34 protein-coding genes and 2 pseudogenes (1 of these 36 running past the window's edge) are annotated in these 57,671 nt (G+C 39.1%); 21 read left to right on the forward strand and 15 right to left on the reverse strand.

What is annotated here, in order from left to right:
• Positions 1 to 344, reverse strand: a pseudogene (locus tag RMO03_RS00490) (glycine dehydrogenase (aminomethyl-transferring)); the annotation flags it as partial.
• 143 nt (positions 345 to 487) lie between these two features.
• On the opposite strand from RMO03_RS00490, the gene RMO03_RS00495 reads away from it, so the two are divergent.
• The 9 genes from RMO03_RS00495 to RMO03_RS00535 all read left to right on the forward strand — a co-directional run bounded on the left by RMO03_RS00495 (position 488) and on the right by RMO03_RS00535 (position 7,050).
• The gene (locus RMO03_RS00495) at positions 488 to 1,309 is read left to right on the forward strand and encodes a hypothetical protein (protein ID WP_309640115.1); all 822 of its coding nucleotides are present in this window, start codon (positions 488 to 490) and stop codon (positions 1,307 to 1,309) included.
• 187 nt (positions 1,310 to 1,496) lie between these two features.
• Complete coding sequence (locus RMO03_RS00500; protein WP_309640116.1) at positions 1,497 to 1,907, forward strand: hypothetical protein; 411 nt, start codon at positions 1,497 to 1,499, stop codon at positions 1,905 to 1,907.
• Between the two features lie 138 nt (positions 1,908 to 2,045).
• A complete protein-coding gene (locus RMO03_RS00505) occupies positions 2,046 to 2,453 on the forward strand; it encodes a hypothetical protein (RefSeq protein ID WP_309640117.1) in 408 nt (135 codons plus the stop codon).
• A gap of 26 nt (positions 2,454 to 2,479) precedes the next feature.
• The gene (locus RMO03_RS00510; RefSeq protein WP_309640118.1) at positions 2,480 to 4,201 is read left to right on the forward strand and encodes a tetratricopeptide repeat-containing sensor histidine kinase; all 1,722 of its coding nucleotides are present in this window, start codon (positions 2,480 to 2,482) and stop codon (positions 4,199 to 4,201) included.
• Positions 4,202 to 4,203: 2 nt separating this feature from the next.
• A complete protein-coding gene (locus RMO03_RS00515) occupies positions 4,204 to 4,950 on the forward strand; it encodes a response regulator transcription factor (protein WP_309640119.1) in 747 nt (248 codons plus the stop codon).
• Between the two features lie 357 nt (positions 4,951 to 5,307).
• Positions 5,308 to 5,643, forward strand: a complete 336-nt coding sequence (locus RMO03_RS00520; protein WP_309640120.1) for a hypothetical protein — start codon at positions 5,308 to 5,310, stop codon at positions 5,641 to 5,643.
• Between the two features lie 98 nt (positions 5,644 to 5,741).
• Positions 5,742 to 6,029 carry a hypothetical protein gene (locus RMO03_RS00525; protein WP_309640121.1) on the forward strand — a complete coding sequence of 96 codons (288 nt, stop codon included), beginning with the start codon at positions 5,742 to 5,744 and terminating at the stop codon, positions 6,027 to 6,029.
• Positions 6,030 to 6,120: 91 nt separating this feature from the next.
• Positions 6,121 to 6,549 (forward strand): hypothetical protein, encoded by a 429-nt coding sequence (locus tag RMO03_RS00530; protein WP_309640122.1) that lies wholly within the window; start codon positions 6,121 to 6,123, stop codon positions 6,547 to 6,549.
• A 27-nt stretch (positions 6,550 to 6,576) separates the two neighbouring features.
• Complete coding sequence (locus tag RMO03_RS00535; protein ID WP_309640123.1) at positions 6,577 to 7,050, forward strand: hypothetical protein; 474 nt, start codon at positions 6,577 to 6,579, stop codon at positions 7,048 to 7,050.
• A 215-nt stretch (positions 7,051 to 7,265) separates the two neighbouring features.
• Here RMO03_RS00535 and RMO03_RS00540 read toward each other — a convergent pair whose 3' ends face one another.
• The 4 genes from RMO03_RS00540 to RMO03_RS00555 all read right to left on the reverse strand — a co-directional run bounded on the left by RMO03_RS00540 (position 7,266) and on the right by RMO03_RS00555 (position 11,668).
• The gene (locus RMO03_RS00540; RefSeq protein WP_309640124.1) at positions 7,266 to 9,293 is read right to left on the reverse strand and encodes a M3 family metallopeptidase; all 2,028 of its coding nucleotides are present in this window, start codon (positions 9,291 to 9,293) and stop codon (positions 7,266 to 7,268) included.
• Between the two features lie 77 nt (positions 9,294 to 9,370).
• Entirely contained in the window at positions 9,371 to 9,853 is a 483-nt protein-coding gene (gene purE / locus RMO03_RS00545) for a 5-(carboxyamino)imidazole ribonucleotide mutase (RefSeq protein WP_309640125.1), read from the reverse strand.
• A gap of 26 nt (positions 9,854 to 9,879) precedes the next feature.
• Positions 9,880 to 11,070 (reverse strand): 5-(carboxyamino)imidazole ribonucleotide synthase, encoded by a 1,191-nt coding sequence (locus RMO03_RS00550; RefSeq protein ID WP_309640126.1) that lies wholly within the window; start codon positions 11,068 to 11,070, stop codon positions 9,880 to 9,882.
• A gap of 64 nt (positions 11,071 to 11,134) precedes the next feature.
• The gene (locus RMO03_RS00555) at positions 11,135 to 11,668 is read right to left on the reverse strand and encodes a hypothetical protein (protein ID WP_309640127.1); all 534 of its coding nucleotides are present in this window, start codon (positions 11,666 to 11,668) and stop codon (positions 11,135 to 11,137) included.
• A gap of 100 nt (positions 11,669 to 11,768) precedes the next feature.
• Between RMO03_RS00555 and hpt the strand changes: the two genes are divergently transcribed.
• The 4 genes and pseudogenes from hpt (at position 11,769) to obgE (ending at position 15,453) form a co-directional block, all read left to right on the forward strand.
• Positions 11,769 to 12,299: a hypoxanthine phosphoribosyltransferase gene (gene hpt / locus RMO03_RS00560; RefSeq protein ID WP_309640128.1), complete on the forward strand. Its 531-nt coding sequence runs from the start codon at positions 11,769 to 11,771 to the stop codon at positions 12,297 to 12,299.
• Positions 12,300 to 12,343: 44 nt separating this feature from the next.
• Complete coding sequence (locus RMO03_RS00565) at positions 12,344 to 12,916, forward strand: adenylate kinase (RefSeq protein WP_309640129.1); 573 nt, start codon at positions 12,344 to 12,346, stop codon at positions 12,914 to 12,916.
• 182 nt (positions 12,917 to 13,098) lie between these two features.
• Positions 13,099 to 14,373 (forward strand): annotated as a pseudogene (locus tag RMO03_RS00570) (hemolysin family protein).
• A gap of 78 nt (positions 14,374 to 14,451) precedes the next feature.
• Positions 14,452 to 15,453, forward strand: coding sequence for a GTPase ObgE (gene obgE / locus RMO03_RS00575; protein WP_309640130.1), 1,002 nt, complete (start codon positions 14,452 to 14,454; stop codon positions 15,451 to 15,453).
• Between the two features lie 53 nt (positions 15,454 to 15,506).
• Here the strand turns inward: obgE and RMO03_RS00580 are convergent, their stop codons facing one another.
• Positions 15,507 to 18,011, reverse strand: coding sequence for a T9SS type A sorting domain-containing protein (locus tag RMO03_RS00580; RefSeq protein ID WP_309640131.1), 2,505 nt, complete (start codon positions 18,009 to 18,011; stop codon positions 15,507 to 15,509).
• Positions 18,012 to 18,440: 429 nt separating this feature from the next.
• Here RMO03_RS00580 and RMO03_RS00585 point away from each other — a divergent pair, with 429 nt between their 5' ends.
• Entirely contained in the window at positions 18,441 to 20,591 is a 2,151-nt protein-coding gene (locus RMO03_RS00585) for a S46 family peptidase (protein WP_309640132.1), read from the forward strand.
• A 153-nt stretch (positions 20,592 to 20,744) separates the two neighbouring features.
• On the opposite strand, the gene RMO03_RS00590 is transcribed toward RMO03_RS00585, so the two are convergent.
• From RMO03_RS00590 to RMO03_RS00600, 3 genes are all read right to left on the reverse strand, one after another.
• A complete protein-coding gene (locus tag RMO03_RS00590; protein ID WP_309640133.1) occupies positions 20,745 to 28,559 on the reverse strand; it encodes a hypothetical protein in 7,815 nt (2,604 codons plus the stop codon).
• 241 nt (positions 28,560 to 28,800) lie between these two features.
• The gene (locus RMO03_RS00595; RefSeq protein ID WP_309640134.1) at positions 28,801 to 36,360 is read right to left on the reverse strand and encodes a fibronectin type III domain-containing protein; all 7,560 of its coding nucleotides are present in this window, start codon (positions 36,358 to 36,360) and stop codon (positions 28,801 to 28,803) included.
• Between the two features lie 273 nt (positions 36,361 to 36,633).
• The gene (locus tag RMO03_RS00600; protein WP_309640135.1) at positions 36,634 to 43,428 is read right to left on the reverse strand and encodes a fibronectin type III domain-containing protein; all 6,795 of its coding nucleotides are present in this window, start codon (positions 43,426 to 43,428) and stop codon (positions 36,634 to 36,636) included.
• A 282-nt stretch (positions 43,429 to 43,710) separates the two neighbouring features.
• Between RMO03_RS00600 and RMO03_RS00605 the strand changes: the two genes are divergently transcribed.
• Together RMO03_RS00605 and murC are read left to right on the forward strand one after the other, a co-directional pair.
• On the forward strand, positions 43,711 to 44,409 hold the full coding sequence (locus RMO03_RS00605) for a hypothetical protein (RefSeq protein ID WP_309640136.1): 699 nt from the start codon (positions 43,711 to 43,713) through the stop codon (positions 44,407 to 44,409).
• Positions 44,410 to 45,765 carry a Mur ligase family protein gene (gene murC / locus RMO03_RS00610; protein WP_309640137.1) on the forward strand — a complete coding sequence of 452 codons (1,356 nt, stop codon included), beginning with the start codon at positions 44,410 to 44,412 and terminating at the stop codon, positions 45,763 to 45,765.
• Between the two features lie 10 nt (positions 45,766 to 45,775).
• On the opposite strand, the gene RMO03_RS00615 is transcribed toward murC, so the two are convergent.
• Entirely contained in the window at positions 45,776 to 47,266 is a 1,491-nt protein-coding gene (locus tag RMO03_RS00615; RefSeq protein ID WP_309640138.1) for a T9SS type A sorting domain-containing protein, read from the reverse strand.
• A 124-nt stretch (positions 47,267 to 47,390) separates the two neighbouring features.
• Here RMO03_RS00615 and radC point away from each other — a divergent pair, with 124 nt between their 5' ends.
• From radC to RMO03_RS00635, 4 genes are all read left to right on the forward strand, one after another.
• Positions 47,391 to 48,086, forward strand: coding sequence for a RadC family protein (gene radC / locus RMO03_RS00620; protein WP_309640139.1), 696 nt, complete (start codon positions 47,391 to 47,393; stop codon positions 48,084 to 48,086).
• Positions 48,087 to 48,147: 61 nt separating this feature from the next.
• A complete protein-coding gene (locus tag RMO03_RS00625; RefSeq protein WP_309640140.1) occupies positions 48,148 to 48,834 on the forward strand; it encodes a YjjG family noncanonical pyrimidine nucleotidase in 687 nt (228 codons plus the stop codon).
• 1 nt (position 48,835) lies between these two features.
• Positions 48,836 to 49,561, forward strand: coding sequence for a hypothetical protein (locus RMO03_RS00630; protein ID WP_309640141.1), 726 nt, complete (start codon positions 48,836 to 48,838; stop codon positions 49,559 to 49,561).
• A 43-nt stretch (positions 49,562 to 49,604) separates the two neighbouring features.
• Positions 49,605 to 50,297: an XAC2610-related protein gene (locus tag RMO03_RS00635; protein ID WP_309640142.1), complete on the forward strand. Its 693-nt coding sequence runs from the start codon at positions 49,605 to 49,607 to the stop codon at positions 50,295 to 50,297.
• Between the two features lie 46 nt (positions 50,298 to 50,343).
• Here the strand turns inward: RMO03_RS00635 and RMO03_RS00640 are convergent, their stop codons facing one another.
• A complete protein-coding gene (locus RMO03_RS00640; protein WP_309640143.1) occupies positions 50,344 to 51,621 on the reverse strand; it encodes a replication-associated recombination protein A in 1,278 nt (425 codons plus the stop codon).
• Positions 51,622 to 51,827: 206 nt separating this feature from the next.
• On the opposite strand from RMO03_RS00640, the gene RMO03_RS00645 reads away from it, so the two are divergent.
• Positions 51,828 to 52,637 (forward strand): rhomboid family intramembrane serine protease, encoded by an 810-nt coding sequence (locus RMO03_RS00645; RefSeq protein ID WP_309640144.1) that lies wholly within the window; start codon positions 51,828 to 51,830, stop codon positions 52,635 to 52,637.
• On the opposite strand, the gene rlmB is transcribed toward RMO03_RS00645, so the two are convergent.
• The 4 genes from rlmB to RMO03_RS00665 form a co-directional block, all read right to left on the reverse strand.
• Positions 52,634 to 53,368 carry a 23S rRNA (guanosine(2251)-2'-O)-methyltransferase RlmB gene (rlmB, locus tag RMO03_RS00650; protein ID WP_309640145.1) on the reverse strand — a complete coding sequence of 245 codons (735 nt, stop codon included), beginning with the start codon at positions 53,366 to 53,368 and terminating at the stop codon, positions 52,634 to 52,636. The two genes, RMO03_RS00645 and rlmB, sit on opposite strands and share 4 nt — an antisense overlap.
• A gap of 63 nt (positions 53,369 to 53,431) precedes the next feature.
• Positions 53,432 to 54,343 carry a hypothetical protein gene (locus RMO03_RS00655; RefSeq protein ID WP_309640146.1) on the reverse strand — a complete coding sequence of 304 codons (912 nt, stop codon included), beginning with the start codon at positions 54,341 to 54,343 and terminating at the stop codon, positions 53,432 to 53,434.
• 13 nt (positions 54,344 to 54,356) lie between these two features.
• Entirely contained in the window at positions 54,357 to 56,090 is a 1,734-nt protein-coding gene (locus RMO03_RS00660) for a SusD/RagB family nutrient-binding outer membrane lipoprotein (protein ID WP_309640147.1), read from the reverse strand.
• 18 nt (positions 56,091 to 56,108) lie between these two features.
• Positions 56,109 to 57,671, reverse strand: partial view of a SusC/RagA family TonB-linked outer membrane protein gene (locus RMO03_RS00665; RefSeq protein ID WP_309640148.1) — the end only. 1,689 nt of this gene lie beyond the right edge of the window; the window shows 1,563 of its 3,252 coding nt (coding positions 1,690-3,252); its start codon lies off the right edge, out of view; the stop codon is at positions 56,109 to 56,111.

Below are 57,671 nucleotides of genomic sequence, written 5' to 3' on the forward strand. Positions count from 1 at the left end.
CTTCCTTGTGCAATTTCGGCTTGGTAGGGCGTATAAGCGGTATACCAACCCGGGTTTTCAAATACATTTCTCTGAATTGCCGCCGGAACAATGCACTGGTGGTACCCCAATCCGATATAAGTTTGGAACATTTTATTCTTGTTTCCCAATTGTTGAATATGGTTCGCAAACTCATATTCCGTCATCGCAGGATCTAAATTCAATGGCGCTTTGAGACGGATTTCATCAGGCAAAGTTTCATAAATCAACTGTTCTATCGATGCCACACCAATGGTTTTAAGCATCTGGGGTACATCTTCTTCTCTTGGTCCAATGTGTCGTAAAGCAAAAGCGTCTGTTTTCATAAAAGTATCGGTAGGTATTGCGTGTTTTTTTTGATGCACAAATTTATGGATTATTCTCAAAAAAAGACGGTCTTTAACCTTTCATTTCGACTAATTTTTCAACTAAAAAACGTTCTTATTAACACTTTGACTAATTTTGTTGTATGACCATCCCAAAGCGACTTTTCGATTTCTATCTAGACAGCAGCATTCACGTCGCCTTGTCGTGTTACGCGCTGGTTCGAATGACACAGCATATGTTTCAAATTGAAGACAGCCAACATATGCCCAATTTCGCTTTTTTCGGAACCATTGTCGGCTATAATTTCGTGAAGTACGACGCATTAGCCAGAACCAAAAAAATCAATATGGGAAGTCATTTGATTGCGATTGCTGTGTTGAGTTTTATAGCTTTTATTGGCGCCGCGATTTCTTTTTATAAACTCGAACGCATCACGCAAGTGGTTTCAATTGCGTTTCTGGCGCTGACGTTATTATATACGCTTCCATTTTTTCCAAACACGAGAAATGCCCGAAATTGGACGGGCATCAAAATATATATCGTCTCCTTATGTTGGGTTGGTGTTACGCTGATGCTACCGGTTTTAGATTCCGGTATCAATCTCACTTCAGATTTCTATTGGAAATGCCTGCAAAGGTTTCTATTATTGTTCGTATTGATTACCATTTTCGAAATCATCGATCTTAAAAATGACGATCCGAATCTGCAAACCGTACCTCAAAAAATGGGCGTGAAGCGTACGAAAATTATTGGAATCATACTGCTAATCATCTTCTATTTCCTCGAATTTCTAAAGCTCAAAATTGAAATTTCACAACTCATCGTCAATGTAGTTTTGGTCATCACATTGGCACTTTTCCTATGGTTCGCCAACGAAAACCGATCAAAATATTATACGTCGTTTTGGGCAGAAAGCATTCCGATATTTTGGTTTTTGGTGGTACTGTTTGTGGATAGAATTTAAAGCAATTTTACATCAAAAAGGCAATTAACGCGTAGCTTCAGGACGTATTTTTATTAATTGTAACTCATTGGTTGTCAAATTTTAACGATTAATGCTTCATTTGTTAAAGATAAATATTACTTTTATTGCGATCTGAAGAAGTTAAAATACCAGTGGTTTTATAAATTAACTAAAAAAAAACAATATCATGGGACAAAGTAACCAAACACTGCCAACATTGAAACCTGTTCTAAATGCCATACCAATACTGCTAGGCGATATTTCTAAAGACAATATAAAAATGATTGGTGATCCTGTCGCACCAATGACTACCGCAAATTATAATAATATTGAAAACAAAACTTTTATGTTGCGGATTACGGTTTTTCAGGAAACGAATCAAGAGAAAGCGCCTGAACTTTGCATCGATGAAAGTACAGGGGATTATTATGTTACCTATTTTGCAGATGAAAAAGTCACGGTAGAAACCTATAATGCGTGGTATTTTGCAGCAGCAAATCAGCCGTTCGTAAAGAAAGAGATTAAAGTTTTCAATTGCAATTTAGATCCGAAAACTTCGAGGGGAACGGTAACTACAGTAATACCATCAGCACATTAATAGACTTAATGAGACAAACCCGTTTAGCTGTTTTAATAAGTATTTCCTCTGTATTTTCAGTCTTTTCTCAAAAAGATTATAAAAAATCCATACGAAATGCAGCAGTAATTTTTATTATTAACTTAAATACATTACATCATGACATTAAACAATCCAACACCATTGGCAGGCTACATAGAGCTTAAAGATATAACACCAGTACCGATAGGAAATATTACCAAGAATGCGATACAGATGATTGGCGATCCTGTAGCACCAATGACCACTGCGAATTACGACAAAAAGACCAATACTTTTATGTTACGGATTACGGTTTTTCAAAGATCTGATGAAAAGACGCCTCCACAGTTGTGGGTAAATCAAATTACGGGAGATTATTATGCTTTATATTTTGCAGTTGCAGATACGGATACCGATTATAGAGTCTGGTATTTTGCTGCGCCGAATCAGCCGTTCGTTCAGCAAGAAATTAAAGTTTATAATGGTAATGCAGATCCGAAAACTTCGAGAGGAACGGTTACTATTGTGCAATCGTCAGCAACCTGATATCTCTTTTCAATTGGTGTTAGCAAATGAAACAAAAACAATTCATTTTTCTGATTAACCTGTGTTCGATTATTTCAGTTTTTTCACAAAAGGAGGACAAAAGGTTTTTTGTCAATCACATTATTGAAAAAAAGTCCGTTACTTTTTCTAGTGAAAAAAATTTTAAAAAAGCATGTCTTTTTTTTATTGAAAGCAAATGGGATTCTACTTTAGTCTACTCGATGCGTCAGTTGCGAGAAGAAAGAAATCTTCGCGAAATAAATGATTTTTCGCATTATTTAAGATTGTTTAGCTTTAAAGAAAAGGAACTCTATAATGAAGCTTTAAAAGAATCTGGATTGATTTCTAAAAAGTTTGAATTGTATAATATAGTAAAAGCAACAATAGGCGACATTGCATTGCAACAAAACGATTATAAAAAAGCTTTGTCTTGCTTTTTGGAAATCGATAAATTATCGGATTATATTAACAGCAAATCCCCAATTTACCACAATATAGGAATTTGTTATTTGCATCTTAAACAATTCGACAGGGCAGAAGCATACTTATCTAAAAGTATTGTGTTGCAGGAAAAAGAAAAAGATACAATCAGAGTTATAGGTACGTATATGGACATTGCCAACCTGTATTACGAGCAATATCAAGATGCCAAAGCCATTCCCTACTTTGAAAAAGCCTACAAACTTTCCAAGAAAACGCAAAACTTTGAGTTGAAACAGGCTACAGCTTTAAACATGGCCGTCGTCGAAGAAAACCGAAAAAACCTTCCACTTTCATTGATATACCGCAAAGAATACGAAACCTGGAAAGATTCCCTCAACGATCAAAACAAAGTCTGGGCAATTGCTGAACTCGAAAAGAAATACATCGTGGGCCAGAAGCAGAAAGAAATTTCATTGCTCGAGGCCAAAAACAAAATCCGCGAAACCCAACGCAATGGCCTTTTCTATTCGTCGGTGTTATTACTCGCATTGTTTGGAACCGGCATTTATTTTTACAGGCAAAAAATAAAAAGCAACAAAATCATACTTTCCCAAAAAACGGCATTAGACGGATTGAACGCCACCAAAGACCGCTTGTTCTCTATCGTTAGCCATGATTTGAGATCTTCTGTGAATGCACTGAAAACGAGTAATAATAAATTGCAGGAAAGTCTCAACTCTAAAAATTATAGCGAACTTGATAAGCAGCTTCACAACAATTCGATGATTGCCAATGGTGCTTATAGTTTATTAGACAATCTGCTGCATTGGGCGATACTTCAAACCAAACAAGATTACTTTCATCAGGAATCGCATCGTTTGTTTATGATTGTCGAACAGGCTGTGCATAGTTACGTACCGTTGATGCACGATAAAAACATTCGTTTCGAAAATAAAGTGAAGAAAGAGGTCATGGTTTTTGTGGATCTCGATTCTATTAAGATTGTTTTGCGGAACTTGTTAGATAATGCTATTAAGTTTTCAAAGCCCGATGATGCGATTTCCATTTATCTAAGGAATTTTGACAATCAGTTTCATGAAGTCGTTGTTGAAGATACCGGCATAGGAATGTCGCAAGAAGTCATTGATGAACTCTTGAGAGACACATTTTCTATCGCTGAAAATAAAGCTGGTATCAACGCAGGAACTGGTTTGGGCATGCAACTCTGTAAATCCCTAATTCAAAAAAACGGCGGAAAATTAGCTATTGAAAGTGCCATCAATGTAGGTACAAAAATAATTGTATATTTACCTGTAAACGCATAGTTATGGATAGCATTAACGTACTTATTATTGAGGACACCAAAGCGGAAAGTGATCAATTGAAAGAAGTACTTATTCAAAATAATTACAATGTTGTCGGAATTGCCTCGACATTCAACGAAGCGCTGCATCTATTCTACAATCAACCGGTTGATATTGTAATCATTGATATTTTTCTCGATGGAAAACCCGACGGAATTGCATTCGCAGAAACGATTAATATTGTTCCTAATGCTTCCAAACCATTTGTATTCCTGACTTTTTCGAAAGATCGACAGATTTTTGAAAGGGCCAAACTCACCCATCCGTTTAGTTTTTTAATGAAACCTTTTAATGAACTCGAAATCCTCTATGCCATAGAAATGGCGGTTGAGAAATTTTACAACGAATCGAAAGCGCTTTCGGTCGAAAACCAGAATGCAGTCATGAGCAAAGATTACTTGTTCATCAAAAAGAAAAATGCGTTAAAGAAAACCCTAATTACCGATATTGTTTACATAGAAGTCGAAGAACGATATTGCAATATTATTACTGAAAGTGAAAAGTTTGTGATTCAGATTTCACTGACTAAAATTCTCGAACTGTTGGATTCCGCAAAATTCCAGAGAACACATCGAAACTATATCGTTAACACAGATAAAATCATCGAAGTACAGGTTGCGGATAACCTTATCATTCTAAAAGGAAACCATAAAGTGATGCTTAGCGATACCTACAAAGATTTCATCAACAAGTTTCGCATCCTGAAATAAGTGTTGGTTTTATGGCTTCTCAATTCGTCCCAATCCGGACGATTTTTTTTTGCCCAATTTTCTTATGACTCATTATAGATTACTCATGGCAGCGCTTGGTTGCCTCATGACATTTTGCTCCTTTTGAGTGGGCATCTCATGTAGTTTTACTGTAGAAATCAAATGAAGCTAGCATTATTATTTCTTGTCAATCGTTCAAAATGAATTTCTTATCGCAACAAACCCACATGTGTTTCATGATCAATAAACGTTGCCCGAAGAAATCAACCCGAATGATGACAATGGAGTTCAGAAACCATTAAAAACGAGGCGTAACCTGAAAAGCCACACGAGTAAGGAATTTAAAAAACAATTATCATGAGTACTTCAAACACAATGAATCTTTATCCGGTAAATCATGCCGAATTGGGAAATTTTATCAGCGGTTCAAAATCATTCGGGCCACTTACGATCAATTACAATCTCGATTTATCAATACCACAAGTTCAGGTTACTGTTCTTTTATATGGTGTTGTCATCGGACAGGCAACTATAAACAGAGCGCATCCGACTGTACAATTGGGCGGAAGCATGGGAATCGCAAAAGCACAGGTTGACTTGACATTGAATGGCAACAAGATTGATTACAAAATCGATGTTGAGGCGTTCGGAAAAACGATTTACAAAGGAAGCGGTGTGCTTTTTTCTTGGTAAATAACCTTAGTTAAAGCATAGAGTGGAGCCTGAAAACCAGAAAAAACGGGGCGTAATCTGAAAAGCCATACGAGTAAGAGCAACTATTTAAATTTTAAGTGATGTCAAATTCAAAACAAAAAGTAAATGAAGGACTTCCGGGAGGATGGTCAAAATACGGCCCGCTTTCAAAAGAAGATAAACAAATTTTTGATGAAGCGGTACACGTAAGCCCTATCGTGTTGTATACCCCTGAAGCAGTCTCCAGACAATTGGTAGCTGGAATGAACTACCGCTACAAATGTACCGCCAACTATGCGGAATGGATACTCACAGAAGAAGTCATTGTTCATATTTTCAAGCCTTTAGTTGGGAAACCATTTGTAACGGCGATTACGAGAATGTAATATTTACCAATGCAGTGGAGTCCAGAACCCACAAAAAAACGGGGCGAAACCTGAAAAGCCAAACGAGTAAGGAAACAAAACTTTAATAATCATGTCAATAAGTACAAGCAATTGCACCACGTTTATCCAAGTATGGGTAGATGTCAATGCACTACAACAAAACACTACAACCGGATGTTACGCCGTATGCAACATAACGCCTCAGTCAGTAACTACGGGAATGGGAACTGCAAATTTATCTACTACCGTAACTACCGGAACGAATGTATGCTGGACGGTTTTACCCATCGACCCACAATACAATGGCGATTTTACAATAACCAACATCGGCGTAGAATCAGGATGGAACGTCCCGCCAGCTCCGGTTGCGGGTCTTCCAAACACTTTCACTGGGCAACTTACTACGACAACCGTTAACGGAAACGTGAATTCTAACATCGCATTCAGTTATAATGGCTCAGGGAATTCCATTACAGTCACTTTGCCTGTTACAATCACACCGGTAGCACCTGTCAATTAACATCAATAACCTTTAAAAACTAAAATCATGAATAATAAAACAAATTCGCCATTCGTATCAAGCACCATTATGCCGGCAAGAGTAATCAATCTGGCAATCGATACGGCTTACATATACAGTCAAACTTCAGGCTCTTATGCAGGAGTAGGCGTGTATATGATGGACAATAACGTAGAAGGCGGTAGCACCAATGAAGGTGGACTCGAACTTGTAACCGATGTTACAGCAGGTTTCGGAATCGCTTTCAATGCCTTCCCAATAGATGCCGCTGGAAACCAAGGCGATACCGTAGCAATTGTTGGTTTCGAAATTTCCGACGGAACAAACATATTCGGAGACTTCGGATGGCCTACTGAGCAACCCGCAGGATCATCTTATCAATGGATGGGCACAGCAATAGTACAGGGAAATTGCACCTATCAAATCAAAATCGGAGTTTCAATAGGCGGCGCACCGATGCAATATTTTTGGTGGGATCCGTTCTTCAATTGTACTGCCTAAATCTGTCCGTGTCAATTTTCAATGTGCATTCGATAGTATTTTCGGATGCACATTTTTTTTAGGGCGTTCCCTACGGTCGGGCTGTCCACACTCGCTTTTTTGCGCTGAACCACAGCACAAAAAGAGCTCAGACAAATGCTGCCATCCCTAACGCGGCCACGAAGAATCCTAGAATCTTACAGTCTTAAAATCCAACAATCCAACAATCGAATAATCTAAACCAATCCCGCGCGTTTCAACAAAGCTTCGGGTTTGGGTTCCTGCCCACGAAATCGTTTATACAAAACCATCGGCGCTTCGGTGCCACCTTTCGACAACACATTATCCTTAAACTTCGTAGCAACTTCCTTATTGAAAATGCCTTTTTCTTTAAAATAATCAAACGCATCAGCATCGAGAACTTCAGCCCATTTGTAACTGTAGTAACCCGAAGAATAACCGCCTTGAAAAATATGAGAAAAAGCAGTACTCATCGCATTTTCCTTCACTTCAGGATACAATTGAGTCGCAGCGAATTGCTCGGTTTCAAAAGTTTTTACATCGGTAATCTTAGTCGGATCTTGTCCGTGCCAGCCCATATCAAGCAACCCAAAACTGAGTTGGCGCATCGTCGCCATGCCTTCTTGGAAACTCGCACTTTCTTTGATTTTCTCCACGAGTTCCATTGGAATCATTTCGCCGGTTTCGTAATGTGTTGCGAACAACGCTAATGCTTCAGCTTCGTAACACCAGTTTTCCAAGATTTGACTTGGCAATTCCACAAAATCCCAATAAACAGAAGTTCCCGATAAACTCGGATATATTGTGTTGGCTAACATGCCGTGCAATCCGTGGCCGAACTCGTGAAATAAGGTCGTGACTTCATTAAATGTCAATAGTGAAGGTTTTGTTTCTGTGGGTTTAGTAAAATTGCAAACATTAGAAATATGCGGACGCTCGTTCACACCGTCTTTAATATATTGCGATTTGAACGAAGTCATCCAAGCACCGTTGCGTTTGCCTTTTCTTGGGAAAAAATCGGCGTAGAAAATAGAAACTAGATTACCGTTTTCATCTTTAACTTCATACGTCGTAACTTCTTCGTGGTATTTATCGATGTTGAAGATTTCAGTAAAGGTCAATCCGTAGAGCTTTTGCGCGACTGTAAATGCACCTGCCAACACTTTCTCCAATTGAAAATAAGGTTTCAATTTTTCATCATCGAGATTGTACAATTGTTGTTTTAGTTTTTCGGAATAATAGGCGCCGTCCCATTTTTCGAGTTGCTCGATACCGTCAAGATCTTTGGCGAATTGTGCCAGTTGTTTGAATTCACGCTCAGCTGCGGGTTTGGCTTTCGCTAATAAATCGCTCAAAAAAGATGTTACTTTTTCGGGATTTTCTGCCATGCGTTCTTCGAGAACGAAATGCGCGTGGGTTTTATAGCCTAACAGATTCGCTCTTTCGAAACGCAGTTTGGCAATTTTGAGCACAATGTCTTGATTGTCATATTCATTATTTTGAAAAGCCTTGGCGCCAAATGCAATCGCCATTTTTTTGCGCAATTCACGGTTGTCGGCATAAGTCACAAAAGGAATATAACTTGGATAATCTAGTGTGATAATCCAACCTTCTTGGTCCTGACTTTTGGCTAGTGAACGCGCGGCTTCAATCGCGCCTTCGGGCAAACCTGCTAAATCTTTTTGATCTGTGAGATGCATTTGGAAAGCGTTGGTTTCTGTCAATACGTTTTCGCCGAATTGCAAACTCAGCATCGATAATGCTTTGTCGATTTCACGCAGTTGGTCTTTTTTATCTTCTGGCAAATTGGCACCGTTTCGTGAAAAGCTTTTGTAGTTTTTATCGAGTAATGTGGTTTGTTCCGGTGTCAAGTTTAGTTTTTCTTTTTGCTCGTAAACCGCTTTTACTTTGGCAAACAATTCAGCGTTGAGGCGAATGTCATTGCTGAATTCTGACAACAATGGCGAAACTTCCTGCGCGATTTGTTGCAATTCGTCATTGGTTTCTGCTGAATGTAAGTTGAAGAAAATATTCGAAATCCGATCTAAAGTATCACCGCTAAAAGCTAAGGCTTTTATGGTGTTTTCGAAAGTTGGTGCTTCAGGATTGTTGACAATCGCGTCGATTTCGGCTTTGGCTGAAGCGATACCTTCTTGAAAAGCAGGTAGGAAATCTTCATTTTTGATTTGTGAAAACGGCGCGGTATCGAACGGTGTTTGGAATTTTTGGGTGAGTATGTTCATGGATTGTTAAATGGATTTTAAGACTTTAAGATTGTAAGACTGTAAGATCGAATCTAATAATCTTACAGTCTTACAATCTATTTTTTAAGATTATCTGACGACGCATTGACGCTGTCTTTCAAACTTTCTTTGTATTGGATGATTTTATTTTGAATGTTCTTATCGTGACATCCGATGATTTGAGCCGCCAGAATTCCGGCATTTTTTCCGCCATTTAATGCGACTGTCGCAACGGGAACACCACCGGGCATTTGCAGAATCGAGAGCACGCTGTCCCAACCGTCAATCGAATTGCTTGATTTTACTGGCACTCCAATGACAGGCAATGGCGACATCGAGGCGACCATTCCGGGTAAATGTGCGGCACCGCCAGCTCCTGCGATTATCACAGCGATACCTTTGGTGTGTGCGGTTTTGCTGAAATCGAATAGTTTTTCTGGCGTTCGGTGTGCGGAAACAATATCGACTTCGGTTTCGATGTCGAAACTTTTGAGGATGTCGATGGCTTCTTGCATGATGGGCATGTCGGAGATACTTCCCATGACGATGGCTACTTTCATGTTTGGATTATTAGAAGGTTAGATTATTAGATTTTTGGATTGTCACTGATAACCCGAATCGTACTTTTGACTTGCTCAGCAATTTTTCGCGCTTCATTCATATTCTCGTTGACGATCGTCACGTGACCCATTTTGCGGAACGGGCGAGTTTGTTTTTTTCCGTAAATATGTGGTGTGACGCCGTTGATATTTAAAATTTTATCGATGTTTTCGTAGATGACATTGCCTGAGAAACCGGCTTCACCGACAAGATTAACCATAATTCCGGCGACTTTGCTTTCGGTATTTCCTAACGGCAAATTCAGAATCGCACGCAAGTGGTTTTCGAATTGTGAGGTGTAACTGGCTTCAATCGAATAATGTCCTGAATTGTGTGGGCGAGGTGCCACTTCGTTAACTATGATGTCGTCGTTTTGCGTTTGAAACATTTCGACGGCGAGTAATCCTACGGGTTCAAAAACTTCGGCTACTTTCAATGCAATTTCAGTAGCTTTTTGTGCGACTTTGTCATCGATACGTGCCGGGCAAATGACGTATTCTACTTGGTTGGCTTCGGGATGGAATTCCATTTCAACAACGGGATAGGTTTTGATGTCACCAGAAACATTGCGAACTACGATGACTGCAAGCTCGTTTTTAAATGGAATCATTTCTTCAGCGATGCATTCAGTATTGGGAAGTGTCTCTAAATCGGAAGCTTCGCGTATGACTTTTACGCCATAACCATCGTAACCGTATTCGGTGCACTTCCAGACGAAAGGAAATTTTAGATTTAAGATTTCAGATTTAGCTTCGCTCAATTCGCCTAGGGCTCGGGTGAGATTGTCGAGATTTTCAAAGATTTTGAAATCAGCAGTTGGAATATTATGAGTTTGATATAGACTTTTCTGAACGCCTTTGTTTTGAATTTTGCGTAAAGTTCTCGGAGTAGGATAAACCTGGACACCTTCAAATTCTAATTTCTCGAGTGCATAGACATTGACGAGTTCGATTTCAAATGTTAATACATCGACTTGTTTTCCGAAGTTGTAAACCGTTTCAAAATCCATCAAATCGCCTTTGAAAAATTGGTTGCAGGCCATCTTGCATGGAGCATCTTCACTAGGGTCGAGCACAAAAGTTTGGATGTCCCATTTTCGGGTTTCAGCCAACATCATTTTGCCGAGTTGTCCGCCGCCTAGTATGCCCAATTTGAAATCGGAAGAGAAATAGTTCATGGTATTGTAGTTGTGTGGCACAAAGATATATATCAATTGATAATTAACAATTGATAATTGATAATTAATGTCGGTTGATTTGTTTTAAAACTTCTCTTGCAGCAGCTTTATATCCTGCGGATTGTGTGAGGTAATCTTTATCAATGATGTTGCGCAGTTCCTCTTTAATCCAATCTTTTTTTTGAGCGTAATGACTCAACGCATACATAGCATAAGCTTTCGGAGCGACCTTTGCATCGCCAATAAGCCAATCGAGGCAAATTTCGATGAGTTTTTCTTTTTGATTTTCGGTCAATGTAATGGCTTTGGATGTGCTTAGAAAATAAGCCACGCGTGACATACCGCGGATTGCTGATTCGTGTTTGTAATGCGAAATCGTTTCACAAATCGTATCAATAAAAGGAATCAATATTTTGGTGTTGTGTTCCGCGAGCATTTCGATAATCCAAACGGCTTTGTAGTGGTTTTTGTTGGGCAAATCGGTTCCGAATTGAATTAATTCAGGCAACAAATTCGGATTTTTCAACACATAATCTCGAATACCATTGCGACAATTCGTACTGGCATTACTCACGGCGATTCGGTTGAAAAAAATCATATCCATTTTGTAAATATATCAAATTTGCAAAAAAGTCAAAATACTTGCTACTTGATACTCAATACTTGTGTAAATTTGCACCTTATTCAAAATTCATAAAATGATACAACTCCACGATAAACAATTTGTTCCGTTCATCTCGGCTGAAGAAATTGAATTTGCAATCGCCAACATGGCCAAACAAATGGATGATGATTTTTTCGACGATGTACCTGTATTCATTGGTGTACTCAACGGTGCATTCATGGTCATGGCCGATCTGATGAAACATTATCGCGGTATGTGCGAAGTGAGTTTCGTCAAAATGGCGTCGTATGAAGGTACAACATCTACAAACGAAGTCAAAGAACTCATCGGTCTCAACCAAAATCTCGAAGGCAAAACCGTTGTTGTTATAGAAGACATCGTCGATACAGGCAACACCATCGAAACATTAAAAGCCATTTTCAAAGAGAAAAAAGTAAAACATTTCAAAATCGCCACTTTATTCTTAAAACCCGACGCGTATAAAAAAGACATCAAACTCGATTACGTTGGTATCCGAATTCCGGACAAATTCATCGTCGGTTACGGTTTAGATTATGACGGACACGGCAGAAACCTAAAAGACATATACCAACTAGCAGAATAATAACTCAGTCACTCAGCAACTTAGTGGCTCAGCAACTTAAAAATATGATCAACATCGTTCTTTTCGGAAAACCAGGTGCGGGAAAAGGCACACAAGCTGAATTTTTAAAAGAGAAATACAATCTGACGCATTTATCAACGGGCGATATTTTCAGATACAACATCAAAAACGAAACGGAATTGGGCATGCTCGCCAAAACCTACATGGACAAAGGTGATTTGGTTCCCGATGCAGTTACGATTCAAATGCTGCAAAGTGAAGTCGACAAAAACCCACAGTCAAGTGGTTTCCTATTCGACGGTTTCCCAAGAACCATCGCGCAAGCCGAAGCTTTAGACGTGTTTTTGGTTTCAAAAGAACAAAGCATCACCGCGACGATTGCACTCGAAGCCAATGACGAAATTTTGGTACAAAGACTTTTAGAACGTGGCAAAACTTCAGGAAGACCTGACGATCAAGACGAAGAAAAAATCAGAAATCGCTACGAAGAATACAACCAGAAAACAGCACCATTGATGCATTATTACCAAGCGCAAGGAAAATTCCACGCCGTCGATGGCATCGGTTCGATAGAAGAAATTACACAGCGTTTGAGTGCTGTTATTGATAATTTATAACATTTTTAGGAGCTGTTCCGGCTGTACGTTCCTATCTTTGTCGCCGAACAACGGCGCCAAAGGATAACCACTGCCATCCGGGCTAGTCACGGAAATTAGAAGATTTCGAGATTATAAGACTGTAAGACTCAACAGTTACACGATTCAACGATTACACAACCAAACGATTCAACAAAAAAACTTTGGAAATACTCATCATCCTTTTTCTAATCCTACTCAACGGCGTATTTTCGATGTCCGAAATCGCACTGATTTCCGCGCGCAAAAACCGTTTGGAAACAGCAGCCAAAAAAGGACATGAAGGCGCCAAGATTGCTTTAGATTTGGCGAATTCACCCAATAAATTATTGTCGACCACGCAAATCGGAATCACGTTAATCGGAATACTTACCGGTATTTTTAGTGGCGATTCGATTACGATTTCAGTGCAAACTTTTGTGAGTGGTTTTGAAAGTTTAAAACCCTATTCGCATTCAATTGCTGTAGCTGTAGTCGTGGTTATTCTAACTTTTTTCTCGTTAGTGCTTGGCGAATTATTACCCAAACGCATCGGGTTGAATCATCCCGAAGGTATCGCTAAAGCGGTAGCCATGCCGATGAAAATAATTTCTATAATCACCGCACCATTCATCTGGTTGCTAACGATATCGACCGAGTTTCTATTAAAAATATTTCGCATCACGCCTTCAGCCGATGGGAAAGTCACCGAAGAAGAAATCAAAGCCATTATTAAAGAAGGCACCGAAGGCGGAGAAGTACAAGAAATCGAGCAAGATATTGTGGAACGCGTTTTTCATATTGGTGATCGTAAAGTCAATTCGTTGATGACGCATCGCAATACGGTTGTGTTTCTGCCATTGGAAGCGGATAAAAATCAAGTTCGCGAATTAATGCTCAAAGAACTGCATTCGATTTATCCGGTTTACCAAGACAATTACGATGACATTGTTGGCGTTGTGAATCTTAAAAATATATTTGCGCATTTTGAAAAAGACAATTTCAATCTTGCCGATATTATGACCGAAGCACCTTTCATGATGGAACAAACCACAGCTTATAAAGCGCTCGAAAGGTTTAAGAAAAGTAGTGTTCATTATGCATTTGTGTCTGATGAGTATGGTATTTTTCAAGGTGTGATTACACTCAATGATATTTTAGAAGCTTTGGTTGGAGATGCGTCAGAATTTTATAAAGACGATTTTCAACTTGTGGCTCGTGAAGACGGAAGCTGGCTCGTTGACGGACATTATTCGCTGCACGATTTCTAAACGTATTTCGATCTTGATGATTTGATTAATGATTATGAAGTAACAACGGTAAGCGGTTTAATCATGACCGAATTGTCGCATATTCCGAAGCAAGGCGAAAAACTGATTTGGCAAAAATTTGAACTCGAAGTCATCGATATGGATGGCGTGAAGATCGATAAGGTGATGGTGAAATCCCTGCGGGGTTAAAATTGTTGTAGGTTGTAAGTTATAGGTTTCTAATAGTAGTAACCTATAACTTACAACCTACAACCAATAACTAAAAAAATGACAGAAGGAAATTTTGTAGACTACGTAAAAATATATGTTTCGTCAGGAAAAGGCGGAAAAGGATCAACGCATTTACACCGTGAAAAATTCATTGAAAAAGGTGGTCCAGATGGTGGTGATGGCGGTCGTGGCGGGCACGTATTTTTGGTTGGCAACAAAGGATTGTGGACCTTATTCCATTTGAAATTCGCACGACACATCAAAGCCGGACATGGTGGCGATGGTGGTGGCGACAGAAGTACCGGAGCCGATGGCGATGATAAATTTATTGAAGTGCCACTCGGAACCGTAGTGCGCGATAAAGAAACCAACGAAATTTTATTTGAAATCACTGAAGACGGAGAAAAACGTGTCTTGGCACAAGGCGGAAAAGGCGGATTGGGCAACTGGCATTTCAGAAGCTCGACGAATCAAACGCCACGTTATGCACAGCCGGGTTTACCGGGTTTGGAAATGGATGTCGTGCTTGAACTTAAAGTGTTGGCCGATGTAGGTTTGGTCGGATTTCCGAATGCAGGAAAATCGACATTACTTTCTGTTTTGACATCTGCGAAACCGAAAATTGCCGATTATCCGTTTACGACTTTGAAACCCAATTTGGGTATTGTTGCTTATCGTGATTTTCAATCGTTTGTGATTGCCGATATTCCCGGAATCATTGAAGGTGCAGCGGAAGGCAAAGGTTTGGGACATTACTTTTTACGTCATATTGAACGGAATTCGACACTGTTGTTTTTAGTTCCTGTGGATACACCCGATATTAGAGCCGAGTATGATATTCTCGTGAATGAACTCACAAAATACAATCCCGAAATGCTTGATAAAGAACGCATGCTTGTGATTTCAAAATGTGATATGCTTGATGATGAACTCAAAGCGGAGCTTAAGATTCAACTCGATAAAGATTTTAAAAACATTCCTTATTTGTTTATTTCTTCTGTGGCTCAGCAAGGGTTGACGGAGTTGAAGGATAAGTTGTGGCAGATGTTGAATGAGTAATTGGTCAATATAAATCATAAAAAAAGCCTCATCATTTGATGAGGCTTTTTCATTTATAATTTGATGAACTTCGTATTCGATATTCCTTTATCGGAATATATCTTTAGAATGTAAGTTCCTGATTTCAATTGTGAAACATCAATTGTATTAGTTTCCGTTGCATTTGAAACGTTTTTGATTCTTTGTCCGAGTAAATTAAAAATTTCGACAGCCTTGATTTCGACGCCTTCTTTTTTAAAGATATTCAAAACGTCTTTCGCCGGATTTGGGTATACTGAAAAAGATAGGGAATCGAATTCGTTTTGGGTTGTGCTTAAAGTTGCCGTGCCGTTAAGTCGGATTACGCCATTGCAATATTCTCCGTTGTATTTTGTAAAGTTACCACCAACTAATATTCTTCCATCATTTTCTATTAGGATTGAATAGACTTCTTCATTAAATCCTGTGCCTGCATCAAACGATGTGTCTGTAGTTCCATTACTATTTAATCGGACAATAGCATGACTTCCATTGCTGCTATCGAATGCACCACCCATTAAAATTTTACCATCAGCTTGTAGCGCAATCGTATTAAAGGTAGCATTTCCAGTTATTACTGCATTGAAAGACAAATCGAGACTTCCATTAGTGTTTAATCGGTATATACCGGTTCCATATACCCCTACAATTATTTTCCCATCGGATTGAATGGCCATGGCATCAACAGTACGTGCAAAAAAATCGATATTGGGCATATTGAAATTACTGTCGGTGGTTCCGTCGGCATTCAAGCGAACAATACCATTTTTAGTAACGCCATTATAAACAGTGAATAAGCCGCATATAAGAATTTTTCCGTCGGATTGGATTTCGATGGCTTTAATTTCTGCAGTTAAACCGGAACAACCTTGTCCTAAAGAAAAAGAAGAATCTATTGATCCATCACCGTTGACCCTTACTACACGGTTAGTATTATTTCCCGACACCAATCCTTTAGAACTGATTAAAATTTTCCCGTCGGATTGCAGATTAAGTTCTTTGAAAGTCAGCGAAGTCAGACTAGCATCCAAATTAAAAGATGAATCAGTAGAAAAATCGGCATTGAAACGCATCAGGTTTCCATTAGGGTTTTGTGGAAGTTTTCCGATGAATAATACTTTGCCGTCAGGTTGCACTTTGGCAGTGCTTACACCATTGTTTGCATTTAGTGGTGTTTTTAAATTGTCGTTGTAAACAAGTTCGCCATTTTGGTTAAGCAGTTTGATGCCGTTATGATAAAGATTGAATGAAAAATCGCTGCTGCCTATGGCCATGATTTCGGTATTCGATTTTTTAACGATTTTATTGACTTTCGTTGTAGTGATGAGGTGTTTATTCTCGATGATGTAACCATTTGCATCCAAACGAGTAAAGCAATAACGGATAACAGTGTCAGGCGAATTAATATAAAGACTGGCTAAAATAGAACCGTCAGGTTGTGATTGGACATAAGTAAGACGGTCATCGTTATCAATATTTTGATAATTAAACGTTGGGTCAAACATGCCGTTGCTATTGATTCTTACACGATTCTTAACGGCAATTTCATTGTATTTGTCAAAACTTCCACATACAATAATATCTCCGTTTGGTTGTAAATCGATACGGCCTATAAAACCTGGATTTGCCGTTCGCTTAAAGCCCGTTCCTATATTAAAAGTAGGATCTACGGTTCCGTTGCTGTTTAATCTGATTATAGTGTCATCAGCTATCGAGCTGCCTTTTTGTACAATTAAAATCTTATTATCGGGCTGTACAATTACAGAAATGAAATTTGACAATCCCATATTAAACGTGGTGTCTAAACTTCCATCGTCATTGAGCAAGTATAGTCTGCGTGTGACATCTACGTATCCGCCAACAAGAATTTTCCCGTCAGGCAATAGGTGGATGGTATCAAAACCATTAAATTGACCAACAAAGCTGGTAGGATTTGTAAACGAGTTGTCTAAACTTCCATCAGCATTCAATCGAACTAACACATTTCCGGAAGCGTTTAACATAGCGCCAGCAACGATTATTTTATTGTCGGGTTGAATTTTAATATTCGATATAAAGCCTTCTGAAACGAAAATTCCGGAATTGCTAAACGAATTGTCAATACTTCCATCACTGTTTAAGCGAATGATCTTGGCAATAGGTGTCCCGTTATAAGAAGTAAATCGTCCTCCAACTAAGATTTTTCCATCGGATTGTAATGCCATGGTTTTTACAACCTCGTAATCAGCACCAGACCCTACTGTTATGAATCCTAGACCCGTGTTAAAAGTAGGATCAATAGTTAAATCGGTGTTTAGCCTCACGATTCGGGAACAAACATTATCAATGTAGCTTTCGTAGATGTCATTGTATTTATAATATACAGTAAAACCACCGATGGCTAAAATCTTTCCGTCTGGTTGTGTAATTGTTTGATCTACGTTAAGATTGAACATAGGCAAATCATCCCTATGATTAAAAGACAAATCAACCGCAGCTTGGTTTTGGGCTTGGAGCAAGGAAACAAAAAACAGGGTGAATAATAAGATATTTTTTTTCATGTTGTTCTGATTTAGAATTTTAAAGATACTAAGTTTTACTAGCAAAAAAGAGTTGTGAATTAGGATTTGATGGGTTTGAATTAGAATTTGATAATAAATATTAATTGATTTTTGTCATTAGCCACCGCGATTTGGATTTTTTATTTATTGAAACTTCAACTTAACCGATTTCGCGATAGGGATAGCAACGGTATCTTTTTGCGCCGGCGTTCGGCGTAAAAAATTTAGTGGATAGCCCGGCCATTCGCCCAAATTTAAATCATATAAAAAATCAACTACAACGTTTTAGTTTTCACGAACTTCCTTTCAGAATTTTGAAAAATGCTTTATATTCGCAGGCACGATTTGAGATTGGTGTTGTGTCGATGTAACAAACGACAGCTTTTTTCTACTATTATCTCACTTTACTAACTTATACCAATTTATACAATGAAAAAAATTATTTTATCCTTGATCGTCGGGATCATGCTTTTGCCAATGAGTGTGAAAGCAGACGAGGGCATGTGGTTTTTGATGTTCATCGAACGTTTGAATCACCGCGACATGCAGAAAATGGGGTTGCAACTGACTGCAGAAGAAATCTACAGCATCAACCACCACAGTTTGAAAGATGCTATCGTACAATTCAATGGCGGTTGCACAGCCGAATTGATTTCGAAAGACGGTTTGGTACTGACGAATCACCACTGCGGTTATGATGCTGTAGCGGAATTATCGACAGCGGACAAGAATTATCTTAAAGATGGTTATTGGGCTGAGAATCGCAAAGCTGAGAAAAAACCATCGAGTTTGTACGTGCGTTTCTTCGTGCGTATGGATGATGTTTCTAAAAGAATTTTGGCTAAAGTCAACGATAAGATGACCGAAGCTGAAAGAGAAAAAGCAGTGAATCAAGAGATTGCTTTGATCGAAAAAGAAAATAATGAAGGTGGGAAATATACGGTTTCTGTGCGTTCGTTTTTTCAAGGCAATGAATACTACTATTTCGTATACCAAGATTATAAAGACGTTCGTTTGGTTGGCGTTCCACCAGAAAGTTTAGGAAAATTTGGAGGCGATACTGACAACTGGGAATGGCCACGTCATACGGCAGATTTCTCGATGTTTAGAGTGTATGCTGACAAAGACGGAAATCCTGCAGATTATTCTGAAAACAATGTACCATTGCAACCAAAACACTATTTGCCAGTGAATTTGGCTGGAGTGAAAGAAGGCGATTTCGCGATGATTTTAGGATATCCCGGAAGAACCAATCGTTGGATGCCAGCGGGTGGAATCGAGCAAAACGTGAAGTTTTCTTATCCTGCTTGGGTGGAAGGTGCCAAAACCGGAATGGATAATATGAAGAAATATATGGATCAAAGCGCAGCGTTGCGTTTGGTGTATGCTTCAAAATATGCAGGAACTGCGAATTACTGGAAAAATCGCCAAGGAATGATTGATGCGTTGACGAAGTTTGGTACTGCAAAATCGAAAGCAGCACAAGAAGCTAAGTTCGACAAATGGGCGAATCAATCAGCGAATAAAGCAAAATATGGTAATGTGATTACGAACATCAATAAGTTTTACAGCTTAACGAATGAGAAAGCACGTCACGACAACTATTTGCAACAATTATTCAGAACGACAGCGTTTGGTACGATTGGTAGAACCATCGGAAAGCAATTGGATACTTACGCTAAAGCCGATGCTGCAAAACGTAAAGAATTGGCTCCTGTAATCACTGAAGCTGCTGAAGAAATGTTTAAAGAATTGTATATTCCTGCTGAAAAAGATTTGTTGGCGGCGCAATTGAAATTGTATGCTACGAAATCTACAGGTTATGCGATTGCACCAATGGTTGATAAATTGGCTAAAGAAAACAACAATGATTTTACAAAATACGCTAGTGCTGCTATCGATATGAGTATCTTAACTTCGGTTGATAAAATTAAAGCGTTCTTAGATTATCCGATGCAATCGGTTTTGGATAACGACCCGATTTATACTTTGTCTAATGATATGATTACGCACATCAATTCGAAATCGGATGCGATTGCTAAAGCACAGAATGATTATGGTGCTGGTTTCCGTTTGTTGGTGGAAGGTTTGAGAGAATCGAAATTGGGTACGATTAAATATCCGGATGCGAATTCAACCTTGCGTTTGACTTACGGAAAAGTTCGTGCTTTACCTGCGGATAAACGTAATGATGCTAAAATTAATAACTATACTACGATGGATGGTATGGTGAAAAAATACAAAAAAGGCGACGAAGAATTTGATATGCCAATGCGTGTTATAGAAATGAACAAAGCCAAAGATTACGGAAGATTTGCTGATAAAGACGGATCGATGCACGTGAATTTCTTGACGGATAATGACATTACGGGAGGAAATTCTGGTTCACCTGTTTTGAACGGTAAAGGCGAATTGATTGGTTTGGCTTTCGATGGCAATATTGAAGCGATGGCTGGTGATGTAATCTTTGATAAGAATTTGCAAAGAACCATCAATGTTGATATTCGTTATGTATTATGGGTGATTGAAAAATACTCTGGTGCAAAAAATATTGTGGATGAAATGACTTTGGTGAAATAATCCAATCCTGCATTTAAAAGAAAATCCGTCTCGTGGTTCATGAGACGGATTTTTTTATGGGTAAAAGTTAACACGGATTTCACGGATTGGCACGGATTATTATTTTGCCTATTCGCTTAAAGACTGTGTTCAATATTGTTTCTTATTCTTTCTTTAATGAATGATTTTCTTCGTTACTTCGATACCATTGTCTAATTTGATTTTGGCCAGATAAACGCCATTGGCAAAGTTGAATTTGGTTTTAAAATCAAGACCAATTTCTTTAGAATACACTTGAATTAATTTTCCGGAAATATCATACAACGTAATGTTGACCATGTTTTTAGAGCTTTTGATTTGCAATTCGTGGTTGGCAATAAAGGCAGTTACATTGGCATTGGCATCAAAAGTTTCTGTACTTAAAGCAGTATCGGTATAACGAAGTACAAATCGGTCATTAAATGATCCTGAGCCAGAAGTGAAAGTATAGGGACTGTGTTTCAAATCGTGAATGATATTCAGATCTCTGTCTTCGATATAAATATTATGATTCTCAAACAAACCATCTACAGCATCAAGGCCTAAAGAATAAGTATCTTGTACTAATGATTTAAAGCCTAAAGTTACTTGATCTGTTTCATCAAAAGGCAACGGTCTTCCTTGAATAATCAGCTTACGCTCAGGAATGATAGAGTACAACAACATGCCAGATTCATCGATTGGTACTCCATCATACATTCGGTCGTAATCTAAAGTTGCATCGGTTATATAACCTACTAGAATTTGGCTAAAGCTACCGCTGTTACTAATCAAGTCTAACCAAATGCGACTTTTTTCAGTAACAGTATTTTCGTCCCGAGATGGATTATTTATTGGAATACTATTTCTAAAAAATCGATCATTGCTTCCTGCTACTCTCATCGAATTTTTGAAAGTAATAGTAGCACCCGTAGCCGCAGTACCTGTGCTTTTAGCAAAGAACCCTTGACCAGATGCGATAAATCCGTTCGGAGTTACACCTCCTGTACCTGCTTGAATTCCTCTCGATCCGACAGAGCCAAGACTATTCCACGCAGCATAATCGTTGTTGTTGTAGTTAAGTGCAAAGCTTCCATAAAACGGATTCGGATTGGAGGCACTAATCGGAGAATTATGCGTCCAGAAATATATCGTTCCGTCAATAATTGGCGTGTTTAAAGGATCCGTTAGAAATGCTTGAGCATCAAGAGCTGACGGATAGGGATTGCCTATCAAGTTATATTTGTCATCGTTTACCCCAACACCCAATGTACCATGATAGATTGGAGTTGAAATAATTCCATTATTTGGAGTACCAATGAAGTTTGCGGGATAAGTTGCTGTAGTTCCAACTATTGGTGAAAAGGTTTGAGGTGCTCTGACGCAATAACCCTTAATAGGATTCATAATGGTGGCGGCTGTTTCGTTAGTCCAGTTACCCCCTGCATTACTTATAGTCGGAATCCAACTGAAATATTTATCTGATAAAGTAGCTGGAGACAAACCTCCAGCACCGCCTAAAGCAAAATTAGAAGCAAAAGTTACCGGAGAACCCCAATAAGTAAAGTCATAACGATACATGGGTTGGGTAATTCTTTCGACAGTGATGATTCCGGAATTGGTTGCAGTATCATCAATTTGTATTAGACTGGCATTATTATTAATCTTTAAAGTTCCGGGTGCAGTAACCGTCAAACCATTGGTAAGGATTAATGCATCGGGGTCATTAAAAATGACATTTCCTCCGGTTATAGAACAGCTACAACCTGATAAATTTCCTGATGAAGTATAACTTCCTGTAAAACTCAAACTTGTATTTCCAGTTGGTGTAGCAGGCAGCCACCCCGACCCGTTCCATGTTGAAGAGGACATGGTAATGGTTCCTGTGCTTGTTCGTGTACAACTTGTTATGGGTGTAGTCACAGTTGCGGTATATACTACTGGAGATGGTGCTTTGGCGTAAATTGTTGGCTGATTCAAATGGATGGCTGGATTGTATGCCGTGGTTGCTCCACTATCAATAAATAAGTTTGCAGTCGGTGACCAAGTAATTGGAATTTCAAAACCAAAAGTAATGATGGGCCTATTGGCATTTGTAGTTCCTGTCAGTGATGCACAAGAGCCGCTCCCAGTTCTGGAAATGGTGCTTACGACAGCCGGGGTTGAAACGGACACAGTACTAGCTATTCCAGAAGTTCCCGTATGACAAATATTGATAACCACATTTGATGTACCATCCCAAACAAACGGGGAACTGAAAACGTGTGTATTCAAACCCAAAACAGGTAACAGATTTACAGTGCTAAAGACATTTGTAAACGATGGCGTTAGATAGGTTGAGGTCAAAACTGTGGCTGGCGTATTGGCCATGCTAATAGCATAACTTCCCATCGCAATAGTTCCTGCAGTAGTAACATTAAAAGCAATCGAAGTGATATTACCACCCGTAATCCCGGCTCCATTAAGTTCCGCTTTTGTGAATAGATATTGTATTCTTACTTCAGTAGTAGTTCCTTGTCGATAAGAAGTATTGGCTGCAACGGAACTTCCAGAAGCTGTACCAACGGTAACTGTCCCTGTATTTGGTGCTGCAACAAAAGTCTGAATTGTATTGGGGCATATATTTATGGTGCTCGGAGAAACCGTTATCGGATTCGGAAGTGGATTTACAGTAATGGTAACATCTTTAGTTTTTACGCACGAAGCCGGAGAAGTTCCTGTAACGGTATAGGTAGTGTTTACCAAAGGTGATGCAGTAACTGTAGCGCCTGTTGTAGCACTTAATCCAGTCGATGGGCTCCAAGTATATACATAGGTTAAATCGGTACTACTAGCAGTCAAATTTGTGCCACTTCCTATACAAATAGCGGTATCAGGAGTTAGTGTTATCACCGCAGGTTTGGTACCTGTAAATTCGTCAGCACCAATATCGGGCGTTGTTACACTCCTTACTGCGGCATCATAATCATCAAGAACAGCAACTGGTGTTCCTCCGGACTCGATATCAGTACAACCTGCTGTTATATGTAAATCTGCTGTAGCGGTATTTGTGAAAGGGATTACGATAGCTGTATAACTATTGGCATCACCACCTGATGCTGTTTTCCAAGCTGCGAAAGAGGTGTCTGTCGCATTGCTCAATCCTATTGTGGATGCAACAGTACAATTGAGTACATTATAATTAATTGTAATGCCTGTGAAAGAAGAACTGGTATTGACAATCGCATAATTTTTACCACCGCTGGTTCTCGCCATCGCAAAAATATTATTCTTGATGTCTCCACTTCCAGCTGCTGCATTGAATTGGAACGCCGCAGAAACCTGATTGCCTGCATGGGTTCCTCCAATGTAAATACTATTATAATAATAATTTCTGGCTCCGGTAGCTCCGGCATCAAAAACACCGACAGCCTGTACTGTGTTGTTGTTGATAATTGAAATCATGTTGTTTGCAAAAGTCCAATTTCCACCATTTGGTACAAAACCAATGGTGTAATTGGCGGCCCCAGTGGTTGAATTGGTCAATCCGTAAATTCTATTTTTAGAAATCGTTCCTCCGGCAGCAGTGCTGGCTGTTACGATAGCACCTACAGTTACGTTGGTTACGGTTACAGAAGTTGCATTGATAGCAGAAATCGTATTACTGCTTATTGTGGTAGCGGCTCCGGTTGAACCATAATAAATACCAACAATTCCTGTAGCGGCATTTGTTGTTGGCGTGTTGATATTGGAAATTGTATTGGAGCTTATAGTAGCGTTATTAGTTCCTTGTGCTTCAATGGCTCTAATGAATGCGCCAGTTCCTGTAGCACTGCTTGTCATCCCATTGATGGTATTTCCGGTAATGGTATTGGATGTTGCCCCAAGCGGATTGACATAAATACCTCTGAAAGCACCGTCATTGGCCGAATTTAAGGTTGAAATCGGGTTATTTGTTACATTAATTGTAGAACCACCGGTCACCGTTATTCCTGTTACGATTGACGCAGCCGGAACCGAAATGGATGCAATCGTTGTGATCGTATTCGTGCTTATGTTTACTGTAGTACCGTTTGATGAATTGATCGCAGAAGCAGTACTTGTCCCGCTCGATAATGTGCCAATTATGTTATTCGAAATGTTTTTTGTTGGAGAAGCAGCGGTATTGCTGATTCCAACCACAGGACCTGAATTTGCTGTGAGTGAGGAGATGTTATTGCTATTGGTGTTACAAGTTGCGGTACCTGCAGGCTGTGCATTACTAATGCCTGTAACGCCTGTACTAGAAGTCATTGCGCTGCCCAATCCCGAAAGCGTGTTGCTGTTTGTATCCAGGATGGTCGCGCTACCATTGGCTCCGATGACGATGCCACTGATGGTGCCCAAAGCTGTAATATTGCTGATTGTGTTTGTAGATACCGATGATGTTGCACCTCCAAAGAAGTTCGCATTCACAACTGTTACATTAGTTCCGGATAATGTCCAGTTAGAAAATGTATTGCCTGTAATGTTTTTTGTAGGACAAGGTGTGGCTCCATCGCTATTACTCCACCCCGTAACAGTACTTGCACCTGTTGTGGTTATGTTAGAGAAATTATTGTTATTGTTATTAATTACAGCTCCAGCAACTGAACTTGCAATGTCTGAATATAGGGTGAGTGAACCTGTCAATCCACCTTTTGTAAAAGTACCGACGATATTATTGGAATTGATGTTTTTAGTTCCTGTAGCTGACAACGAAACGCTATTGGCTAAAAAGATTATTGCTCCACCAGATGAATTTACACTTAAATTGGTAAACGTATTGGAACTAATATCCTGAGACGCTGTGGCAGCAGTATTAATAATAAAATTATGTGAGGAAGCAGATGTAGCAGCAACCGTATGAGTAATTCCTCTAAAATCATTTGAAAGAATTGATAATGTCGCTAGCGCACCACCGGCAGAATTTGAAATTCCTCTAAACAAACCCGAAGTAGCAGCAGTATAGGTTACTAAATCGGTACCTGCAATTCCTAAGTTATTGTTGCTAATGGTAATGCTACCGGTTACAGCACCAGAATTACTAATTCCTGTAAAATTCGACCCAGTTGTACTTGCGGAAGTAAAACGAACGCCACGAATACTATTATAACTTATATTGGTTGTTGTATTCACTCCTGATGTGTTGATTCCGGTAAATGAATTGGCAGCGTTAGCATTCATAGTAATATTTTGAATGACGTTAGGAAGTCCTATTGCTCCAATGTTGAGTGGCGTTCCTGTTGCTGTTGAGTTGATTCCTCTAACGGTGCTTAACGCTGTTGATGTACCTAAAGTCCCAATATTGATACTGTTCGCTGCTACCGGATGTCCAATAGTATTATTGTTGATGGTATATATTCCGGCTCCAGCCACATTGATTCCATTAAAATCAAAAGAAGCAGCAGCTATTCCGGAACTGCTAATAGATTGAACGGTATTGTTTTGAATATTGACTGTTAACGCGCTCGACGTATTGATTCCTGTTATTGTACCTCCACCAGCAACTGAACAACTAAGAGTAATGGGTGCGGCCGCTAGTCCAATTGTGTTTCCTGTAACCGTTCCAATATTGACGGCTCCTGCAGTTACATTAATGGCATTGAATAAATTAAAAAAACCGACGAATGAAGTGCTGTGTGCAATTCCTGCAATGGTATTATTTTGAATACTACTAGCAGTGGCTCCAAGGGTAAGATTGATGGGATTAAAGACGGCACCGGTAACAGTACCTGTAAAATTATAGGTTCCTGTTCCAGCAGATGAGCTATATCCGATAGTGTTTCCTGTTACAACAAATGTTGCTGCAGCCGCAGTATTGGCTATTCGAATTCCAGAATGAATCGCTGTTGCATTTAATGTTCGGGTTGCGGTTTGATAAAATCGATTGTTAGTAATAGAGGCACTATTTGATCCAATTGATGCTAAGTCAATACCGGCAGAGGCGACAGTGGAGCTGAAATAATCATAAATATTATTATTAGTAATTGTAGTTCCGCTGTTTTCAAAACCTGGAGTTCCTGTAAAACATATCCCTTTTGTTGGTAAATTAACACCTGCTGGTCCAATAGTACAATTTGAGATCGTATTGTTATCACTACCTGTTACGGTTGATGCTGCACCAAAAAAAATATTTCCTCCGGCAGTTCCTGATGCCATGGTTGCGGAACCTAAAACTGTAGTATTAGTAACGGTATTGTTGGTGGCGTCCAATTGAAAACGAATCGTACAGGTTCCTGAAGTAGCAGATACTGTTGTATTAGAAATGGTCAAACTATTTCCACCAGTGTTTAATCCGTCAACGGTTACATTGTCAGCGCCATTAAAATCGATTAAAGGATTTGGGGCGGTAGTAGCTCCAGTTATTGTTCTTGGTCCACAACCTCCTGGTTGGATTGATACTGAAGTCACTCCGGCAACTTGATTTAAAGCTGCGGTAAGTACACCTTCATTGGTATCATTCAAAACAGAAATGGCTATAACACCAGTATGTGTTCCTACGATGTTAATGGCATCGAAAGCGGCTTTGAGTGTAGCATAGTTTGCCAATAATAATGTCCCGGTGGTTGCTGTAAGAACAATATTTCCAGGAATTAATTCTCCGGTTGAACTGATACTCGCCCCAGGTGAATAACCTTGAAAAGTAATTTGCGCCAATTGTGTTGCTGTAAGCCCGGTATTGTTGTTTCCAACAAAAACTTTGGCACCGGTACAACTGTTTGTCCAACCGTTGATGGTGAGCGTTTTAGCAGGAGTCCATGCAACAGCACTACTATTTGCAAAAGTTAAAATATTATTTCCTGTTCCTAATTCTATAATGGAATTGTCAGTTAAAGCCAACGTTCCAACGGTATCGCTGAATCCTGCTGCCGCACCGGTACTATATTTCCCTCCATTCAAAATGACGTTGCTCGTGTTCGCAATGGCATTGGCAATTCCGTATTGTAAAGTTCCTTGATTAACAACCGTATTTCCTGTGTAAGTATTTGATGCAGAAAGGCGAACCAATCCTGGACTTATTTTTTTAATGCCTCCGGTTCCTGAAATCACATTCGTAAAATCGACACTACCGCCGGCACTGACAACATCAAAATTAACCGCATTGTTGTTTAAGTTGATGGTTCCTGAATAAGTGTGTGTGTTAGAAGTATTCAACGATCCAATCGTGGCATTGGTAGAATTGGCAGGAACAGTAATGGCATTCGCAACTGTAGTTGGTGTTGAAATATGACTGATGTAGAGTTTATTAACGAGAGCATTGCCATTTCCTACTTGAATTCCGCCTTGAATCACACCACCTGAATTCACCCAAAGTTCCCCTTCTTCCACAAAATAACCACCAGATAAAGAAGCGACATTGTTATAATTTACTTCAACGATGGAGTATTGTTTAAGGTAAAATCCGACAGAACCATTGCCTTCGGGGTAACTGTTTAAGGTTACTTTTTTGCTGTTCGGGCCATAAACAAGAAAAGGTTTGTTGCCTGAATTATAGATCGGACGATTGAAAGTCAATCCGGCATTGATTGGATTCAGTTCTATTTGTGTTGCGTTCTTTCCGTGAAAGGGAAGATTAAATATTTGAGTTAAATTAGGCGAATAATTTTCAATTTTACCATAAAAATTAAGGCCGTTTTCACTACCAATCGGGCCATCAGCATCAAACTGTGTTACCGATGAAGTATAGGTAGCATAATAAGTAAGGTTGTTAATATCTTTCCAAGTGCCATAATCCAAATACATGGTGGTTTGTAGAATGTTATTTTTAAATTGAATATTTAAATCTGTAGTCGAGTTCCAAGTAGCGGGACAAAGATTTCCAAACCAATTGTCGCAATAAGTTGGAAAAAGCATTCCTCCGAAATTACCTATAGCATTATCGCCATCCCAATTGTTTTGAGCCTGCGTATTTTGCAAGCTTAAAAGGAAAACGATTATTACAATTAATTTACAATTTAAATATTTTATCATAACACTTTTTATTAGGTTTCAGCAATTTTAAATGTTATTTTAAAACCCAGCCAAACTTGACAAAATTACAAATTTAATTTTTTAAAAACAGCGTGATAGCCTTATTTTATTCTAAACATGACATTATTATATTATTCTAATAAACAATAGTTTATAATAAAAAAAACCTCTTAAAATAAAGAGGTTTTTATAAATTATTGAGAAAAATTTAATTTAATGAATTGTTTCAATATTGATATTTTTAAGGATTCAATTTGTGAATTAATTTTTTAGTAACAATTGCGTCATTTTCGAGTTTAATTTTCGCCAAATAAATACCTTCAGCATAAATGAAATTTTCACTGATTTTCAAGGTTTTGTTTTTTGGAATATAGGTGTTGATTAATTTACCTGTGATATCATAAACCGCAATTTCTTTGATAAACTGAGCCGCTTCAACAACCAAATCCTTCTGATAAATAAAAGCAATTACATTTTGATTACTATCAAATGCGTTTGTGTTTAAAGCAGGATCAGTATATCGAAGCACCAATCGGTCATTGAATGTTCCGATTTCAGAAGTGAAAATATAAGGACTTTGTTTCAAATCATGAATGGTATTCAGAAAAGTATCTTCAACATACACGTTTTGATTGTCAAATAAACCATCAAAATGGTCAATACGTAAAGAGAAAATATCTTGCGCCGTTGCTTTAAAACCTAACGGAACAGTATCTTCATCTGAAAATGGCGTCGGCCTTCCTTGAATGACTAAATTCCTATCAGGTATCACAGAATAAAATGTGCTGCTGTTGTTGTCTGCAAAACGTACACCGTCGTAATTTCTGTCCCAACCTTCCGTGGCGCCTTCAATATAACCTATCAGAATTTGATTGAAGGACCCGCTATGTGTTAGTAAATTAAGCCAGATGCGATGTTTTTCAAATTCATTAACAGTATTGTTACTGATTGCTGTGGAGCTAGTTCTAAAGAATCGGGCAATATTTTCTGAAACCCGCATGGTGTTTTTGAAAGTTACATTATTCCCGCTAGGAGCAGTTCCAGTACTTTTTGTGAAAAATCCTTGGCCAATTGCTATAAATCCATTTGGGGCAACACCACCAGAAAGGGCAGCAGTTCCTCGCGAACCCACAGCTCCTAAACTATTCCATGATGCATAATCGCTATCGGTATAATTGATGACATAATCACCATAAAAAGGATCGACATATGCAGTGCTTGGAGCGGAATTGTGCGTCCAAAAGTAAATGGTTCCATCAATTATTGGCGTGTTTACAGGGTCGGTAAGGAAAGCCTGCGCATCAATGGCTGAAGGATAAGGATTTCCTAATAAATTGTATTTGTCATTATTAGTGGCTACTCCTAAACTTCCGTGATATATAGGGCATAAAATGTCACCATTGTTTGGCGTGCCAATAAAGTTAGCCGTGTAAGGAACAAAAACAGTGGGTGTAAATGAAAAAGTTTGTGGCGCTCGTACAATATACCCTTTTATCGGATTCATAATGGTGGCGGATGTTTCAGACAACCAGGTACCAAAACCATTGGCTACAGTCGGAATCCAACTATAATATTTATCGGATAGTGTGAATGGCGATAAATTGCCCAAAGTAAAATTGGATGCAAAAGTTACCGGAGTTCCCCAATACGTATAGTCAAAACGATACATCGGTTGTGTGGTTCTTTCTATAGTAATAATACCATTGTTGGTAACATTATTTACTTGAATTAAACTCGCGGAATTGCGAATCGTCAACTGGCCACCTGTAACAACATTGACAATGTCGGTAACGGTGATGTTGTTGGTTCCATTAACTAATAAATAACCGCCATTGAGCACAGTCAAACTATAAGCATAAGCATCGTATGAGGTTCCGGATATAATCGGATCTATAGCCGTATTTCCTATGACAACACAATCAAACGCTGTCGGAACACCAACAGGATTCCAATTGCTTGCCGTATTCCAATCTGCTGTGGCTCCGTTCCAATTTTTTGAACCTGTTACTGTTCCAGTTCCGGTCATACTAGTGCTTGATGCGGGACAACTGGCATCACTTAACGCAGTAAGCGTATAGTTGGTTGGAATCGAAGGAGAAACATTAAACACATAAGGGTTCGTAGTATTTCCTGTTACTGTAACAGGTGTTGTACCATCAGTATAAGTAAATGTCCAAGGCGAAGTTCCTGTCAATGCAATACTCATCGGAACGCTGCCACTACAAGTTGATCCTGTTCCGGAAATGACAGATGTCGGGCCATTAATTACAAAATTAGCCACCGATCTTACACTAGGATTGTTAGGACAAGCTGCATAATAAGGATAGGTTCCGGGAGTGTTGGTATTGGTTAATCCTGAACCGGAAACGCCGACAGGATTAAAAGGTGTTCCTGTACCAATCGGCACGCCACCACTTGCGGAAGTATACCATTCGACTGTACCTCCGACCACACCGGAAATGGTTCCGGGTCCGGTTACATTCCACTGAAAAGTATTAGTTAAGGTAATGCTTGAACCGGAATATAAAGTAGATATTAAAGTATAAGTTACTCCAGCATTTAATGTGGCGCTCATCAAAGGTTCGTATGTAGTCGGCCCACTATCATCATCGCCGACAATCCAAGTGCCACTGCCACATACTCCGGGATTGAATGGATTAATTACAATATAACCCATACCGTCATATGCCGTCGTTGGAGCCATAGTGAAAGTATAAAATCCAGTAGCACTAACTTGGAAATCGAGTGAGGTATAATTGGATGTTAAACCAGATCCATCAAATTGACAAGTCGGAGAGTTAGCAATAAAAATGAGCGGTCGAATGGCTCTAGGATCTCCACCAGCATCCCAAGCACCATTGATGGTGGTTCCTAAATTTGTTAAATTCGTACAAGAACCTGTTGCGGTTAAAGTCGCATTACCACCCGGGCAAATCGACGCATTGGAAGTCATAGGCGGAGCTGCATTGGTGATGAAAGAAATAGGTCCAACCCAAACTCCTTTGTTAGCCCCACAATTCGAACGCACCCAAACATAATACATAGAACCTGCCGTAAGCCCAGTTAAGCCAACAGTAGTTACACCGGCTGCTGTACTTCCGGTTGGTAAAGTTGCGGGTACAGGATTGGTGGCTGAAGATGAATAAATATAATCATACCCACTAGTAGGAGCCGGACTTGCCGCGGTCCAATTCAGCGTTGCTGTTGTAAATCCGATTCCGGTCACAGGCAGATTGGTTGGGTTTCCACTGCAAGGTAAAGCTACAACGGTAAAGGTATAATCTTCAGTTTCCCCATTGGTAATGGAGTTACACGCTAAAGGATTGGTGTCGTTATAATTGGCTCGAATTCTCATGCGATGATTCCCGACAACTGCACTGGCAGGCACAGTAAAACTGCCGGTATTGCTAAAGAAATAATTTCCTGAACCATATACTTTTTCACCCGAATCATCAAAATCTAAATCGTTATTCCAATCCACCCAAATATTAAATCCGAATGATCCTCCGGTATAAACAGATGAAAAGTTGACAGTGCCATAAGGCTGTTGACTAACAGATTGCGCTACAAAATTGCCATAACCACTTGCTGAATATCCTGAAGCATTATTGGTAATGTTTGCGATACCACCGGTAGTTGAGAAATCACTGATGTAAAAGCTAGAGGATATCGATGTTGAAACACAATAACCCGTATAAAAACTTCCGGAAGCTGTCCAATTGCTGAAACTACCACCACAATCGCTTCGTACAAAAATATAATAAGTTGTGTTAGCGGTTAATCCGGTAACATTTGCTGTTAGTCCAGCGGCAGCTGTTCCGGCTCCGGCAGGCGTTACGTTGCTTGTAGAAACTACATATTGATAGCCATTACTTGGAGCAATAACCGGTGCTGCCCAATTGATGGTTGCTGAAGTTGATGTGATGTTTGATGTGTCTGATAATGATGGTGTTAAACATGACGGACTTAAGGTTACACTAACGTCATCTACAAATAGATACCATAAATTGGCTGGTGAAACTCCATGAAATCCGATATAAAAAACACCTGTACTTGAAGTTACAAAATCAACAGTTTTTTGGATGTATGGATCATTTCCAATAACTGTAATTGTTGGGATTAATGAAGTGGTCATCGAGGAAGACGATGGAGATGTTCCGTATTTTACTTCTAGCAATTCGTTACTTCCAGTAAAATTATAAGCTCGGGTATAGAAAGTCAGTCGATAAGCGGTTCCGGCGTTTAAATTCAAGCCTCGCAGATAAAACCAATCATTCATGGTATTGGCACTATCATATTGAATTCCCATTTGATTGGGTGCAGAAACCGGATTAATAGCTGTTGCATTTCCTAACGAAGTGGTGTTACAAGTTTTCCAAAATTTTGTGTCGCCATTGGTATTATCAACAGCCACACAAGCGGGAAGTGCCGGTTGGGTTACGCTGTCGAAATTTTGAGTGTATGGTACGCTAGTAGCCGTACAAGTTGTAGTTACATTTCCACTTACATAACTACTACTGCATCCATTCGAAGCGAGTATTCTATAGTAATAAGTTGTTGCGGTTGTCAATCCTGTGACATTCAAAATAACGGTTGGATTGGCTACCGAAAAAGGTGAGCCTGCAATATTGGTGGTATACCCCGCATCTGTTGTTACTTGAATGGTATAGTTAATAGCAGCTGATGACCCACCAGTTGGGACAACCCAATTTAGTGTAAATCCAGTCGCGGTTAAGTTACTGGTAGTGACTGCATTTGGCACCGCTACGCATGTCACGCCATTTCCTGTTAATGCTCCGGATGTGTTATAAACCGGACCGCCGGTGCAAGTTGTATTGTTGAATGCATAAATGAAATAATAATATCTTGTATTTCCATTTAACCCTGTGGCGGGAATACTAGTAGAGGCACCACTTTGAATAAAAGTATAACCTGCCCCTAAAGTATTGATGTTAGCAGCAGAGTAAACAGTACCGTTTGAGGGTTGTGTTGGAGCTGTATTGGTTAAAGATTGAATTACAAGATAACCATTGGCACTACCGGAAAATGTTGCTGGAAGTGATGTTGAAGTAACGGTTCCTAACGCATAACCAGTAGCTTGACTCGGAGCCACACAAGGTGCTAATGTTGTAACGCACATTGAAAAAGTTCCCTGATTAATGCCGCTTGAATAACTGTAAACTCTCACAAAATAAGTAGCACCAATGGATAGTCCTGATAAAGTAGTTGTTTCTACTGCAGAGCCAAGTGTGTTGTCCATACAAGAAAGACTGGTCAAAGTTCCTGCGCAAGTTCCAGTAAATACTTGCAAAACAGCATCTGAAAGCGTTGTTGGAGTAACAGTAACAATATGAGAAGTTGAAGTGGCCGTAAAACTATACCATACATCGTCATCGGCAGTACCTACACAACCTACTTGAGATTGCGTTGCTCCAGCTGTAGTTCCGTTGGTGCTCGTAGTACAGGTTCCGGTCGGATTTACTGTCAAAGGTATAGCAGTACTGCAGTCATCATTAAAACCTATGAGCGTTGTGCCGTTACCGGTTAGTGGTCCTGAAACATTATACATTGGCCCGCTAGAGCAGGAAGAATTATTGTAAGCATAAATAAAATAAAAGTATTGTGTGTTAGAAGCCAATCCGGTTCCTGCAAATGATGTGGAGGCACCACTTTGTACAAAACTAAAAGCAGCTCCCAAAGTAGTAACATTGCCTGCACTATAAATAGTTCCGTTTACAGGTTGACTAGGCGGAGTATTGGTTAAAGAACGAACCACTAAATAACCATTAGCCGTTCCAGAAAATGAAGCCGGAATTGATGAGGAAGTAATCGTTCCTAATACAAATGAATTGGCTTGACTAACCGGAGCAACGCAAGGCGGAAATAATGTCGTTACACTACTGGATACATATGCACTACTACAACCGTTACTTGCTAAAATTCTATAATAGTATAATGTGTTTGAACTTAATCCGGCAACGTTTAAAGTTACTGTCGGAGCACTAATCGTAAAAGGAGATAAGCCTACATTTAAGGTATATCCCGCATCGGTAGTGATTTGAACTGTATAAGTTATCGCTGAAGCTGAACCGCCGCTTGGCGCTGTCCAATTGATAGTAAATCCACTAGAAGTTACACTTGCGGTGCCAACGGTATTGGGTATTGCAGGACAAGTAACGCCCGTGCCTACTAATGGCCCCGATATATTATAGGCAGGTCCTCCTAAGCAACCGCTATTGTTGTATGCGAAAATATAATAATAATAATAAGTGTTCCCTGTTAATGATGTTGCTGTAAAACTTGCAGTAGCTGCACTTTGTATAAAAGTGAGTCCGGCCCCTAAAGTGGCAATATTTCCAGCATTATAAATTGTTCCGTTTGTAGGTTGGGTTGGAGGAGTAGCGCTAGTTGATTGAATCACCAAATAACCATTGGCACTTCCTGAAAATGAAGCCGGAAAGGTATTTGAAGTAATGGCTCCGGCAACAAATAAAGTTGCTTGAGAAGCAGGCGCAATACAAGGACCAAGCAATGTTGTGAAAGTTCCTGAAGGGGTCCATCCGCTATAAATACCGCCGCCGCAATCACTTCTCACGAATACATAATAAGTAGTGTTTGCAATCAAACTACCGACATTTGCAGTTGTGGCTGCTGTAAAAGTACCCGATGCTGATGGCGTAAAGTTTGTTGTTGAAACCACATATTCATATCCATTACTAGGAGCCGGACTAGGAGCTGCCCAATTTAAAGTGGCTGCTGTAGCAGTTATTGCTGTAGTTGCAGTTAAAGTAGGTTTTAAACAAGCTGTAGGTGGAATACAAGAAACACCAGCGAGCCAACCTGAATTATTAACTGCGCTACTGGAACGAAATCGAATTGTTATAGCACCAGTGGCGTCAGTGGAAGTAATCGTTCCGGGACTTGTAGTGCCGTAAAATGAGCCTGCTGGGCAATTGGTTGCATTGGTCCCAACCGGAAGTCCCGAAGATATTGTTGGAGAGGCTGTGGTTGGGCCATTGTATATAACCATGCCATCTTCTCCGGATTGTAAATCAAAAGCATTAAAAACCAATTCCACTTTATTAGTTCCAATAGATGGAGTAAAAGTAATGGTGTAATCTTTGGAAAGATTATAAGAATCATTAATCCCTCCTTGGTCAGTAAAATTATAAGTAGTCCCACACGTTACTGTTTGACTACAATTTGCAATAGCTGGTATGATCGTATTCTCTGAGGCTGTGGTCGAGGTCCAGGCGATATCATCTATATATCGCAATTCTGTTCCTGATGCTCTTTCATCAATGATTTGTACATAGACATTGGTTAAACCTAATGCACCTATATTTATTGAAGATTTAAGCCATACAATACCGGGTGTTACCGAGCCTCTGGATGTCCAAGTGACTCCGTCTGGTGAGGTTTGAACTGTAAATTTAGGTGCTCCGGTACTAATACTGTTTCGTTTGTAATAATAAGAAAAAATACCTGGAGTACTAATCATTGGAGTCCTTATGAAATCTCCAACACCGTCTAATTCTAGTTGATTTGATCCCGAATTTGCAGTTGTAACTGTAGTGTAAGCAATAGAATTGTCAACCCACGTACCTCCGTAAGTTGGTAATCCGGTTCCGATGCTTTCGTAAACTTGATAATTAGCACATTGAGAAGCAACTTCAGCAGTGTTTAAAAAAAGTAAAGCGAACAGGATAATTTTTAAAAAAGAATATAGAGGAACCACAACACTTTTGTGTTTCAATTCAATTCTAGATAAGAGCACTGCTGTGTGGTATTTTAATTTCATATGCCTTAAATAATAAAAAAACGGGTTGTAAAGTTACATTATTTTGTGCTTTCTTTTTGAATAATGTTGATAAGTTGCTTTTAAATTGTATAAAATGTACATCATATGCCAATTTGTTTTAGATATCTGTCATTTTATATTGTAAAATATTGAATAATGTAAAATCGGTGTTTTTCGTTTAAAACATACTGTTTCGATGAGGGATTATCAAAAACTGAAAACCCCTAAATTGCGTCGAACAATTTAGGGGTTTTCAATAGTTGAAAAAATAAATTACCTTTTTTGAATTAATTTTCTTGAAATCACCATGCCGTTTTGAAGTTTGATTTTGGCAATATAAATCCCTTCAGCACCATGGAAAAACATTTCAAAACTATTTTTTGGAATGTCTAAAGTTTGGGTAGTGATTAATTTTCCTGTGATATCGTAAAGCGCAATTTCATGCAGCCATTCACTAGAATGAACCGTTAATTTTCCTTGATTCAAAGCTGCCGTCAAATCGCTATCAAAATCTACGGTCGTTGTTCCTAACAATGGATTGTTGTATCGCAAAACAAATCGATCATCAAAAGTGCCAATGCCTGAAGCAAACGTATATGGACTTTGTTTTAAGTCATGAATGATATTGAGCAAACGATCTTCTAAATAAATATTCTGATTTTCAAACAGTGCATCAAAATGATCTATTCGTATCGAAAAATTATCATTTAAAGTAGATTTATAACCTAACGGAATTTGATCATTACTACTAAAAGGCAAAGCCCTTCCTTGTATTACCAAGTGTCTATCAGGAATAATCGAATACAAAGTAATACTATTGTTATCCGTAAAACGAACACCGTCAAAATCCCGGTCATAACCATTGGAAGCGCCTTCAGCATAACCTACTAATATTTGGTTGAACGATCCGCCAGTGTTGATTAAATTCAACCAAAGGCGGTGTTTCTCAGTGACATTAGATTCCGAACGATTCGTATTAGAATTTACTATGGCATTTCTAAAAAACTGATTATTATTATATACTCGCATCGAGTTTTTGAAAACTACGGGATCGCCACTCGTTGCTGTTGCAACACTTTTGGTAAAGAAACCTTGTCCTGAAGCGATGAAACCACTCGGAACAGTTCCGCCAGATCCAGCAGCAGATGTGGTTCCGGTACCACCCATTTTATTCCAAGAGGCATAATCATTAGCGGCATAGTTGATTACATAATCACCGTAAAACGGATCGACATTGGCAGCACTTGGGGGTGAATTATGAGTCCAGAAATAAATAGTTCCATCAATGATTGGCGCATTGGCCGGATCACTCAAAAACAGTTCTGCATCTACAGCAGAAGCATAAGGATTTCCTAATAGATTGTATTTGTCGTTATTGGTGCTCAATGGCAATCCACCGAAATAAATCGGACAATAAATATCGCCGTTATTGGGCGTTCCGATAAAGTTTGCGGTATAAGGCACCTTTACATTTGAAGTAAAAGAAAAAGTTTGTGGCGCTCTTACGATGTATCCTTTGATTGGATCCATAATGGTAGCCGCTGATTCAAAAAACCAATTTCCATAACTATTCGCTACGGTCGGAATCCAACTAAAAAATTTATCAGATAATGTATTGGGTGAAAGCATTCCTAAAGTAAAACCAGAAGCCAACGTAACGGGAGTTCCCCAATACGTGTAATCAAAACGGTACATCGGTTGGGTAATTCTTTCGATATTGATGATGCCTATATTATTGACATTATTAATTTGAACCAAACTAGCACTGTCTTTTATATAAAATTGTCCACCCGAATTGATGTCTACAATATCAGTAACAGTAATCGAATTGGATGATTCTATTAAAAGAATACCACCATTTTGAATCGTTAAATTATAAGCATAAGCTTGAAAAGAGCTTCCGGAAATTATAGGTGGGTTCGTGGCACTTGGAATCGTGACACAATCTACCGCGGTAGGAACTGTATTGGAAGACCAGTTGCTGGCATTATTCCAATTATTATCGATAGCGCCACTCCATTGTAAACCACCATTGACAGTTGCAACACCATATCTATTGCCGGCTAAAGCGGTACAAGTAGCATCACTCAATGCGGTAACAGTATACGTTGATGGCACTGCTGGTGTAACAGAAAAAACATACGGATTGACAGTGTTTCCAACTACGGTTACCGGAGTTACACCATCAGTATAAGTGAATGTCCAAGGTGAAGTTCCCGTTAAAGCAATTGAAACTGTAGTTGCTGAACCACTACAAACACTTCCACTACCGGAAATCGTTGAAGTTGGTCCATTAATTATAAAATTGGCAGGCGTTCTTAAACTCGGATTACTCGGACAAGCAGCATAGTATGTTGTTGTTCCGGGTGTATTAGTATCTACTAATCCTGAACCTGGAACTCCAACTGGGTTAAATGGTGTGCCGGTTGCGATTGAAGTTCCTCCAACTGCGGCAGTATACCATTGAATAGCTCCGGCAGAAACACCTGAGATATTGCCTCCAGGTGGTCCGGTAACATTCCATTGAAAAGTATTCGTCAAAGTGATGCTAGTTCCCGAGTATAAAGTAGAAATTAAAGTATAAGTTATTCCGGCGGTTAAAGTCGCATTCATCTGAGGCTCAAAAGTGGTAGGGCCACTGTCGTCATCACCAACAACCCATGTTCCGCTACCGCAAACTCCGGGATTAAAAGGATTAATGACAATATATCCCATAGAATCGTAAGCTGTTGTAGGCGCCATTGTGAACACATAATTGCCGGTAATATTGACTTGGAAATCTTGAGCAGCATAATTAGAAGTCAATCCAGCGCCGTCGAATTGGCAAGTTGTTGAATTCGCTAAGAAAATTACAGGACGAATAGCTCTTGGATCTGCATTGGCATCCCAAGCTCCATTAATTGTAGTTCCTAGATTGGTTAAATTCGTACACGATGCTGTAGCTGATAATGTTCCGCTTCCTCCTTGACAGAATGTAGTATCCGTTGTAACCGGCGGTGCTGTTAAAGTGATAAATGTTGTTGGTCCAACCCAAACACCTTGATTGGCGCCGCAATTAGAACGAACCCATACACTGTAAAAAGTACCAGAAGCCAAACCACTAATGTTAGCCGTTAGAACACCCGCAGCTGTTGAACCTGATGGAATTGTTGCAGGTATAGGGGAAGTTCCCGAAGTCGAATAATAATATTGGTAACCACTAGCTGGTGCTGGACTGGCAGCATTCCAGTTGAGTGTGGCTGTTGTATAATTGATGGCACTTACAGTCAAGTTCGATGGATTGCCGCTACAAGCTAAAGCAATTACAGTAAAAGTATAATCTTCTGTTTCACCTGAAGTGATGGCGCCACAGTCAGAAGGATTGGTTGCATTGAAATTGGCTCTAATTCTCATACGATGACTTCCAACACTGGCAAAACTTGGTACAGAAAAACTACCGTTATTGGCAGCGTTATAACTACCGGAACTGTATACTTTTTCTCCGGCATCATCAAAATCCAAATCGTCATTCCAATCCACCCAAATGTTGAAACCAAAAGTTCCACCGGTATAGGCTGAAGAGAAATTCACAGTGCCATATGGCTGTTGACTTACAACGCTAGCTGTAAAGTTCCCATAACCATTGGTTGAGTAACCTGAACCATTATTGGTAATGTTTAAAGTTCCGCCTGTAGTAGAAAAATTATTAATATATCGCGTATTTGTACTACCGGTTGAAACACAATATCCGGTATATACAGTGCCCGTAACCCAAGCACTACTACATCCATTATTAGCTAAAATTCGATAATAATAGGTAGTGTTGGCCGCTAATCCAGTAACGACTTTGGTGGTTGCAACGATGCCTGTAAATGGTGAACCTGCAATATTTGCAGTATAAGCTGCATCTGTTGTAATTTGAACCGTGTAAGTTATTGCGGCAGCACTTCCACCTGAAGGTGCAGACCAATTTAAAGTAAATCCACTCAATGTAGTTGATGCAGTTGCAACCGAATACGGAATGTCAGGACAAGTGGTTCCGTTTCCAGTTAAAGGGCCTAACGTATTGTATATAGGACCACCAGAACAAGTTGTATTGTTATAAGCATAAATGAAATAATAGTACTTCGTATTACCGGTCAATCCGGTACCAGCAATCGTAGTTGCGTTACTGCTTTGTATGAAAGTTAATCCACTTCCTAAAGTGGCAATGTTAGCGGCACTGTAGATTGTTCCGTTGGCAGGCTGCGTCGGAAGCGTATTGGTTAAAGATTGAATCACCAAATAAGCATTAGCCGTACCCGCGAATGTTGCAGGAACTGCTGTGGATGAAACTGCTCCTAAAGCAAACCCAGACGCTTGATTTACAGGCGCAACACAAGGCGGATATAATGTCGTCACATTACCAGTAACATAAGCACTAGAGCATCCGTTGTTCGCTAAAATTCTGTAATAATAAATCGTATTTGAGTTTAATCCTGTGATTACTTTCGTTATGGTTGGATCAACAACAGTAAATGGAGAGCCAGGAATATTGGCCGTATAGGCAGCATTGGTAGTTACTTGAACGGTATAAGTAATGGCAGATGAAGTACCACCGGTTGGATAAAGCCAATTTAAAGTAAATCCGTTAGATGAAGTGCCTGACACCGTTACCAAATTAGGTACAGCCGGACAAGTAGTTCCATTCCCGGTTAATGGACCGGAAGCATTATAAGCAGGCGCACCTGAACAAGCAGTATTGTTATAAGAATAAATAAAATAATAGTATCTAGTATTTCCTGCCAACCCTGTTCCGGTAATGGTAGTCGAATTACTACTTTGAATGAAAGTCAAACCGCTTCCCAATGTTGCAATATTCCCAGCATTGTATGTTGTCCCATTAACCGGATGTATTGGTGGCGTATTGGTCAACGACCGAATTACCAAAAAGCCATTGGCTGTACCTGTAAAAGTTGCAGGCACACTAGTAGAAGTCACGGTACCTAAAACAAATGCAGACGCTTGACTTACCGGAGCAACACATGCGGTTTGCAGTGTGAGTACATTACTACTAACCCAAGCACTAGAGCAACCATTGCTCGCCAATATTCGATAATAATAAGTTGTATTTGGGTTTAGCCCTGTGACTACTTTTGTAATTGTAGGATCGGCAATGCTGAAAGGTGAACCCGGAATATTAGCCGTATAAGCAGCATTAGTAGTTACTTGAACGGTATAGGTAATGGCAGAAGAAGTACCGCCAGTCGGATAAGTCCAATCTAAAGTAAAACCGCTTGGAGTAATATTGTTGACTGTTACAGTATTAGGTACCGCCGGACAAGTAGTTCCATTTCCTGTTAATGGACTGGAAGTATTATAAATAGGACCTCCTGAACAAGCAGTATTGTTGTATGCAAAAATGAAATAATAATATCTCGTATTTCCTGCTAATCCTGTCCCGGTAATGGTGGTCGAGTTACTGCTTTGAACGAAAGTCAAACCGCTTCCCAATGTTGCAATATTGGCTGCACTATAAGTTGTTCCATTAACAGGTTGCCCCGGGAGCGTATTGGTTAACGATCGAACAACCAAATAACCATTGGCTGTACCTGAAAAAGTAGCTGGAACACTTGTAGAAGTGATTGTTCCTATAACAAAAGCAGATGCCTGACTTACCGGAGCTACACATGCCGGTTGTAATGTGAGTACATTACTACTAACCCAAGCACTAGAGCAACCATTGCTCGCCAATATTCGATAATAATAGGTTGTATTTGAACTCAAACCGGTAATTACTTTTGTAATCGTAGGATCAGCAATAGTAAATGGGGAACCCGGAATATTTGCTGTATAAGTCGCATTGGTAGTCACTTGAACGGTATACGTAATGGCAGATGAAGTACCACCGGTTGGATAAGTCCAATCTAAAGTAAAACCAGTTGTTGTAATACTATTAACAGTTACTGTATTAGGTATGGCAGGGCAAGTAGTGCCGTTTCCGGTTAACGGTGTCGACGTATTATAAATAGGCCCACCCGAACAAGCGTTACTGTTGTATGCAAAAATAAAATAATAGTATCTGCTATTTCCATTCAAACCAGTTCCGGTAATGGTTGTCGAGTTACTGCTCTGAACGAAAGTTAAGCCACTTCCCAATGTTGCAATATTTCCTGCACTATAAGTTGTTCCATTAACAGGTTGTCCCGGCAGCGTGTTCGTTAATGATTGAATTACCAAATAACCATTAGCAGTACCTGAAAAAGTAGCAGGCACAGCAGTAGAAGTTATTGTTCCTAAAACAAATCCGGTAGCTTGACTTGGCGCAGCAGGAACGGTACAAGTAGGTCTTAATGCCAGTAAAATACCACCGTTTCGTTCAGCTCCAGATAGTGTAGCCGATCCGTTTCCGGTAGCTCCGACGGTAGGTTTTGTTGCCCAAGCTGCACCTGCAGTAGATTGGTCATTATTTCCTTGACCTACATCAAATAATTCCGTAAGTCCACCAGGCGATGTAGTGCTCCAAACTCCGTTATTCCATGTCGGATTATTACCTGCTGCTTGCCCAAACATGATTATGGCAGCATTGGCAGTTACGGTTGTGATACTTGTAGCAGTAACGCCAGTCTGATTTCCTTGAACTGATATGGTTCCCGGCGTAACATCAAATGGGGTTGTACCATCAACTCCAGAGAATGCAACAATCCCTCCCGATGCACTGTTGGTTCCGCCTCCCAATGCAAAGGTGTAATTGGCAGGTTCTGCTGCTCCGGCGATTTTATACAGCACAGCACCATATCGGTTTGTTCCGCCACCAAGATTGGCGCCGTTAATCAATGTCCACCCTGCTAATGTAGGGGCAGTAGTATTGTTTCCTCCTTTGGCGATATTAGCCAACATTAGATCGCCAGCAATGACTCCCGCAGGTTTGTTTATCGTAAGATTGGTATTGGTTGAGGTTGCAGTGGTTGTATTTCTTAAAGCTATTTGTGCCTTTATCGGATTTGATAGTAAGATGCATACAAGCAATAAAATAACAAAAGATAGTTTTTTTATCGATTGAATGCTATCCAAAAAAGGGAATCTGGAATTGTAGTAATTCTTTTTCATTTGGTTTAAGAAAAAATGATTTGGCTCTACAAAGTTATTTTTATATCGAACAGGATGTTAATTTTTCAGATAACTAACCATTAAACTCGACGAAGTACGTTTTTAGAAATTTATTAGTGATAAACTCTTATAAAACGCTATTAAATAAGGCTTTACGATAAATTAACATGGTGTTTTTTGTCGATTTTTTCTGCTTTTAATGGATTTTTTTTCGATACCAATGCTAAAGTTTAGCTGTATATCAATTCTAATTTTACTACTTTTGAAACTCATTTTTAAAGGATGAATAAACTACTTGCAGCATTATTACTTTTACCTCTTTTTTTATGGGGACAATCGAATTTTGAAAAAGCCGAAAAATTATTCGATGAAGAAAAGTACACACAAGCCAAACCGCTTTTTCTGTCGATTTTAAAAGACTATCCGACCAATTTAAAAGTGATAGAATACTTGGGTGATATTTCGAGTCATTCGAACGATTGGGACAACTCGATTGTTTATTATGAAAAACTCAAAAAATTAAAACCTACCGAAGCTAATTATTACTACAAATATGGTGGCGCTTTAGGAATGAAAGCTAAAGTAGGCGGCAAATGGGTTGCCATCAGACTCATTGGTGACATGCGTGAATCCTTTGAAAAAACATTGCAATTGAATCCAAAACACATCGAAGCACGTTGGGCGTTGATTGAATATTATCTTCAACTTCCCGCATTTGTTGGCGGAAGCGAAAAGAAAGCACAACGCTATTCGAATGAATTAATGAAATTATCACCAGTCGACGGCTATCTTTCCAAAGCCCACATCGACGAATATTTTAAGCGATATACGAGTGCCGAAAAAAATTACAAGTTGGCCATTCAAGTTGGCGGGTCTAAAAACACATATGAACGCTTGGCGCAACTGTATAAAGAAAAATTGCATCAGCCCGAAAAGGCCAGTCAAGTTTTAAAAAATTATAACGAAAAATTCAAATCATAAATGCGTACACATTTTATAGCCATCGGCGGAAGTGCCATGCACAATCTCGCTTTAGCGCTACACAATAAAGGTTATCAAGTTACAGGAAGTGATGATGCTATTTTTGAACCTTCAAGAACTAGATTGGAAAAAAAAGGATTATTGCCAAACGAAATGGGTTGGTTTCCTGAGAAAATTACCACCGATATTGAAGCCGTAATTCTCGGAATGCACGCCAAAGCCGACAATCCTGAATTGCTTAAAGCACAAGAATTGGGTTTGAAAATTTATTCGTATCCTGAATTTCTTTACGAGCAATCGAAGCATAAAACCCGTGTCGTTATTGGCGGTTCGCATGGTAAAACAACCATCACTTCGATGATTTTGCATGTGATGCATTTTCACAATATTGAAGTCGATTATATGGTAGGCGCACAACTCGAAGGCTTTGATACGATGGTGCACTTAACCGAAACAAATGATTTTATAGTCCTTGAAGGCGATGAATACTTATCATCACCGATGGATCGTCGACCAAAATTTCATTTATACCATCCGAATATTGCGCTTATTTCTGGGATTGCTTGGGATCATATTAACGTGTTTCCAACGTATGAAAATTATGTCGAACAATTCGAAGTTTTCATCAAACTCATTACCAATGGCGGTATTTTGGTTTATAATGAAGATGATAGTGAAGTCAAACGCATTGCAGAAGCAGCGACCAATCCTATCAGAAAATTGGCCTACACAACACCAAAATACAAAGTCGATAATGGCGTAACCTTACTCGAAACGCCAGAAGGCAATATGCCGATTGAAGTTTTTGGAGCCCATAACCTAAACAACCTTGCCGGAGCCAAATGGATTTGTCAAAATATGGGTGTTGATGAAGCCGAATTCTATGAAGCCATCGCATCATTCAAAGGCGCATCGAAACGATTGGAGAAAATTGCTGAAAGCCTAACGAAAGTAGCTTATAAAGATTTTGCGCATTCACCAAGTAAAGTGTCCGCGACTACAAAAGCAGTCAAAGAGCAATATCCAAACCGAACGCTTGTGGCTTGTTTAGAGTTGCACACGTATAGCAGTTTGAATGCAGAATTTCTCAAAGAATACCAAGGAGCTCTTGATGCAGCTGATGTAGCCGTAGTTTTTTATTCGCCTGATGCGGTCAAAATTAAGCAGCTTGATGAAGTTTCGTATGAGCAAATTGCGGGCGCATTCAACAGAAATGATTTGATTATATATACGAATCCACAAGATTTTAAAGCGTATTTATTTAACCTTAATCTTGAAAATTCAGCACTTTTATTGATGAGTTCGGGTAATTATGGTGGACTTAACTTCGACGAGGTAAAAGGATTGATTCAATAATTATAGGTTATCAACGTTTAACAAGCTTTTGATGAACAATGGTTTTTTCTGCCGTTTCGATATCGATCAGATAAATGCCTTTCATCAAATGGGAAACATCCATCTTTATTGAACTGTTTTTTTGTCCTGCAATCTTTTTACCATCAAGAGTGTAAATACAAACGGTTGCTATATTTTCTGTAAAATAAATCTCGTTTGTCGCCGGATTAGGATAAAATGATACCTTATTAATATCCCATTGCTGTGTGCTCAATTCAGTACCGCTAAAAATTCGCGCAATCATAAAATCGTTAAGTGCATAACCACTCACCAGAATTTGTCCGGTAGATTGTAGCTTCATATCGTAAACTGATACCCCATTGTCCTCTGGAACAACAAAATTAGCTTTACCATCACTATTAAAAGTTATGTCAAGTTCACCTCCTGGTGTGAGTCTTATCACAAACATATTTCTTTCAGGTGTAGTATAATAAGAGCCTGCAACCAAAATGTTGCCATCGGGTTGCACGACAATGGCATTGCAATAATCAGAAGTGCCCACCATGTTAATGCTGAATCTTCCATCGCCACTAAACGTGTTGTCTAAATCGCCATTAGTAGTAAATCGGACAATACCAACATCTTGTGAGGCACCAATATAAGAATCGGCAGCCATTAGAATTTTACCATCGGGTTGAAGTGTCATATCATAAACCGTATCATTACCATAACTGCTTGCCACTTTTGCAACGGCTTTACCGTCTGTACTAAATGTGGTATCGAGTTGTCCGTCGGTGGTCAATCTTACGGCAGCAAACCAACAATTGCTCGATGCCACAGGATAAGAAAAACCACCAATAAGAATCTTTCCATCGGGTTGTAACGCCATGCAAGTGCCGCGGTCATCACCTTGAACATTAATGCGTTGTTTTCCATTAATGCCAAAGCTGTTATCTAATGTGCCATCAGCATTAATACGTGCTGCTACATAATCGGCGGATGAATAGGTTCCCGCCTGACCTGTGACTACGATTTTACCGTCAGGTTGTAAAGCAACGCCACTGAGGTAATTCATATCTTCATCAAAATCGAAAACCAGTTTTCCTGTTCCGTTAAAAGAGTTGTCTAAGTTACCATCTGGATTGAGGCGCACAACACCAAAAAAATAAATTCCGCCCGGAGTAAACACGTCACCGGCAATAATGATTTTTCCGTCAGGTTGCACCACCACTTCTTTCCCGGCAGCATTGTATCCAGCAAAATTAACCAACAATTGCCCTTGGGTTCCAAAGGTGTTGTCGTAGGTGCCATCAGCCATTAATTTTATAGCAGTGAAGTTATCATAACCACCTACCATAACAATCTGATCGTTTGGCATTACGGTCAGACTGTGTCCGGTATCAAGATCTTCGTTTTGTGTAATCAGAAAACCCGACACTCCAAAATTTAAATCAAGTTCACCGGATTGCGGGAATGCTACAGTTATTGAAAACAGTAGCAAAGAAGTATATATTTTTCTCATTTTGAATTCTTTGCGACAAATGTAATCAACTCGGTTGTCAGTTCTGAGTTGTTGGTTAAAAAAAAGTTATTACTTTTACTAAAGTTAACCGACAACTTACAACAAATTTTAAACGCCATACAACATGTCTGAAAACACTTTTTTCCCAATTCGCAGTTGGTCCGAAGATGACAAACCCCGCGAAAAATTGCTACTCAAAGGCAAAGCTGCACTAAGCGATGCAGAATTAATCGCCATACTTATTGGTTCGGGAAGCAGAAACGAATCGGCTGTCGATTTAAGCAAACGCATCCTAAAAAGCGTCAACAACAATCTCAATGCACTCGGAAAACTTTCGGTGGCGCAACTCAACAATTTTAAAGGAATCGGTGATGCCAAAGCCATAACCATTCAAGCAGCCATGGAATTGGGCAGGCGGCGCAGGGCAGAAGCAGCGATGGAACTTCAAAAAATCAGTTCTAGTAAAACGATTTTCGACATCATGCAACCCATCATTGGCGAATTGGCGTATGAAGAATTTTGGATTATTTATCTCAACAATGCGAACAAAATTATTGCTAAATCGCAACTCAGTAAAGGCGGCATTACAGGAACGGTGGTCGATGTGCGTTTGGTTTTCAAAACGGCTTTAGAATTGAGTGCCGTTGGAATTATTTTGTCACACAATCATCCATCAGGAACTTTGCAACCTAGCGAATCCGACAAGCAGATTACACGAAAGCTCAAAACTGGCGGGGAACAATTAGACATTAAAATTATTGACCACGTCATCATTACTGAAACCCAATATTTCAGTTTTTCAGACGCCGGAATTCTTTGAATGATTTAACATCAAAACACCAAAAAACTTTCCGACTTTTGTTTTTTTTAAATAATAACGATTGAAAAAAGACATTACCCATATTTTCTTCGATTTAGACCACACACTTTGGGATTTCGATACCAACTCTGCGTTGGCGTTCGATGAAATTTTCAAAAGAGATTATCCTACGATTGATACAAAATTGTTTTTAGAACATTACATTCCAATCAATCAAGCATGTTGGGCATTGTTTCAGGTTGATAAAATGACGCATGAAGCACTGCGTTACCAAAGACTAAAACAATCTTTCGATGCGATCAATTATGCAATATCCGACGATCAGATCGAGCAAATTGCACAAGATTACATTCAATTATTGCCGGAATTTAACCACCTTTTTGAAGATGCTTTAGAAACTTTATCGTATTTGAAAGCACGATATCAACTGCATATCATCACCAATGGTTTTGCGGAAGTTCAGTTTCGAAAAATGTCGAATTCTAATTTGTCGCACTATTTCAAAACTGTCACCAATTCAGAAATGGCTGGCGCTAAAAAGCCCAATCCGATTATTTTTCAACATGCTTTGCATTTGGCTCAAGCGCAAAAGAACGAAAGTATTATGATTGGCGATTCCATCGAGGCCGATGTTAACGGTGCTTTAGATTTTGGAATGGAAGCTATTTTTTTCAATCCAAATCAAATTGAAGTTCCTGAAAATATTATTCAAATCAGTACTTTAGCACAACTTAAAACGATTTTTTAAAATGAAAAAATTTGCAGTCATTGTGTTCTTTTTGGTAGGTCAATATTTGCTGGCACAAACCACGGTTAATCAATATCAATATGTTATTGTGCCTACTCAATTTAAATTTACAACGCAAGAAGATCAATACCGTTTGAATACATTAACCAAACTTTTATTAGAAAAATATGGTTTTAAAGTGTATTTCGATACCGATGTTTTGCCAGAAGCATTAAAAGATTCAAGATGTGATAAACTCTATGCCGATGTGGTGAGTTCGGGAAGTTTTATAATAACCAAAATTCAAGTTACTTTAAAAGATTGTCAAAATAATTTGATCTATCAATCTGCTATTGGGAAAAGTAAAGAGAAAGAGTATAAAGCGGCATACACACTAGCTTTACGTGAAGCTTTTCAATCTTTTGAAACGTTGCATTATCAATATACACCAACAAAAAGCAATGCAAAAATAGCAACACCAAACAACGAAAAAGCCATAGTAAGCGAATCGTTTGATGATTTTAATAACAACGAATTGCTTTATGCGCAAACCATTTCAAACGGCTATCAGTTAGTCGATACCACACCGAAAATCATTATGAAGATTTTCAAAACATCAAATCCCACTACATTTTCAGCAATAAAAGGAACCATTCAAGGTGTGTTGATTTCTAAAGACAATCAATGGTTTTTTGAATACTATCAAGAAGAAAAACTAATTTCGGAGAAAGTTAATGTGAAGTTTTAGATAGAAGTTGGGAATAGAAGTAAGTAATTAGTTATGCCATTATATGAAAACGATTGCCTTAATATTCACGCTGCTATTTATTCTCATCAGTTGTAAGAACGACGATAAAAATTCAGCCCAAAAGATTATCCGTATAATTGAAAAAGATACTATTCGTGTTATAGATAGTACCATTATTAAAGAAAGAAAATACGATAACCTTTCGCAAAGTTTTGATTTTAAACTTACTTATTACGAGAAATACGTTGGCAAAAATGTCACTAAGCATTATTGGGATATTATCATATACAACAAGCAAGGAAAGAAAATAGATTCTATTCGACAAAACGTAAATCTCTTTTATTCTTCTTTGGTTAACCTTGATAATGTTAGATCTTATAGAACTGGAATTAACATAGATAAAGAAGCTGTCGATAACTATTATGGGGATTTCATAGTTGCCGATTTCAACTTTGATCATAAAGATGATTTTACAATAATCAATGATTTAGGCGGAAATGGAGGAACATTCTACAGTTATTACATTCAAGAATCCAATAGAAAGTTTAACTTAAACAAATTCTTAACTGACTCGATAGTTTACTTTCCTGCTAAAATAAATAGTAAAAACAAAACTTTGGTAACCTACATTCACGCCGGAGTTTGTGGTTTGGGCGAACATATTTACAAACTTGATCACAAATCAAATATTTGGACAGAAAAAAGGCATAGAATTATAAATGTATGTAAAGAATAACGGCACAAAACAGTTGTCTAACACAATTGCTGATTTAACCCCTAACTCAATACCCATACTTCTCCTTCCAACGATTCTTCAAAAATTCTCGTGTTCCATTTTCCCGACTGTTATTACCAGGCTCATAAAAAGCCTTTCCTGAAATCGCATCGGGCAAAAATTCCTGCTCCGCAAAATTGTTCGCAAAATCATGTGAGTATTTATAATCATCGCCATAACCCAATTCCTTCATCAATTTCGTCGGTGCATTGCGCAGTGGAATCGGAACTGGTAAATCGCCCGTTTCTTTAACGGTTTGTTGTGCATTACCAATCGCCATATACGACGCATTGCTTTTCGGAGAAGTAGCCAGATAAATCGCGCATTGACTCAAAAGAATTCTGCTTTCAGGATAACCGATTGTAGAAACCGCTTGAAACGTATTGTTCGCCATAATGAAAGCCGTAGGATTGGCATTTCCGATATCTTCACTCGAAAGAATGAGCATGCGTCGCGCAATAAATTTTACGTCTTCGCCGCCTTCAATCATTCTCGCGAGCCAATACACCGCTGCATTCGGATCACTGCCGCGAATCGATTTGATAAACGCCGAAACGATATCATAATGCTGTTCCCCGGTTTTGTCATACAACACGGTATTCTGCTGCACGATTTGTAAAACTCGTTCGTTGGTGATTAAAATCTCGTCTTCAGCGGAAGCGTTTACGACGAGTTCAAAAATATTCAATAGTTTGCGTCCGTCGCCACCTGAAAGTCGCAACAGCGCTTCTGTTTCGTGCAATTCAATTTTTTTCTGTTTCAAAATCACATCGGTCGTAATCGCACGCTGCAATAAAGTTTCAAGATCAGCTTTGGTAAACGGATTCAAAACATACACCTGACAACGCGACAGTAAAGCGGGAATCACTTCAAAACTCGGATTTTCGGTCGTTGCGCCAATGAGTGTAATCCAACCTTTTTCAACCGCAGCCAACAACGAATCTTGCTGCGATTTGCTGAAACGGTGAATCTCATCAATAAACAAAATCGGGTTTTTCGAAGTAAACAATCCGCCACTTTGTTTGGCCTTTTCAATGACCTCGCGAATGTCTTTCACACCCGAATTAATGGCACTCAAAACATAAAAAGGGCGTTTCGATTCTTGTGCAATAATCTGCGCCAAAGTCGTTTTTCCGGTTCCGGGTGAACCCCAAAAAATCAACGACGGAATGATGCCTTTCTCAATTTGAAGCGTCAGCGAACCCGTCGGCCCGACCAAGTGCGATTGACTGATATAATCTTCCAAATGTTGCGGGCGAATGCGCTCGGCTAAAGGTGCTTCCATGTTGTAAAATTAGTATTTTTTAATTAATTTTCAGGAGCTATTTCCAGCTGTCCACTAAATCTTTTGCGCCGAACGACGGCACAAAAGGATACCGTTCCCATCTGGGCTAGGGCAATCGTTTCTATATCAAAAACTGACAAAATAGCACAACTTTCGTTTTGGTCATATTTTTGACAAACCGACAACGCACAACCGACAACTCAAACATGGAAGACCAACATTTCAAATTCTCCGCCTCAGTCATAGCACTTCCGTTTCTATCCGTACTTTCGTTATGGATCGTCTTTTGGTTCGGTGTTCGTTTTCATTTTGATATCGAAAATTACGGCATTTACCCACGCACTTTAGAAGGTTTACGCGGTATTGTTTTCAGCCCATTTATTCATGGCAACATCGAACATCTCTACAACAATTCGATTCCGTTATTCATACTAATTGCTGCGTTGCGGTTTTTTTATCGCGATCAAACGTTTCAAGTTTTGGGCTACGGACTTCTGTTAACCGGTGCCATCACTTGGATTATCGGTAGAGAATCGTATCACATCGGCGCCAGTGGATTGGTTTATTTGCTTGTCAGTTTTATTTTCTTCAAAGGCATGCGCACTAAGTATTATCGTTTGGTGGCTTTATCCTTAATGATTGTAATGGTATATGGCGGTTTGGTTTGGTATATTTTTCCGAACGTAAAAGAAGGCATTTCTTGGGAAGGCCATCTCGCCGGGTTGATTGTAGGGTTTGCGTTTGCCGTTACATTCAAAACACCTGAATACAAAAAACTAATTCGCTACGATTGGGAACGCGAGGATTATAATCCGCAAGAAGATAAGTTTATGCAACGCTTTGATGAGTATGGTAATTTCGTCAATTTGCCGCCACTCGACCCGAGCGATAGCGAATTGGCGAAGCAAATGATACAAGAATTACCAACTACATTGCATACCACAAACTCAGAATATGATGTAGTGTATGATGCAGTCGAAAATAAATATATTATAAAAAGAAAAGAGAATCTTTAACTTCTCTGACGAACCGCTTCGTAAAGAAAAGCGCCGCAAGCTACCGAAACATTCAATGATCCGATGCTTCCAAACATGGGTAGTTTTGCTTTTTCATCGACGATTTTTAGCACCGATGGATTGATACCTCGGTCTTCACTTCCCATAATAATGGCCACAGGTTCATTTAAAGCAACATCATAAATATTTTGCTCTGTTTTTTCTGTAGCGGCTACGGTTTTTATCCCCGAACCTTGCAGGTAAAATATCGCATCTTTGATGTGTTCTACTTTACAAATCGGCACATTGAAAACAGCTCCCGCAGAAGTTTTTACAGTATCCCCATTAACCGGAGCGGAGCCTGCTTTTTGAACGATGATACCATTCACGCCAGTGCATTCAGCGGTTCTAATAATCGCACCAAAATTACGGGCGTCGGAAATTTGATCGAGAATAAGAAACAAGGGCGTTTTACCTGATTCCATAGTAGCTTCAACCAATTGCTCTAAATCCATGAAACCGATAGGAGAGATGCTGGCCACAGCACCTTGGTGGTTGTTGGGTGTGAGTCTGTTGAGTTTTTCTACAGGAACATAGGAGAAATTCACATTGGCTCGCTTCATGACTTTCATCAAATCTTTCATTAATTCGCCTGAAATCTCCTTTTGAATGAAGACTTTATCGACTTCTTTTCCTGATTGAATCGCTTCTATGATGGCACGGATGCCAAATATCAAATGTTCTTTTTCCATGGCGCAAAGATATAAAAAAACCACCCCGATTGTGGGATGGTTTTTAAAGACATTTTTATAGGATTAATTTTTGGTCAGGATGAAAGTCTGATTCTGTGCCTGACCACTAAAATCTAATGATAGATTGATATCACCTGTACAAGTTCCTACAGTTCCGTCTCCGGTTACATCGATTGGAATACCGTAATCGAATGACTCATTGGATTGTACTGTTGCAGTACCATCAGCTGGATCAATCGTTACCAGCATATAACTTGTTCCTGTATTTGCAATAAACGGATTGTTGGTACTCAAAATTCTAAAAGTAAATGGTCCATCAGACGGAACATGTGTAACCGGTACGGTATCTCCGGCGCCATAATCAGCCCATGCATCAGCAACTACAGTATAATTACCATCAAATATCGAAGCATCTGCCAAAGGGCAAAAGAATTGTGCTGAATATTGAAAAGGTGAATTTAAATAAGATCCGCCGGTAACTGTAGCACTCGCATTCGTAGCTGAAAAAGTTCTTCCATCGGTTAAAACCATCTCAAATTTTAAGTTGAAACTATCATTGGCAGTGTAAGAGCCATCAGCAATACCAAGCGCAGTGAGTACTTCTGTGAGACTTACATCAACATCGCCTCTTGGATATCCATTTGGACCAGCAGAGAAAATTGATGGGGAATATGATTTTACTATACTTTCCTCTGTAGTTTCTCCATTGGTAGTATAATTTGCATAGAGCTTTATTTCCGATATGGTTGATGCATCGGCACCCTGAGCTTCTAGTGTTGCGGACCATTCCGCTGCTGGATTGGTGAAATCGAAAGTACCTGTATTGATAGATATTGTTCGAAGTACAGCTCCCGCTGTTGTTCCTGCCGATACTTGATTGGCTAGACTACTATTGTCATCGGATTCGCATGATGCCATTAAAATCACAGCAGCTAAAAACAAGTAATGACTAAATCTGTTGATATATGTTTTCATTTTCATTTTTTTTTTAGTTAGCAATTGGACCACTAGCATTATTATCCCAGAATACAGGAACACTTTGATTTGCTTTTTGTGTCATGTTAGCGTTATTATTTACCGCATTAGATGGGTAATATAGTGATCGTACAAAATTACCTGGTGTTGGTGATCTGTCGGGCTGTAGGGTAGTTGGATAGCCAGTTCTTCTGTAGAAATTGTAGGATTCAATTCCGTTTCCAAAGACTGCTCTGAACTGTTGAACGCCTAAAACATTCCATCTTCCGTTGACATCAGCAGCATCCCATTCCGAACTTACTGCATCAGTGAAGTTTGAAACATCGGCGGGAGCAGGTGCAAAGTCGACATCAAAATCAGGATCGCGTGGGCCAAATGACATTACTTTATTGATGGATTTATCAATTCCTTCCATCATTTCAGTTTTTGCCAGTCCGGGATCGTTATTTGCCAGTGCCATTTCTGCTTTCATGAAATTACCCCATGAAGCTAATAATATTGGTGTAATGCCATTACCTCTAGCACCTCTAGGCTGGTTTGTAGCAGTGTTGTATACTTTTAAGAAATTATCACCATCAAATTTTCCTCCGGCTGGATAGACTCCAAATGTAGATTTAAGGAAACCATCGGGTGGAACACCATCGTTATCTCCGTGATCTCTTCCCCAATATCCGTGTGGAAGACTACAAAATGTAAAGCCTCCTGTCACATAGTGCACCGGAGCAGACTGAAGCGAGCATTTTAGGTTTTGTTCATCAACATCGATTTCCTGTCCGGGAACTGCTGCTACTTGTCTGTAGAAATAGTATCGTAGTCTCGGGTCGCTTGCGTTATCCATCGTTCCCATTAACCAATTTGACATATAATCAGAGGCACCCGTCGGAGTATAATTTAGACCATATCTTGGGTGACGGTTGTCAGGATTGGAAGCGCTTGATCCTAACCAACGGTAAACTAAATCGTCACTTGAATTTGTAATATAATCGCCTGAAGCTACAATGTCATTAAATTTAGAAGCAGCGGTATTGTCAACCAATCGGGTTTGCAGATACAATTTCATTTTTAATGTATTGACTGCTTTTATCCATTTGCTATAATCATTATTGTAAAATACTTCTGAATTTGGTTTTGCTGATACAGTGTTAGTGAAATTTACAATGGCATTATCCAACAATACAATCGCAGCTGCATATATGGAAGCTCCAGAATCAGTTTTAGGATTTGTATTCGCCAATCCTTGACCTATTTCGGTGTATGGAATATCGCCATAAAAATCGACCATTGCTGTCATGGTATAAGCTTCTATAAATTGTGCAATCGCTACATGTCGCGTTTTGCCAACAGCTAAAGCCAGTGGTGTCATTGTGCGGATATTCGAGATGATTCCGGCATACGAATTCGTCCATTCATCATCAGAATCTGAGGCTTGATAAACGGTTGCGTAATTTCTGGAATTAGTATTCGACATGGCATACATTCTTGTAAGTTCCGCTCCAAAAAGCGACAGTCCGTCTCCGTTGGTGGAACCACCTGATTCCCAATTTTCATCATTACTAAAGTCTGCATTTCCTTCAATTTGTCTCGCAAAGTTTTTTTCGATGCTATTGAAAAGAAACTCAACATCTGCCTGTTCGGGAGATAAGCTAAATGGATCTTTGGATTTGTCTAATTCTAAAGATTCACAAGAAACATTTACTATTAAACCTATCATTGATATAAGTATAATATATATATTATTTTTTTTCATTTTTAATTTTTTAAATGATTAGAAACTTAGTTTTAAAGAAAACCCATATTTTTTTGAACTTGGACCATTGAGAAAATCAAACCCAACGCCATTTCCAACACCGGTTCCAGATGTATTTGGATCAAAATTAGCTCCTTTTGGGGTGTTAATAGCTCTATAATACAAATTATTCCCGGATACTTTAAATGATATTGCGCTGAACGCAGTTTTTTCTAAAAATTTTGCAGGCACTGAATATCCGAATGATACTTCCTGTAAACGTATTGTGGTAGCGTCATAAATTTGCAACTCACTAGGGCCAAATGCGAAATTTGTAAAATAATAATCGGAATTATTAATCTGCACCGTATTGACGGCACCTTGTTCATTAACGCCGGGTAATACAAAAGTTCTTTCTCTATCTAAGGTCTCATCAATTAATCCTCTACCCAATAATGTTGAAATAGTGCTTGAATATATATCGCCACCTTTGGTATAATTAATCAAGAAACTGAAATCAAAATTCTTATAGGAAAAAGTATTGTTGATATTCATTATCCAATCAGGATTTGCATCTCCAATAATACCGTCATTTGGATCTTGTATATAATTTCCATCAGCACCAACCACCAAATTGCCATTGGCATCTCTTAGGACTCTGCTTCCAAAAATAGCGGTTAATGGAGAACCAACCTGAGCTACATTTCCTAAATTAGAAAACCCGCTGTATATAATTTTATCAGTGTCTTGACCCAAGTCAGTAACTTCAGTGTCGCTTTGGGTAAAGTTCATGCTGGCTTCCCATTTGAATCCATCATCGGAGCCTGTTTTGATAATCACTGCAGTTAAATCCATTTCAATACCATGTCCTTTAATTTCACCAATATTAGTTTTGGTTTGGGTATAGAAAGTTGAAGGGTCGAGCGGTCTGTCAATGATTAAGTCTTTAGTGATTCTTTGGTATAATGAAAAATCAATACCAAATCGATTTTTATAGAACTTGGTTTCCACTCCGAATTCATACTCTGTTAAGAGTTCCGGTTTAAGATCAGGATTCCCTAATGTTTTTCCCACAGCATTGGAGACAATGTTTTGAGATGCTTCTTCAGGGTTAGAGTTTGATTGACTGTCGCGAACATTTAAAAGCAAAGTGTTTGAAACAGGATAACTTCCAAAATCACCAAAACTTGCGGAAGTACCTATGCCGACTCTTAATTTTAAGAAATTTAATCCTTTGTCAGAAGATAATTTTTCGAACGCTGTAGTTGGCAAAAATGATATGCTGGCACTTGGGTATAGTTTAGAATTGTTTTTAGATGAAAAATTGGAAACCCAATCCTTTCTCGCTGATAAATTAAGAAATAAATAGCTGCTATAATCAAAATCTACCTGAGAATAAACCCCTGCGATATTGCGGTCTGCAAAATTTTCAATGGGTAAAGAGTTAGCGAAATTGTAATGTCTCAATACTCCAAATATCTGTTGACCATCACTGGCAACACCATTGCTCTCAAAAGTTTCATTTCTCGTTGTCGCACCAACATTAAAATTTAAGTTTAATTTATCGGTCAGTGCAAATTTTCCATTCAACATGGCATTGTG

Origin of the sequence: Flavobacterium sp. (assembly GCF_031411595.1) — a bacterium.
In the GTDB taxonomy this organism is placed as follows: Bacteria; Bacteroidota; Bacteroidia; order Flavobacteriales; family Flavobacteriaceae; genus Flavobacterium.

What these genes read in the sequence shown, in the direction of transcription:
- RMO03_RS00530 (WP_309640122.1), top strand. Translation starts at nt 6,121, where the DNA reads ATGTCAATAAGTACAAGCAATTGCACCACGTTTATCCAAGTATGGGTA.
- RMO03_RS00585 (WP_309640132.1), top strand. Translation starts at nt 18,441, where the DNA reads ATGAAAAAAATTATTTTATCCTTGATCGTCGGGATCATGCTTTTGCCA.
- RMO03_RS00630 (WP_309640141.1), top strand. Translation starts at nt 48,836, where the DNA reads ATGAAAAAATTTGCAGTCATTGTGTTCTTTTTGGTAGGTCAATATTTG.
- radC (WP_309640139.1), top strand. Translation starts at nt 47,391, where the DNA reads ATGTCTGAAAACACTTTTTTCCCAATTCGCAGTTGGTCCGAAGATGAC.
- RMO03_RS00505 (WP_309640117.1), top strand. Translation starts at nt 2,046, where the DNA reads ATGACATTAAACAATCCAACACCATTGGCAGGCTACATAGAGCTTAAA.
- RMO03_RS00645 (WP_309640144.1), top strand. Translation starts at nt 51,828, where the DNA reads ATGGAAGACCAACATTTCAAATTCTCCGCCTCAGTCATAGCACTTCCG.
- RMO03_RS00595 (WP_309640134.1), bottom strand. Translation starts at nt 36,360, where the DNA reads ATGAAATTAAAATACCACACAGCAGTGCTCTTATCTAGAATTGAATTG.
- RMO03_RS00660 (WP_309640147.1), bottom strand. Translation starts at nt 56,090, where the DNA reads ATGAAAAAAAATAATATATATATTATACTTATATCAATGATAGGTTTA.
- RMO03_RS00640 (WP_309640143.1), bottom strand. Translation starts at nt 51,621, where the DNA reads ATGGAAGCACCTTTAGCCGAGCGCATTCGCCCGCAACATTTGGAAGAT.
- RMO03_RS00600 (WP_309640135.1), bottom strand. Translation starts at nt 43,428, where the DNA reads ATGAAAAAGAATTACTACAATTCCAGATTCCCTTTTTTGGATAGCATT.
- obgE (WP_309640130.1), top strand. Translation starts at nt 14,452, where the DNA reads ATGACAGAAGGAAATTTTGTAGACTACGTAAAAATATATGTTTCGTCA.
- RMO03_RS00580 (WP_309640131.1), bottom strand. Translation starts at nt 18,011, where the DNA reads ATGAAAAAAAATATCTTATTATTCACCCTGTTTTTTGTTTCCTTGCTC.
- RMO03_RS00515 (WP_309640119.1), top strand. Translation starts at nt 4,204, where the DNA reads ATGGATAGCATTAACGTACTTATTATTGAGGACACCAAAGCGGAAAGT.
- RMO03_RS00605 (WP_309640136.1), top strand. Translation starts at nt 43,711, where the DNA reads ATGAATAAACTACTTGCAGCATTATTACTTTTACCTCTTTTTTTATGG.
- hpt (WP_309640128.1), top strand. Translation starts at nt 11,769, where the DNA reads ATGATACAACTCCACGATAAACAATTTGTTCCGTTCATCTCGGCTGAA.
- rlmB (WP_309640145.1), bottom strand. Translation starts at nt 53,368, where the DNA reads ATGGAAAAAGAACATTTGATATTTGGCATCCGTGCCATCATAGAAGCG.
- RMO03_RS00500 (WP_309640116.1), top strand. Translation starts at nt 1,497, where the DNA reads ATGGGACAAAGTAACCAAACACTGCCAACATTGAAACCTGTTCTAAAT.
- RMO03_RS00615 (WP_309640138.1), bottom strand. Translation starts at nt 47,266, where the DNA reads ATGAGAAAAATATATACTTCTTTGCTACTGTTTTCAATAACTGTAGCA.
- RMO03_RS00590 (WP_309640133.1), bottom strand. Translation starts at nt 28,559, where the DNA reads ATGATAAAATATTTAAATTGTAAATTAATTGTAATAATCGTTTTCCTT.
- purE (WP_309640125.1), bottom strand. Translation starts at nt 9,853, where the DNA reads ATGAAAGTAGCCATCGTCATGGGAAGTATCTCCGACATGCCCATCATG.
- RMO03_RS00495 (WP_309640115.1), top strand. Translation starts at nt 488, where the DNA reads ATGACCATCCCAAAGCGACTTTTCGATTTCTATCTAGACAGCAGCATT.
- RMO03_RS00565 (WP_309640129.1), top strand. Translation starts at nt 12,344, where the DNA reads ATGATCAACATCGTTCTTTTCGGAAAACCAGGTGCGGGAAAAGGCACA.
- RMO03_RS00655 (WP_309640146.1), bottom strand. Translation starts at nt 54,343, where the DNA reads ATGAAAACATATATCAACAGATTTAGTCATTACTTGTTTTTAGCTGCT.
- RMO03_RS00555 (WP_309640127.1), bottom strand. Translation starts at nt 11,668, where the DNA reads ATGATTTTTTTCAACCGAATCGCCGTGAGTAATGCCAGTACGAATTGT.
- RMO03_RS00540 (WP_309640124.1), bottom strand. Translation starts at nt 9,293, where the DNA reads ATGAACATACTCACCCAAAAATTCCAAACACCGTTCGATACCGCGCCG.
- RMO03_RS00635 (WP_309640142.1), top strand. Translation starts at nt 49,605, where the DNA reads ATGAAAACGATTGCCTTAATATTCACGCTGCTATTTATTCTCATCAGT.
- RMO03_RS00535 (WP_309640123.1), top strand. Translation starts at nt 6,577, where the DNA reads ATGAATAATAAAACAAATTCGCCATTCGTATCAAGCACCATTATGCCG.
- RMO03_RS00550 (WP_309640126.1), bottom strand. Translation starts at nt 11,070, where the DNA reads ATGAACTATTTCTCTTCCGATTTCAAATTGGGCATACTAGGCGGCGGA.
- RMO03_RS00520 (WP_309640120.1), top strand. Translation starts at nt 5,308, where the DNA reads ATGAGTACTTCAAACACAATGAATCTTTATCCGGTAAATCATGCCGAA.
- murC (WP_309640137.1), top strand. Translation starts at nt 44,410, where the DNA reads ATGCGTACACATTTTATAGCCATCGGCGGAAGTGCCATGCACAATCTC.
- RMO03_RS00510 (WP_309640118.1), top strand. Translation starts at nt 2,480, where the DNA reads ATGAAACAAAAACAATTCATTTTTCTGATTAACCTGTGTTCGATTATT.